At 45.8% G+C, this 57,671-nt stretch carries 50 protein-coding genes (1 of these 50 running past the window's edge); 22 read left to right on the forward strand and 28 right to left on the reverse strand.

From position 1 onward, the window contains the following. Nucleotides 1-844 precede the first annotated feature (844 nt). The 3 genes from QZW82_RS05350 to QZW82_RS05360 form a co-directional block, all read right to left on the reverse strand. Nucleotides 845-1,375, reverse strand: a complete 531-nt coding sequence (locus tag QZW82_RS05350) for a peptidoglycan-binding protein (protein WP_293145708.1) — start codon at nt 1,373-1,375, stop codon at nt 845-847. 212 nt (nt 1,376-1,587) lie between these two features. Continuing rightward, nucleotides 1,588-2,097 (reverse strand): peptidoglycan-binding protein, encoded by a 510-nt coding sequence (locus tag QZW82_RS05355; protein WP_366664971.1) that lies wholly within the window; start codon nt 2,095-2,097, stop codon nt 1,588-1,590. Between the two features lie 330 nt (nt 2,098-2,427). Next, nucleotides 2,428-4,041 (reverse strand): NAD(P)H-hydrate dehydratase, encoded by a 1,614-nt coding sequence (locus QZW82_RS05360; RefSeq protein ID WP_293145713.1) that lies wholly within the window; start codon nt 4,039-4,041, stop codon nt 2,428-2,430. Nucleotides 4,042-4,676: 635 nt separating this feature from the next. Between QZW82_RS05360 and mnmA the strand changes: the two genes are divergently transcribed. Further along, a complete protein-coding gene (gene mnmA / locus QZW82_RS05365) occupies nt 4,677-5,768 on the forward strand; it encodes a tRNA 2-thiouridine(34) synthase MnmA (RefSeq protein ID WP_293145716.1) in 1,092 nt (363 codons plus the stop codon). Between the two features lie 319 nt (nt 5,769-6,087). On the opposite strand, the gene QZW82_RS05370 is transcribed toward mnmA, so the two are convergent. After that, the gene (locus QZW82_RS05370; protein ID WP_293145719.1) at nt 6,088-6,666 is read right to left on the reverse strand and encodes a hypothetical protein; all 579 of its coding nucleotides are present in this window, start codon (nt 6,664-6,666) and stop codon (nt 6,088-6,090) included. 556 nt (nt 6,667-7,222) lie between these two features. On the opposite strand from QZW82_RS05370, the gene QZW82_RS05375 reads away from it, so the two are divergent. The 6 genes from QZW82_RS05375 to QZW82_RS05400 all read left to right on the forward strand — a co-directional run bounded on the left by QZW82_RS05375 (nt 7,223) and on the right by QZW82_RS05400 (nt 14,798). Further along, on the forward strand, nt 7,223-9,166 hold the full coding sequence (locus tag QZW82_RS05375; RefSeq protein WP_293145722.1) for a PP2C family protein-serine/threonine phosphatase: 1,944 nt from the start codon (nt 7,223-7,225) through the stop codon (nt 9,164-9,166). Between the two features lie 352 nt (nt 9,167-9,518). After that, nucleotides 9,519-10,097 carry a DUF6272 family protein gene (locus QZW82_RS05380; RefSeq protein ID WP_293145724.1) on the forward strand — a complete coding sequence of 193 codons (579 nt, stop codon included), beginning with the start codon at nt 9,519-9,521 and terminating at the stop codon, nt 10,095-10,097. A gap of 45 nt (nt 10,098-10,142) precedes the next feature. Further along, entirely contained in the window at nt 10,143-10,487 is a 345-nt protein-coding gene (locus tag QZW82_RS05385) for a hypothetical protein (RefSeq protein ID WP_293145726.1), read from the forward strand. A 70-nt stretch (nt 10,488-10,557) separates the two neighbouring features. Then, nucleotides 10,558-12,030: an adenylate/guanylate cyclase domain-containing protein gene (locus QZW82_RS05390; RefSeq protein ID WP_293145729.1), complete on the forward strand. Its 1,473-nt coding sequence runs from the start codon at nt 10,558-10,560 to the stop codon at nt 12,028-12,030. A gap of 295 nt (nt 12,031-12,325) precedes the next feature. Next, a complete protein-coding gene (locus tag QZW82_RS05395; RefSeq protein ID WP_293145732.1) occupies nt 12,326-13,975 on the forward strand; it encodes an ABC transporter substrate-binding protein in 1,650 nt (549 codons plus the stop codon). Between the two features lie 163 nt (nt 13,976-14,138). After that, nucleotides 14,139-14,798 carry a pentapeptide repeat-containing protein gene (locus QZW82_RS05400; protein ID WP_293145735.1) on the forward strand — a complete coding sequence of 220 codons (660 nt, stop codon included), beginning with the start codon at nt 14,139-14,141 and terminating at the stop codon, nt 14,796-14,798. A 332-nt stretch (nt 14,799-15,130) separates the two neighbouring features. On the opposite strand, the gene QZW82_RS05405 is transcribed toward QZW82_RS05400, so the two are convergent. From QZW82_RS05405 to acnB, 6 genes are all read right to left on the reverse strand, one after another. Then, nucleotides 15,131-15,520 (reverse strand): cupin domain-containing protein, encoded by a 390-nt coding sequence (locus QZW82_RS05405; RefSeq protein WP_293146115.1) that lies wholly within the window; start codon nt 15,518-15,520, stop codon nt 15,131-15,133. 47 nt (nt 15,521-15,567) lie between these two features. Continuing rightward, on the reverse strand, nt 15,568-16,884 hold the full coding sequence (locus QZW82_RS05410) for a transposase (RefSeq protein ID WP_293145738.1): 1,317 nt from the start codon (nt 16,882-16,884) through the stop codon (nt 15,568-15,570). 325 nt (nt 16,885-17,209) lie between these two features. Beyond that, nucleotides 17,210-17,665, reverse strand: coding sequence for a nucleic acid-binding protein (locus tag QZW82_RS05415; protein ID WP_293145741.1), 456 nt, complete (start codon nt 17,663-17,665; stop codon nt 17,210-17,212). 3 nt (nt 17,666-17,668) lie between these two features. After that, complete coding sequence (locus tag QZW82_RS05420; RefSeq protein WP_293145744.1) at nt 17,669-18,127, reverse strand: hypothetical protein; 459 nt, start codon at nt 18,125-18,127, stop codon at nt 17,669-17,671. Next, the gene (locus QZW82_RS05425; protein WP_293145747.1) at nt 18,120-18,308 is read right to left on the reverse strand and encodes a hypothetical protein; all 189 of its coding nucleotides are present in this window, start codon (nt 18,306-18,308) and stop codon (nt 18,120-18,122) included. Before QZW82_RS05425 ends, QZW82_RS05420 begins: the two co-directional genes overlap by 8 nt. Nucleotides 18,309-18,463: 155 nt before the next feature. Then, the gene (gene acnB / locus QZW82_RS05430; RefSeq protein WP_293145750.1) at nt 18,464-21,079 is read right to left on the reverse strand and encodes a bifunctional aconitate hydratase 2/2-methylisocitrate dehydratase; all 2,616 of its coding nucleotides are present in this window, start codon (nt 21,077-21,079) and stop codon (nt 18,464-18,466) included. 456 nt (nt 21,080-21,535) lie between these two features. On the opposite strand from acnB, the gene QZW82_RS05435 reads away from it, so the two are divergent. Continuing rightward, entirely contained in the window at nt 21,536-25,483 is a 3,948-nt protein-coding gene (locus QZW82_RS05435; RefSeq protein ID WP_293145753.1) for an EAL domain-containing protein, read from the forward strand. 466 nt (nt 25,484-25,949) lie between these two features. Here QZW82_RS05435 and QZW82_RS05440 read toward each other — a convergent pair whose 3' ends face one another. Beyond that, entirely contained in the window at nt 25,950-30,509 is a 4,560-nt protein-coding gene (locus QZW82_RS05440) for a PAS domain S-box protein (protein ID WP_293145756.1), read from the reverse strand. 457 nt (nt 30,510-30,966) lie between these two features. Here QZW82_RS05440 and QZW82_RS05445 point away from each other — a divergent pair, with 457 nt between their 5' ends. Continuing rightward, nucleotides 30,967-31,143: a hypothetical protein gene (locus tag QZW82_RS05445; protein ID WP_293145759.1), complete on the forward strand. Its 177-nt coding sequence runs from the start codon at nt 30,967-30,969 to the stop codon at nt 31,141-31,143. Nucleotides 31,144-31,563: 420 nt separating this feature from the next. On the opposite strand, the gene QZW82_RS05450 is transcribed toward QZW82_RS05445, so the two are convergent. The 5 genes from QZW82_RS05450 to QZW82_RS05470 all read right to left on the reverse strand — a co-directional run bounded on the left by QZW82_RS05450 (nt 31,564) and on the right by QZW82_RS05470 (nt 34,944). Continuing rightward, complete coding sequence (locus QZW82_RS05450) at nt 31,564-31,701, reverse strand: hypothetical protein (RefSeq protein WP_293145762.1); 138 nt, start codon at nt 31,699-31,701, stop codon at nt 31,564-31,566. A gap of 165 nt (nt 31,702-31,866) precedes the next feature. Beyond that, nucleotides 31,867-32,820, reverse strand: coding sequence for a malate dehydrogenase (gene mdh, locus QZW82_RS05455; protein WP_293145765.1), 954 nt, complete (start codon nt 32,818-32,820; stop codon nt 31,867-31,869). A gap of 372 nt (nt 32,821-33,192) precedes the next feature. After that, nucleotides 33,193-33,408 carry an NAD(P)H-quinone oxidoreductase subunit O gene (locus QZW82_RS05460; protein ID WP_293145768.1) on the reverse strand — a complete coding sequence of 72 codons (216 nt, stop codon included), beginning with the start codon at nt 33,406-33,408 and terminating at the stop codon, nt 33,193-33,195. 202 nt (nt 33,409-33,610) lie between these two features. After that, nucleotides 33,611-34,570: a DNA-formamidopyrimidine glycosylase gene (locus QZW82_RS05465; protein WP_293145771.1), complete on the reverse strand. Its 960-nt coding sequence runs from the start codon at nt 34,568-34,570 to the stop codon at nt 33,611-33,613. Between the two features lie 2 nt (nt 34,571-34,572). Then, nucleotides 34,573-34,944 carry a photosystem I reaction center subunit IV gene (locus QZW82_RS05470; RefSeq protein ID WP_293145774.1) on the reverse strand — a complete coding sequence of 124 codons (372 nt, stop codon included), beginning with the start codon at nt 34,942-34,944 and terminating at the stop codon, nt 34,573-34,575. Between the two features lie 571 nt (nt 34,945-35,515). Between QZW82_RS05470 and QZW82_RS05475 the strand changes: the two genes are divergently transcribed. From QZW82_RS05475 to QZW82_RS05510, 8 genes are all read left to right on the forward strand, one after another. Continuing rightward, entirely contained in the window at nt 35,516-37,561 is a 2,046-nt protein-coding gene (locus tag QZW82_RS05475) for an ATP-binding protein (RefSeq protein WP_293145777.1), read from the forward strand. Beyond that, nucleotides 37,554-39,644 carry a hypothetical protein gene (locus QZW82_RS05480; protein ID WP_293145780.1) on the forward strand — a complete coding sequence of 697 codons (2,091 nt, stop codon included), beginning with the start codon at nt 37,554-37,556 and terminating at the stop codon, nt 39,642-39,644. Before QZW82_RS05475 ends, QZW82_RS05480 begins: the two co-directional genes overlap by 8 nt. Nucleotides 39,645-39,787: 143 nt before the next feature. Beyond that, nucleotides 39,788-40,339, forward strand: a complete 552-nt coding sequence (locus QZW82_RS05485) for a hypothetical protein (RefSeq protein ID WP_293145783.1) — start codon at nt 39,788-39,790, stop codon at nt 40,337-40,339. A 75-nt stretch (nt 40,340-40,414) separates the two neighbouring features. After that, the gene (locus QZW82_RS05490; RefSeq protein WP_293145785.1) at nt 40,415-40,645 is read left to right on the forward strand and encodes a hypothetical protein; all 231 of its coding nucleotides are present in this window, start codon (nt 40,415-40,417) and stop codon (nt 40,643-40,645) included. Beyond that, nucleotides 40,642-40,989 carry a type II toxin-antitoxin system PemK/MazF family toxin gene (locus QZW82_RS05495; RefSeq protein WP_293145800.1) on the forward strand — a complete coding sequence of 116 codons (348 nt, stop codon included), beginning with the start codon at nt 40,642-40,644 and terminating at the stop codon, nt 40,987-40,989. The genes QZW82_RS05490 and QZW82_RS05495 overlap by 4 nt, the downstream gene beginning before the upstream one ends. Nucleotides 40,990-41,102: 113 nt before the next feature. Then, on the forward strand, nt 41,103-41,657 hold the full coding sequence (locus QZW82_RS05500; RefSeq protein WP_293145803.1) for a Uma2 family endonuclease: 555 nt from the start codon (nt 41,103-41,105) through the stop codon (nt 41,655-41,657). 82 nt (nt 41,658-41,739) lie between these two features. Then, entirely contained in the window at nt 41,740-42,513 is a 774-nt protein-coding gene (locus QZW82_RS05505) for a RibD family protein (RefSeq protein ID WP_293145806.1), read from the forward strand. Nucleotides 42,514-42,566: 53 nt separating this feature from the next. Then, complete coding sequence (locus tag QZW82_RS05510) at nt 42,567-43,754, forward strand: GNAT family N-acetyltransferase (RefSeq protein ID WP_293145809.1); 1,188 nt, start codon at nt 42,567-42,569, stop codon at nt 43,752-43,754. A gap of 312 nt (nt 43,755-44,066) precedes the next feature. Here QZW82_RS05510 and QZW82_RS05515 read toward each other — a convergent pair whose 3' ends face one another. Together QZW82_RS05515 and QZW82_RS05520 are read right to left on the reverse strand one after the other, a co-directional pair. After that, nucleotides 44,067-44,642 carry a hypothetical protein gene (locus tag QZW82_RS05515; protein WP_293145811.1) on the reverse strand — a complete coding sequence of 192 codons (576 nt, stop codon included), beginning with the start codon at nt 44,640-44,642 and terminating at the stop codon, nt 44,067-44,069. A 265-nt stretch (nt 44,643-44,907) separates the two neighbouring features. Then, on the reverse strand, nt 44,908-46,269 hold the full coding sequence (locus QZW82_RS05520; RefSeq protein WP_293145814.1) for an ATP-binding protein: 1,362 nt from the start codon (nt 46,267-46,269) through the stop codon (nt 44,908-44,910). Nucleotides 46,270-46,706: 437 nt separating this feature from the next. Between QZW82_RS05520 and ftsH4 the strand changes: the two genes are divergently transcribed. Continuing rightward, nucleotides 46,707-48,575 (forward strand): ATP-dependent zinc metalloprotease FtsH4, encoded by a 1,869-nt coding sequence (ftsH4, locus tag QZW82_RS05525; protein ID WP_293145817.1) that lies wholly within the window; start codon nt 46,707-46,709, stop codon nt 48,573-48,575. Between the two features lie 192 nt (nt 48,576-48,767). Here ftsH4 and QZW82_RS05530 read toward each other — a convergent pair whose 3' ends face one another. The 3 genes from QZW82_RS05530 to QZW82_RS05540 are packed head-to-tail and all read right to left on the reverse strand — an operon-like array spanning nt 48,768 to nt 49,428. After that, nucleotides 48,768-49,031, reverse strand: a complete 264-nt coding sequence (locus tag QZW82_RS05530; RefSeq protein WP_293145820.1) for a DUF2442 domain-containing protein — start codon at nt 49,029-49,031, stop codon at nt 48,768-48,770. Beyond that, complete coding sequence (locus tag QZW82_RS05535; protein WP_293145823.1) at nt 48,994-49,248, reverse strand: DUF4160 domain-containing protein; 255 nt, start codon at nt 49,246-49,248, stop codon at nt 48,994-48,996. The genes QZW82_RS05530 and QZW82_RS05535 overlap by 38 nt, the downstream gene beginning before the upstream one ends. A 51-nt stretch (nt 49,249-49,299) precedes the next feature. Continuing rightward, a complete protein-coding gene (locus QZW82_RS05540) occupies nt 49,300-49,428 on the reverse strand; it encodes a hypothetical protein (protein ID WP_293145825.1) in 129 nt (42 codons plus the stop codon). A 277-nt stretch (nt 49,429-49,705) separates the two neighbouring features. On the opposite strand from QZW82_RS05540, the gene QZW82_RS05545 reads away from it, so the two are divergent. After that, on the forward strand, nt 49,706-50,002 hold the full coding sequence (locus QZW82_RS05545) for a hypothetical protein (RefSeq protein ID WP_293145828.1): 297 nt from the start codon (nt 49,706-49,708) through the stop codon (nt 50,000-50,002). Nucleotides 50,003-50,011: 9 nt separating this feature from the next. Here QZW82_RS05545 and QZW82_RS05550 read toward each other — a convergent pair whose 3' ends face one another. Then, nucleotides 50,012-51,388, reverse strand: a complete 1,377-nt coding sequence (locus QZW82_RS05550) for an NB-ARC domain-containing protein (RefSeq protein ID WP_293145831.1) — start codon at nt 51,386-51,388, stop codon at nt 50,012-50,014. 237 nt (nt 51,389-51,625) lie between these two features. Between QZW82_RS05550 and QZW82_RS05555 the strand changes: the two genes are divergently transcribed. Further along, nucleotides 51,626-52,006 carry a hypothetical protein gene (locus QZW82_RS05555; protein ID WP_293145834.1) on the forward strand — a complete coding sequence of 127 codons (381 nt, stop codon included), beginning with the start codon at nt 51,626-51,628 and terminating at the stop codon, nt 52,004-52,006. 286 nt (nt 52,007-52,292) lie between these two features. Here the strand turns inward: QZW82_RS05555 and QZW82_RS05560 are convergent, their stop codons facing one another. From QZW82_RS05560 to QZW82_RS05575, 4 genes are all read right to left on the reverse strand, one after another. Then, nucleotides 52,293-52,709: a type II toxin-antitoxin system VapC family toxin gene (locus QZW82_RS05560; protein ID WP_293145837.1), complete on the reverse strand. Its 417-nt coding sequence runs from the start codon at nt 52,707-52,709 to the stop codon at nt 52,293-52,295. Next, on the reverse strand, nt 52,709-52,981 hold the full coding sequence (locus tag QZW82_RS05565; RefSeq protein WP_293145839.1) for a hypothetical protein: 273 nt from the start codon (nt 52,979-52,981) through the stop codon (nt 52,709-52,711). Before QZW82_RS05565 ends, QZW82_RS05560 begins: the two co-directional genes overlap by 1 nt. 451 nt (nt 52,982-53,432) lie before the next feature. Beyond that, the gene (locus QZW82_RS05570; RefSeq protein ID WP_293145842.1) at nt 53,433-53,666 is read right to left on the reverse strand and encodes a hypothetical protein; all 234 of its coding nucleotides are present in this window, start codon (nt 53,664-53,666) and stop codon (nt 53,433-53,435) included. A 181-nt stretch (nt 53,667-53,847) separates the two neighbouring features. Further along, complete coding sequence (locus QZW82_RS05575) at nt 53,848-54,324, reverse strand: type II toxin-antitoxin system antitoxin SocA domain-containing protein (RefSeq protein ID WP_293145845.1); 477 nt, start codon at nt 54,322-54,324, stop codon at nt 53,848-53,850. Between the two features lie 90 nt (nt 54,325-54,414). On the opposite strand from QZW82_RS05575, the gene QZW82_RS05580 reads away from it, so the two are divergent. Continuing rightward, on the forward strand, nt 54,415-54,651 hold the full coding sequence (locus QZW82_RS05580; RefSeq protein WP_293145848.1) for a DUF2281 domain-containing protein: 237 nt from the start codon (nt 54,415-54,417) through the stop codon (nt 54,649-54,651). Nucleotides 54,652-55,098: 447 nt separating this feature from the next. Continuing rightward, nucleotides 55,099-55,308 carry a hypothetical protein gene (locus tag QZW82_RS05585; protein ID WP_293145851.1) on the forward strand — a complete coding sequence of 70 codons (210 nt, stop codon included), beginning with the start codon at nt 55,099-55,101 and terminating at the stop codon, nt 55,306-55,308. A 108-nt stretch (nt 55,309-55,416) separates the two neighbouring features. Here the strand turns inward: QZW82_RS05585 and QZW82_RS05590 are convergent, their stop codons facing one another. Both QZW82_RS05590 and QZW82_RS05595 read right to left on the reverse strand, forming a co-directional pair. After that, a complete protein-coding gene (locus tag QZW82_RS05590) occupies nt 55,417-57,015 on the reverse strand; it encodes a B12-binding domain-containing radical SAM protein (RefSeq protein WP_293145854.1) in 1,599 nt (532 codons plus the stop codon). Between the two features lie 393 nt (nt 57,016-57,408). Continuing rightward, on the reverse strand, nt 57,409-57,671 hold the 3' end of the coding sequence (locus tag QZW82_RS05595) for an NAD(P)-dependent oxidoreductase (protein WP_293145857.1). Its footprint extends 700 nt past the window's final position; only the last 263 of its 963 coding nucleotides appear in the window; its start codon lies off the right edge, out of view; the stop codon is at nt 57,409-57,411.

Below are 57,671 nucleotides of genomic sequence, written 5' to 3' on the forward strand. Positions count from 1 at the left end.
CGCAAGACTCTTTGTTATTCTAAATGTGAGGAAATGCTCAAGCATTCTATTAAATTATTAATACATTACTTGAAGTTTGACGATATTCCCATTCCTGGAGCATTCATACCTTGATTCAGCAACGCCGATTAATGTTCAGTTGACAGTTGACAGTTGACAGTTGACAACGACCTCTACCTAGAAGTCCGAGGATTGGATTCATGAATCGTCTGATTTTAATTTGTCCCGGGAGCATCTCAGTTTTGCATTTATTATAGTGCGAGCGTCCTCGCTCGCGTATTGTATAATACGCGAGCGAGGACAGCACTCAAAGGAAAAATACTTTTTACAAAAATGAGATGCTCCCTTTCTCCCGGGCTTGGGGCTTTCAACCAATTCTTTTTGGTAATTGCTCAACCCCCTTGACAAGAAGACGAGAAAGACATTTGGGATTTATGAATTTGCTCGGTAATGCGATCGATGCTTTAGAAGAATCTAATTTTTGTAAAACATATAGCAATCCTCTCATCAGTCTTAAGTAAACTGTATTGATATATAAAGAGCGCTGAAGCGCAACAACGTACCTAATCTGGTACGTTGTTGCGCTTCAGCGCTCTTTCTTATATATAAAGCAATACAGTTCACTCATATACTGCTAGTCGTGAAACTCCTCTGAAAAATAGATACAGTTTGCTTCGTTCTTCTCGAAGGACTATCTTAAGTAAACAATATTGCTTTATAATGAGGAGTTTAGTCTTGTGATTTTTATAATGACTTTCCGTCCGAAAACCTCTATAGGTAAAGTGAATATTGCACTTTACATATAGAGGTTTTGCGTAAATTCTATCAATAATTAAACCGATGATTAGTGGGGTAACTTGCTGAGTCCGTACCAGGTTTTAGCACCGACAATTCCATCTTGCGGTATATTCTTGCTGATTTGGAACTGGCGCACTGCGACATCTGTCATCGTGCCAAAATATCCATCAATCCCACCGAAATAGTATCCATTGATTTTCAAGACATTTTGAACAATTTTCACAGCATTACCAGAACTGCCATTCATCAAGATGGGCATATTCACAGGTGCACCAGAGTATAGTGCTTGCCAAGTTATAGAACCGACCATCCCATCTTCAGTTAAAAAGACGCGGTGTTGATAGCCTTTGACTGCTTTTTGAACTAGGACGCCGAAGATACCGTCCATCGCGCCAGAATAATATCCCCAATGATAGAGAAGCTGTTGTAGTTCCTTGACAGCTTGACCTGTGGAACCTATTTGTAAAGTAGGTTTGTTCAGTCCGGCGGTTGCAGCAACTGCAACATTTGATTGAGGAGTAGCATCGGCGACGATAGCTACAGTTTCATTATTCGTGGTTCTTTCTTCGGTGTACATAATGTGATTCCTTTGAAGATTTAAGTTGTGGTCTTTGATATTTCAGGTATAACTGGTGAGATTTGTGGCTGCACAGTCACTTTTTTGAGTGTCACTCATTTGAGTTAGCTAAGTGTATTTGTAGTGAGGAATATAAGTGCTCAGATTTTTATGAGGACTGAAGTCCTCACTACAAACCAACTGGTAAGGTGTTTGTGGGAACCCAATGCAACTTAGTGAGGTAACTTGCTGAGAGCGTGCCAAGTTTTATAGCCGACAATTCCATCTTGTGCTAAACCCTTGCTGAGTTGGAAATGGCGCACTGCTACATCAGTCATTGGACCAAAAAATCCGTCAATAAAGCCGAAATAGTATCCATTCAATTTCAGGACATTTTGAACAATTTTCACAGCATTACCAGAACTGCCATTCATCAGGGTCGGCATATTCACAGGTGCACCAGAGTATAGTGCTTGCCAAGTTATAGAACCGACAATCCCATCTTCGATTAAGAAGACGCGGTGTTGATAGCCTTTGACTGCTTTTTGAACTTGGACGCCGAAGATACCGTCAATCGGGCCGAAATAATATCCCCAATGAGCTAGGAGAGTTTCTAGTTCTTTGACAGCTTGACCTGTGGAACCGATTTGTAAAGTGGGTTTGTTGAGTCCTGTTGTTAGACCAACTGCAAAATTTGATTGAGCTGTAGTATCGGCGGCGATCGCCATAGTTTCATTGTTCATGCTTTTTTCTTCGGTGTGCATAATGTGTTCCTTTCAATATTTAAGTTGTGGTCTTTGATATTTCAGGTATAACTGGTGCGATTGATGGCTTCACAGTCACTTTTTCGAGTGTCACTCATTTGAGTGTCACTCAAGCGAGTGACGAACCAAATTAAGAGGTTTGATCGTTCGGACTTCAGTCCTTATCAAAATCCGAGGACTGAAGTCCGAACGATCAAACCAAATCAAGAGGTTTGATCGTTCGGACTTCAGTCCTTATCAAAATCCGAGGACTGAAGTCCTTACGATCGCACTAATGGGCGAGCATTACAGCGAATGGGACGATCGCCCTTACTGTAATTCTCGCAAGGTAGGAATTAAATACTGTGTCAAAGTAAAGGCATCTACACCTAATTCTGTCCGTTCTTTGGCTGCGGCGATTCCGGCTCTAGCGTGCCACCACGCTGCTGTTACTGCCACTTCTTGGGGGGGGGATTTACGGGCGATCGCACTTGCTAACAATCCCCCTAACAAGCCGGTGAGAACGTCGCCGCTGCCGCCTCTGGCGAGGGCTGGGGTGCTTTCGGGATTGAGATAGGTAAGGGTACGTGAAGCGTAGCTATCCCCTAGGGAATCGCCGTCATCCTCCTTCCAACTTATGCAAACTCTGGCTCCTTTGAGCAATACTGTTGCACCGCAAAGCTCTGCCGCTGCTTGAGTTGCGGCAATTCGATCGCCACTAAGGCCGGCTAATTCGGGAAACAAACGCTTAAATTCGCCCGGGTGAGGGGTGATTATTGTCAGCGATCGGCGTTCCGACAAAATGGGAACTGTGCCGAGTTGAGCGAGGATATTTAAACCGTCGGCATCTAAAACCAGAGGTCGATCGCACTCCAGTACAGATTCTACAGCGATCGCCGCTTCCAATGTCAGACCTGGCCCTGTGGCGATCGCATCGTAGGAGTTCAAATCAATTGCTACCGGCAACTCCTTAATGCCACCGCTTGGGGTTTCGGGACATCCTATAACTAATGCCTCTGGTAAATGACTGCTCAACATCGGTTTAATCGACTGAGGGACGGCAATTGACAGCATTCCGACTCCGCTGGCTCTTGCTCCCAATGCGGCTAAAATTGCGGCTCCGCTGTAACGGCCCGAACCTGCAATAATTAGTAAGTGACCGTTGGTGTATTTGTGCGAAATTGGCGATCGGGGCAATGGCAAATGCTGAATTGCCGATGCTTTAGTAATGCGTTGTACTGCTGGAACATCGCCCAATACTGCTGCAATATCTGCAACGGGAATATCAAAATCAATTAATTCAGAATTGCCGATATATTCTAATGCTTGGTCTTGCAGAAATGCCCGTTTCCACAGCCCCAAACATAATGTATGTTTTGCCCGGATTGCAGTACCCAAAACTGCGCCAGTATCCGTATGAATTCCCGACGGAATATCTATACTAAAAATCGGGATGTTTAAATTATTTATTTCATCAATCGCGGCGGCTGTCGGGTTAGTGATTTCTCGTTCCAACCCAAAACCAAATAAACCATCTACGAGAAAGTCGCAGTTTTTCAGCGGCTCGATTTTATCAACAAATGGAATATCTAAATGACGCGCATAATCAGCGTGACTTTTGGTAAGTTCTTTGAGTTTAGAAAACGGGCAGTAAATAACTACTGGGAATCCTTTAAAGTGCAATTCGCGTGCCACAACCAAAGCATCGCCGCCGTTATGTCCCGGCCCAACCAACACCCCAATAGCTGGGAATTGAGAATTAACAAATTTTTCCTCTTCTTCCCTCTGACTTCTTCCCTCTGACTTCAACAGCACCTGAATGCGTCTAGCAATCAGGTGCGCGACTTTTTCCATTAAAGCTGCTACAGGCATTCCAGCAGCAAAAATTCTGGTTTCTATTTGCCGCATTTGGTCGGCAGTGACAACAAATTTTTGAACAGTCATAATTAGTGATAAAATTTCAGCTAACAGCAGCAGTACCAGCTTGAACAGTTCGCGATCGCAATTCTGACAATACTTAAAAGAGTTTTTAGGTACGTTGTTGCGCTCTTTGCGCCAGATTTAGCGCTAAAGCGCAACAACGTACCTTTTTTAATGTACCAGTTGCGTCCGGGACGGTTGTAGTATTTTTGTGGTATAATTAATTAGATCGATCGAACTTGCGTAACAGTAAAACAGTAGAATAGCAATTTATTTCCGAACCGTCAGTAACTCAGCCTTAAAGGGACTGAGCTTGTAAGAGAAATCTCTCGCGAGCTGTACTGACCAGCCTAAGTCTTAACTGACTACGTTATTTGAGTCACGACACCGGAGAATGCGACGCCAGTTTTCCGCTCTGTCGCTAGTGGTTAAACAGTCTTAAAGTCACTGAGACAGTGCTGCTAGCCTAAAAAGCTTTTATAACATTGGCGAGGCGAACATTACTCTCGCAAGAGAGATCGAGGCAACTATACCTCACCGGAGGGGCAACCATACCCCTCCAACCCCGCAAGGGGATTCAAGGCGGTTGAAACCGCTCTTGGAGTTTCCCACGAGCGGGAGTCAACGCCACGCTCGTTTCCCATTTACCGAACTTTTTTATGAACAAGATTGTCGTAGGCCTCTCCGGCGGGGTCGATAGTTCCGCAGCAGCCGCAATTTTACACCATCAGGGCTATGAAGTGGTGGGTTTAACGCTGTGGTTGATGAAAGGCAAAGGTCAATGCTGCTCTGAGGGAATGGTTGATGCCGCTAAAATTTGCGAAGATTTGGGCGTTCCCCACCACATTGTTGACAGCCGCGAAGTCTTTCAGGCAAGTATTGTCGATTTTTTGGTGAACGGTTACAGTGCAGGAGTTACACCTCTGCCCTGTTCGCAGTGCAATAAAACTGTGAAGTTCGGGCCGATGCTCAAGTACGCTCGCGAAGAGTTGGGTATTGAAAAGATTGCTACCGGGCACTACGCTCGCATTACCTATGATACTGCTACCGATCGCTATCAGTTGCTGCGGGCGATCGACCCTGCGAAAGATCAGTCTTATTTCTTGTACGATTTAACACAGGATTTGCTAGCAGGTACGGAGTTTCCTTTGGGGGAAATCACCAAGACTGAAACTCGCAGAATTGCAGCAGAATTTGGCTTGACAACCGCTGATAAGCCGGAAAGTCAGGATTTGTGTTTGGTGGAAAGTAACGGTTCGATGCGGGCTTTTCTCGACAAGTACATTGCGCCGCAAAAGGGTGACATTGTAGACAAGTCTGGCCGCGTACTCGGACAGCACGACGGCGTGCACCACTACACTATCGGCCAGCGGAAGGGCCTGGGGATTGCCGCACCGGAACCGCTGTATGTGATTGAACTTGATGCTGGTGCTAATCGGGTAATTGTGGGCGATCGCCAGTTGGCGGTAGAATCTGACTGTAATGTCCAGAAAGTAAATTGGGTTTCTGTCGCTCCACCGATCGCTCCGATTCGGGCTTCCGTGCAGATTCGCTATCGATCGCAACCCGTCCCCGCTACAATTATTCCCGTAGAATCATCCGAAGCAGACGAAAAAGCCAGCGGTACAAGAGTCAAGATCATTTTTGACGAACCGCAGTTGAGCATTACCCCCGGACAAGCCGCAGTTTGGTATGACGGAGATGTGCTCTTAGGTGGCGGGATTATTGAAAGAAAAAAACTCCCAAATTGATGTTAGGGGCTGGCTCCCGTCCCCACCCCACAAGAAATCTACCACCATATAAATGTACTCTTTCTCTTTGTGGAACAGGCCGGAAAGCCTGTTCCAAGAGGGAGAATCTCAGTTTTGCAAAAAGCATTTTTTACAGTGCGAGCTTAAGAGCTCGCTATCAGTTGCAAGACTCGCGAGCGGGGACGCTCGCACTACAAATTCAAAACTGAGATGCTCCCGTTCCAAGAAACCTCCCACCAGAAAATTCACTCTTTGTGGAACAGGCATCTTGCCTGTTCCACAATTAAAATTATTGTTCATTTCACAGAGTGAAATTCTCTTAACTAACTTTCTTTTCCAAACGCAACACATTCCCCCTAGCATTGGTGCGGTAAACCCAAGTTTGGCGGCCGTCAGAAACCACAACCCGCCAACCTTCAACAATCATTTGGCCGCAAATTTCATCAGATTTCGCGAGTCCCAAACAAGTATTCGGCCAACTTTGCCGGCTCGATTCAGTGACTTTCAACTTGTCAGCAGCAATCCCAGTCAATTGCGACAACTCTTGGCGAACTGCGGCTGCGACGGTTGCGGGCAATTGGTTCGGAGGATTTTGGCGCGCACCCTCAGCCAAATTGCCCGGTTCGGAAATTAGACTATTTAGTACCAATCCCGAATAGCTGATTTTTTTTTGATCCCCGACAGCGGGAAATTGCTGCGCTGTTTGCTCATCTTGGTTTTCCACCTGAACGAGGGACTGTTTGATGGCGCCCGCGTTAGCCGCAGCGGTGTGGATTAGCGCCGGATATATTTCCCATGCCAGAATTCCCGTCAGCACCAAAGCCAAGATTAAAGGATTAGGCTGCTTTTCACCTCGGTTTTGATTGTTTTGAGAGTTATTTTCGGAGATTGGTTTCATAGTACGCTCTCTGCCTCACTTTACACTCTTGCGCGATCGCTCCGGAGCACTCAAATGCAGATACTGATATAGACACTGCTGCTGGTGCTGTTTGTTCCTTGGTGCAGAACCGACTTAACAGAGTCGTGCGGCACAAGTATCTTATACTCCCTGCTGCCACTTCTGTTTCAGGAAACTTGCACTACCAGTTATTACTTAATTTTTACTTTTAGTATAGTATTGAGCAAAATTTATCGCTAGGTAAATCTGCTGAAAAAAAATTGATTTTGGCGGAACATCTCAGTATAAATGACTATTCATCGTGCCCAAACTTCTGAAGGTTTTGTAGACAAGGGGAGGCGAACTGAGCCAGTGAGAGCCAAGGGATGCCGTACAATCTGCAGCAACAGGACGGGAACGCATGATAAATTAAGCAAGCTATCGCTGATTAATTGGAGGATTTAGGTTTTCAAGAGCGATCGTCCCCGAAAATAACTTAGTAGCGATCGCTACTTTTTTAGTAACATCTTGTTGAAATATATCAATTATGAACAGAAAATCCCTAGGAATCCATTTAATGAATCGGATCAGCTATCCTCAAAAATTCATCTTGATCGGTTTTCTATTTGCGATGCCGTTAGTCTTGATGATGTACCTGCTGATTTCCGAAATTAACACCAGAGTTGATTTTGCCCAAAAAGAAATCTACGGCAATCAATACCTGCGTCCGCTGCGCCAGTTGAGGGAATACATACCGAAATTTCACCTGTTAAATTATCAGGGTTTAAATCCAAATTTAAGCCAGCACGAGTCCTGGGATAATTTTGAAGCTAAGATAGACGCGGACTTTCAATCCCTGGCAAATACAGACCGCCAGTTAGGAATAGTTTTAGTTTCCCGCGAGCAATTTAATGCCATTTATCAAAATTGGCAAAAATTTAAACTTCATCGCAGCCAGTGGAGTTTAGAAACTTACGATGTTGTATATCAAAAAATAGCATCTGATATTAATAAATTGAGCGCTCGCGTCGGCGATACTTCCAATCTCATATTAGACCCAGATTTAGATACCTATTATTTGATGGATGCAACTTTGTTGAAAATTCCAGAAATGCAAAAATTATTGTCAGAAATTAGGCTATTTTCTCAAAAAAGTAGCCTGCGTTCCGATGCCACACCTGAGGAAAGAGCGAAATTGGTTACTTTTGCGGGCAAATTGAGAGAACTCAATCAGGATTTAGCAATCAATATGGAGGTAGGATTTAGCAACAATCCTCACGGGAATCTGCGACCGAAATTAAGCCAAGATTTGATAAATTTTAACTCAGTAGTAGAGCAACTAACTGCCCAACTAGATAAACTAATTTATCCCACAGCCGCAGTCGAATATTATACCTATCTCGATGGCAGCGACCGAGTTCTGAATTCGAGTTTTGAACTGTGGGACAAAAGTGTCAATGAATTAGACTTTATCCTGCAAAAACGTATAGATGCTTTAGTTGCTAGAAAACACTTAATTTATGTTTTTATTCTAATTATTTTAACAATAGTTGTTTATTTGTTTGTGTCTTTTTACCTAGCAGTCATGCAAACTGTATTTGTGCTTGAGGAAGCGTCAAAAAATATGGCAAGTGGCAATATTGACCACAAAATTATTTTGGATAACAAAGATGAACTCGGGCAAGTTGTGGGTGCATTTAACAAGATTGCCGAGGCTTTGGTTGGTGCGAATCAAGAAATTACTGTTCTTAACGATCGCCTAAAATCCGAAAATATGCGGATGAGTGCCGAACTAGATGTCACTCGCAAAATTCAGCAGATGCTGCTGCCGAAAGACCGAGAATTGAAGGAAGTTATTGGCTTAGATATTGCAGGATTTATGGAACCTGCTGATGAAGTAGGCGGCGACTATTACGATGTACTCCAGCACGAAGGTAAAGTAAAAATTGGTATTGGCGACGTGACGGGACACGGATTGGAGAGCGGTGTTTTAATGATTATGCTTCAAACAGCAGTGCGAACTTTGCTCACCTACAACGAAGCCGATCCGGTAAGATTTTTAACCGCTATTAACACTGTAATTTACGATAATATGCAGCGGATGAAATGCGATAAGAACGCTAGCCTTGCTTTGCTAGACTATCACGAGGGAATGCTGAAGTTGAGCGGCCAGCACGAGGAAATGATTGTAGTGCGGTGTAACGGTTCGGTCGAGCGGTTTGATACAATCGATTTGGGTTTCCCGATCGGGCTGGATGAAGATATTGCTGATTTTGTGGCTCAAACCCTTGTCCAGTTGCATTCAGGAGATGTGGTAGTGCTGTACACTGATGGGATTACGGAGGCTAAAAATATGAATAAAGTGCTTTATGGTTTAGATAGGTTAATTAAGGTAATACAGATTAATTGGCAGCGAACGGCTACAGAGATCAGGCACGCTGTAATTGACGACGTGCGATCGCACATCGGCGAACAAAAAGTTTTTGATGACATCACATTGCTGATTCTTAAACAAAAATAAGTAATGGGGAATGGGGAATGGGGAATGGGGAATGGGGCATTGGCCAAACAGGGCATTGGGAAGAAGGCCAAACAGGGCATTGGGCATTGGGCATTGGGCATTGGTAGCAAATAACAATTAACAATTAACAAATAACAAGAGTCAACAAATAACAAGAGTCAACAAATAACAAATAACGATTAACAAATAACGATTAACAAATAACAAATAACAAATAACAAATAACGATTAACAAATAACAACAGTCAACAGTCAACAGTCAACAGTCAACAGTCAACAGTCAACAGTCAACAGTCAACAGTCAACCATCAACAGTCAACAGTCAACAGTCAACAGTCAACCAACAACTAACATGATTCAGACTTTCGGGGATTTCATCGAGCCTACTCCCAGCCACGAATATTTAATAATTGGATTTTCCCCGAGTTCGATCCCCCTCAAGCAGCGGTGGCGGAACAACGGTTTGTCGGCGGATTTTCTGGCTGACTACTTGACGACTTTTTTCCCTGGAAACGAGGATGAACCCTCGACAATTGACAGACAAGCTGAAATTAAAAGTGCTGTTAGCTACATTGCTAATGAGTTATTAGAGAATGCGATGAAGTTTAATGATGAGACATCGGAACACCCGATCAACATTAAACTGCAATTAAAGAGCGACGGACTGATTTTCTCAGTTGCTAACAGCATCTCTCCGCAAGATGTAGGGAAGTTTCAGGCTTACATTCAGCAGTTGCTGGAGTCGGATCCGAGCGAGCTGTACATTGAGCAGTTGGAAAAAAATGCTGCTGACGAAACTTCTACTAATTCAGGATTGGGCCTGCTAACCATGCTCAGCGATTATACCACCCAAATAGGTTGGAAGTTCCAGACGGTGCAAAAAGACCCGGAAGTAATTACGGTGACAACTATGGTGCAATTAAGAGTATAAGTATCGCTGGCGATCGATAATATCTAAGGGACTTTTTTTGCGGCAATGGAAATTAAAACAGAAGATTACGGGATCTGTTACGATCCATCAACGGCAACCGTGAGTTTTATAGGATCTCTAAGGTTGAGCGGGCCCCTAGAGTACGCGCCGATAGTGCAGTTACTGGAGGAGGTAGCCGATTTGGCACCGGCAAAAATTACCCTCAATTTGCAACAGTTAGAATTTTTGAACAGTTCAGGCATAAATATGCTGTCGAAGTTTATTATCGCAGTACGCAAAAAAGCTCGGGTGCAAATGGCGGTACAAGGTTCTCAATGTATAGCTTGGCAAGGTAAATCTGTGAAGAATTTCCAGCGCCTAATGCCGAGTTTGCAGTTTGAATTACTATAGACATATGATGACTTTTAGGGTATGGACTGTTGAGGAAGTTTCTGTTAGTCGAGGCGCAAATTCTCGGGTTATGCTGGAAGAACAACCATCTAGAGAACAGCTACTTTTAGAGATAGAAAGATTGCGCCAGCAAGTGGAAGACTTGAAGGAGGAAAAAGCGGATCTGGAAATCTTGCTGGAAAATACTGCGGAACATTCGGATACGGTTGAATCAGAGTTGCGCTATCGGGCATTGCAGGCAGTGCGGGAAGGCGAACTCAAGCTAGCTCAATTTCTGGAAGCGATTCCCGTAGGCGTGGCCGTGCTCGATGCTCAAGGTAAACCTTACTACGTCAATCGTGCCGGACAGCAGTTACTCGGCCAAGGGGTGTTGCCGTTAAATGCTGTTGATGATTTGTCAAAAAGTTATAAATTTTATATCGCGGGAACTGATATTATTTACCCTGCCGATAATTTGCCGATTGTCCGAGCGCTGAAGGGAGAAAGTTCGACGGCTGACGATTTGGAAATTCATCAATCCGACAATAAAATCCCCCTTGAGACTTGGGGGACGCCAATTTTTGACTGTGGCAAAGTTGCTTTTGCGATCGCAGTTTTTCAAGATGTCACGGAACGCAAACAAGCTGAAGCCGACCGCCAAACATTTATTAAGGAATTATTTGAAGTCAATAAAAGCTTAGAAAAATCTCTGGATGCTGAATCGGAATTAACTGATGCCTACGGGCGATTTGTGCCACATCAATTTCTAAATTTGTTGGGATATGAAAGTATTATTAATGTCAGTTTAGGCGATCAAGTGCAGCAGGAAATGTCGGTGCTGTTTGCGGACATCCGCGATTTCACGACGCTTTCCGAAACTATGACGCCTCAAGAAAATTTTAATTTTATAAATGCTTACCTGTCGCGCATGGAGCCTGCTATTACTAGCAATCACGGGTTTATTGACAAATATATCGGCGATGCGATTATGGCTTTGTTTAGCGACTGTGCAGATGATGCAGTGAAAGCTGGTATTGCGATGCTAAATATCCTGAACGATTACAACAGATACCGTTTAAGTGTGGGCTACATCCCGATTAAAATTGGGATTGGGATCAATTCTGGTTCTTTGATGCTGGGGACAGTTGGTGGCAAAAGCAGAATGGATAGCACGGTGATTAGTGATGCTGTTAATTTGGCGTCTCGGATTGAAGGGTTGACGAAAGATTATGGCGTTCCTCTGTTAATTTCTCAGCAGACATTGGAACGGTTGCGAAATCCGGCTGATTATAATATTCGGATTGTGGATAAAGTACAGGTAAAAGGAAAATTACAATATGTCACAATATATGAGGTCTTCGATGCCGATCCGCCGGAAATTCTCTCGGCTAAGCTAGCAAATTTGGCGGTATATACTGAAGCGATGTTACTTTGCGATCGCCATGAGTACCGATTGGCAGGAAAATTGTTTGAAGAGTGTTTGCGGGCAAATCCGAGCGATCGGGTAGCTCGCATTTACCTGAAACGCTGTCGGGATTGGCGATCGCTCCTCAGGGAATTTTAGTCAGTTGGCAGGAAAGCAGTTGACAGTTGACAGTTGACAGTTGACAGCAGTCAGTGGGAGCATCTCAGTTTTGATGTTTTGATTTTATAGTGCGAGCGTCCCCGCTCGCTATCTATAATCGCGAGCGGGGACGCTCGCACTGTAAAGCAATTGCTTTTTTGCATTCATTGAGATGCTTCCGCAGTCAGTTTTAGAGGTTTCGCGACATTCCACCTACCAATAGACCGGGTTTCTTATTTAAAAGTGCGTAAGTCCTGATAATATAATTACTAATTTGGAGTGTCAATAAAAGACGATGGAAATCAACAAGCGGCAGTCGAGAATATCTATAAAACCTTCAGTGATTAAAGTTATAGCTCTGTTCTGCCTCTGCTGCTTGTTAACTGCAAGCTGCGGACAGAGTGCCAGTCGATCGCCCAATTCGCCCAATTCGCCCAACAACGATCGCGTGACAATTGGCACAACCTTGAAATTGCGGACGATCGACCCCGCCGACGCTTACGAAACCATCTCAGGACAACTGCTGCGAAATTTGGGCGATACTCTCTACACCTACGAGTCGGGAACCACAAAGTTAATTCCCCACTTGGCTACAGCAATGCCAAAAGTGAGCCAAGACGGATTGACATATACAATTCCCTTGCGTCAAGGCGTGATTTTTCATGACGACACACCCTTTAACGCCACAGCAATGGAATTTTCCTTGCAGCGATTTATCAAAAATGGCGGTCGTCCGGCTTTCTTGTTGGGCGATGCAGTAGAATCGGTGAAAGCGACGGGCGAATACGAATTAACTTTTCAACTCAAAAAGCCTTTTGCTGCTTTTCCTTCCCTGCTGACATTTGCCGGTCTTTGTCCGATTTCTCCGAAAGCTTATGAGATTGGGGACGGTAAATTTAAACCCGATACTTTTGTGGGAACTGGACGCTACAAACTGGCGAAGTACGGTAGCGATTCTCTGAAGTTTGACGCCTTTGATAAGTATTGGGGAGAAAAACCCGTTAATAAAGGTATTGACATTTTGCTGCTTTCGAGTTCTTCAAATTTGTTCAATACTTTTAGGACTGGTGCGATCGATGTAGCTTATTTATCCCTGGATGCGGATCAAGTTCGCAGCTTGGACGAGGGAGCAAAAAAAGGGAAATGGCAGGAAATCGTGGGGGAGAGCAGTACAGTTAGTTATATGACGCTGAATCTCAATTCTAAACCGCTGGATAAGTTAGAGGTGAGACAGGCGATCGCAGCGGCGATGGATCGGCCGCTTATTAACGATCGCGTCCTCCGAGGACAAGCCCAGCCTCTGTACAGCCTGATTCCCACAACCTTCGACGTTACCAAACCAGTGTTTAAAGAGATGTACGGCGACGCCAACATGACAAAAGCCAAGGAATTGTTAACAAAAGCGGGATATTCGGCCACCAATCCGTTTATTTTTCAAATTTGGCATCCTAGTGGTTCCACAAAACGAGGTTTAGTGGCGAGTACGATTAAAGCTTTAGCCAAACTCAAAATGGACGGGATCATGCAGGTGGAAATTAATAGCGTTGAATCTCCGACTTTGTTTCAGAATATCGAGAAGGGGATTTATCCTGCGGTGTTAGTGGATTGGTACGCTGACTTTTTCGACGCTGACAATTACATTCAGCCGTTTTTGGATTGTGCGACGGGTTCGGCGGCCCGCGGGTGCGAGAAGGGTGCGAGTCAGGGGCAGGGTTCGTTTTATTATAGCGATCGGGTAAATCAACTGATCGACAAGCAGCGAAAAGAAGCAAACCCTCAAACCCGCAAAGCTTTGTTTGCCGAAATTCAGGACATACTAGGTCAAGATGTACCTTTCATCCCTCTATGGCAGGATAAGGACTATACTTTTGCTCAGAACAGCATCACGGGTGTCCGTCTCGAACCGACGCAATCTTTTCCCTTTTGGTTCCTGAAAAAGCAATAATTGTTTACAATAATTGTTAGGAGTTTAAACGTCCATAATTCTATCATCTTTTGTGCACAACAGGGTGATGATTGTCACAGTTTATCGAAGAGACCGATCACCCCACTCTCTCTAAAAATGTTGGATATTATTAGTAGAGAGAGCTATCGCTGAGGGTGAGTATATGAAATTTGGAATTTTAACAACAACAGGGCTGCTAATTGCGATCGGTTTTGCTTCTGGAGTCAAAGCAGAAAACGTATCAGATGTCAAGCAACTATTAGAAACTAAAAATTGCAGCAAATGTGACTTGACAGGAGCGCAGCTTTCTGGTATAGATCTCAGCGGTGCAAATTTGAGCGGTGCAAATTTGAGCGGTGCAAATTTGAGGGGTACAAATTTGAACGAAGCCAAATTAAACGGAGTAAATCTGACACAAGCTAAATTGCAAAGTGCGAGCTTAATTGGGGCTAAAATGCACGGGGCAAATTTGGAGGGTGCTGATTTGACTCGGGCTAACCTGAGTTTGGCTGGTTTAGTAATTGCGAGTTTGAAAAATACCAACCTCACCAGTGCTAATTTGGTCGGGGCGAATTTAGAAAGTGCTAATTTGGCTGGGGCTAACCTGAGAAATGCCCGTCAGTCTGTCGCGAATCTAGGAAATATCAGCCTTCGGGGCGGTAGTTTGGCGGGAATCGATGTGCTGGGGGTTAACTTGCGGGATGCAAATTTGACCGGTGCAAATTTGACCGGTGCTAACTTGAACGGTTCGGATTTGACTGGCGCTAATTTACAGGATGCCAATATGGCAAATGTAGATTTGAAAAACGCTGCTTTGCCGTAGGACGATCGCCAATTGCTATATCAGACTATCGTGTTTAATAACCTTAATATAATCCTGTAGGGGCAATTTCTGAAATTGCCCCTATAATTTTAATTTCCTTCAATCAGTTGACAGTTTGTAGGGGCGGTGGATGGTGCGGGCCCGCCCTCTTCGTTGACAGTTGACAAAAGAAGGAACAGGATTGGAGTAACGAAGAGCCTGATTTTAATTTCTCCCGGGCTTGGGGCTTTAAACTAATTCTTTCTGGTAATTTTAATTTTCCGTTAAGTCTGAGATGAGAGAGGACTGAAGTCCTCACTACAAACCTGAGAGTTATTTAACTTGATTTGAGATCAATCTTCGTCAGCGGCATCTTGGGGAAAACGGATAATGTCATCATCTCCTAGATATTCGCCATTTTGGATTTCAATCATCACCAAGGGAATAACGCCGGGGTTTTCCACGCGGTGAGCGGTATTCATGGGAACGTAGGTTGACTGTTTCTGCATGAGAATGGTCTCTTTCTCATCGCAGATAACTTTAGCGGTACCGGAGACGACAACCCAGTGCTCGCTGCGGTGATAGTGCATTTGGGTGCGGATGTGGTGTCCCGGTTTGACTTCGATGCGATTGATCTTGTAGCGATCGCCCGCGTCTATGACTGTAACTTTACCCCAAAACCGGGTTTGCGTGCGATCGTCCGTTTTTTCGATTGTATCCACTGTTTCCACCATCCTGTTTATCTCGCTAATGGTATGTGTAAAAATATCTGTAGGTCAACTACCCAGCATCAAGCGGAGTACCGCACGAGATGTGGGCTTGTATCTGAGCTCCACCGCAATTCCGAGAATCTCTGAAGAATCTCAGCTTTAGTTTCACCGCCCGACACATTAGGGGATGCTGACAAGCTCCCCCTACTCGTCCAGTCTTGCCGGACAAGCAACGTTCTCATGGCAATATTTCGCGCACCCACCAAATCAGCATGAAGCTCATGTCCGCAGCATTCACAACGAAACAATAGCCCTTTTTTTGGTCTATTGCCTCCTGAAGTATGTCCGCACTTAGGACAACTTTGCGAAGTATAATGCGCTGGAACCTTAGTAGCTAAAGAGCCGTTCAGATTAGCCTTATAGTCAATATAGCCATGTAATTCGGCGAATGACCATAAGGCTTTATTTCTGTTAGCTTTTCGCTGTTTCTTGCTTGCCTTTGTGCCAGACTTAGACTTAGTTCTCTCCCGAATTCCGGTTAAGTTTTCTAGTCCAATCAAGCTCGACGGCTTGGCAATTTCTTTGCTGATTTGGTGGTTCACGTCAGCGATCAACCGTCTTTCTCTTCCCGACAAAGCAATCAATCTACGCTTGGCGGAACGAGTGTCTTTACGCTGAAGAGTTATTCGTGCTTTGTGATAGCGGTTGGCTTTGTGTCTGGCCTCTGAGCCTGAGTAGAATTCCGACTTATTTTGCAAGTCTGTTTCTACCGCAAGATAGCGCATCCCCACATCAACGCCAGAAACTCTAGTTATTTTCAGTGGGTCTATTTCAGGGGTTTCTACTTCAATACTCACCATTAAGTAGTAAGTCTTGGAAGAACGCTGATAAACAATCTTTGCAGCCCCAATTTTAGAACCGCTGGCAATCAATGCTAAATGCTTGTTGTAGCCATCATACGAAACTACTATTCTGCCAGCTAGGGTGATAATGCTTACCCGTTGCTCGGTCTTAAAAGAGTAGTCGCGCTGATAGTTTAAGGTACAAGTTCGAGAAACATACTTGGGAGCTTCATCAAGCCCTTTGTATCGTTTCTTGGTATAGCCCTTGGCAATAGCATCGTTAGATTGTTTAACCTTAGTCCAGAGGGTTTTGTAGGTTGCCGACACTTGTCTAGGCACATTGCAAGCCATTTGAGCGCCCAGCCCAAATCGAACCCGCAATTCGTTATAGACAGCCTTCTGCAACCTAAGACCGTTACTGGTCTTGCCCACATCAAAAGCGACTTGTGAAGTATAGTTCAAGGCGTCACGGTAGGCTAAAGCAGTCTGAGATACCACAGCTTTTTGCTCGGCATTCAGATTCAGCTTTAGTTTGGCGGTGATTACTTGGGGCATTATTTTTCACAACTCTCTTCACCATCGTATCTCGTGAAGACAGAGACAGCCAGTGGTACAGCAAAATAATTTGTACAGTGAGTCGACCGCCCCCTCACTTCCCGACAACTAAAGATGTCGGCTTGGTTCGGGGGTGGCTCTCTTCACTCACGAAAATTCACGGACGACGCTCCAGAATGGGTACAGATAGAGCGCGGGACTCATGAATGGTTTAGTTGAAAGTATATCAGGGACTGGGTAAGCCTGGGTAGGTGCGTTGCGTGCGATCGGCTTCTCCAAGTTTCGCTAAAGGCTCATTCCTGAGTTTTTCTCCCAGAATCCAGCTTTAAGAGATTAATTGCCATTCGCGAGCATCGACAAACTGAGACAAATGCCCCACATTTGTGGTAGCAATCACCACTTCATTCATACCATTTACTTCCAATATTGCTTGAGCCGCCAGAATCACATCTCCGTCAAGTGCATCGGGGTGTGCCGTTGGCTTTCCTCTCTTTCGTGCATCCGCCCACAACTGAGCCGCTAGAAGCATTACCTCCCTAGTCAAAGGACGGTAGGGAATTTGCGATTTAAGTTCATCAAGTCGTCTAATACCTGCCGCCTTACCTGCACGAATTAATTCGCGCCTCACTTCATAGTCAGCAATTTCAGGAAGCATTACAATGTAACCTTTTAGTGGCAAAGATTGCAGCCAGAGTTTACCATCTTGATATAAAGGAGAGGCGGCTTTGGGATTTGTAACAATTCCTAAAGGCCCAGAATCTAACAAAACTATTCTGCTCATCGACTATATATGCACCTGGTTTTCTTCTAGTGCTTTGCGAAGCACTTCAGCGGTTTCTGTTTGTTCCTGTTCATCTCCATCATCTACCCAAGACTGTAACAGCTTGCTCAGAGCTTCGTGCTGCTGTAAAAGATCGATAATTTCTGGTTTTTCGTTATCCTCATTTCCTTCCTTTCGCCCCGCTAGCAGCATTTTGCTCATAGCTTGATTTCTTGTGATATTTCTATCCTTCGACAGTTTAGTAAAATCTACGTTTTCAGGTGTCTGGGCGGGTTCCGGTAATCCGGGCTTAACTCTCACGGTTTCCAGAAATAACCTCATCATTTTAAGCAAATTCGGCCAATATTCTCTCGGAGTTTGCTGAATTACACTGAGAAACTCTACCATTTCATTGCCAATGCGAGTTTCTGGTGCTGAGGTTGCTGTCGCTGGACTTTCACCAATTAAAGCTTGTTCAGACATAATCACTTTTCTCCTTTGTCGTATTTAAATCAGCGGGTCGATCGATATTTTGGATGGGAATTAGAAATTGGCGATCGAAGTCGTCTCTACTTATATTGTAAACAATGGGAATTTCTTTAACCGCAGATGTCGGCGGATGAACACAGATGTACGCAGATAAAATTAATTCATCTGCGTACACCTGCGTTTATCTGCGGTTCAAAATAACCATCTCAGTCAGCTTCGACGATATAGCCTTTCTCGAAAAAATGAGGTATGATTGACAGCTTATATAACCCTTAAACCAAGAGGGCTCAAGCCCAACTACGTACCTTATCTTTCGCTCTATCCGCTATATTACTTGCTCAAAACACCCTCAGGAATCCCCAAAATATCCTCAATCCGAGGCATATCTTCCAAAGCAATCACTCGCCCTTCATCCTCAAAACCAGCTATCTGATCGAAATTCAAATATCGATACAAATCACCAGCAAAAGGATTGATTTTCTTCGCCACAATCTCGTGGTATTCTTCGACTGTGGGAATGCGACCCAACAGCGAACAAACTGCCGCCAATTCCGCAGAACCGAGATAAACCTGTGCATCTTTACCCATGCGGTTGTTAAAGTTGCGAGTCGAAGTTGAAAACACCGTGGTGGCATCTTTTACTCGTGCTTGATTGCCCATACAAAGACTGCATCCCGGCATTTCCGTGCGCGCTCCAGCGGCTCCAAAAATACTGTAATAACCTTCTTCTTTCAGTTGCTGTTCGTCCATGCGAGTGGGCGGACAAATCCACAGGCGAGTTTTCACTTCTCCTGAACCTTCCAATACCTTGGCAGTGGCGCGGTAGTGACCGATATTTGTCATGCAGGAACCGACAAATACTTCGTCTACCCGATCGCCCGCAACCTCACTCAACAGCTTCACATTATCCGGGTCATTCGGCGCAGCTACAATCGGTTCGGTAATCTCGTTGAGATCGATTTCGATAATTTCCACGTACTCGGCATCAGCATCCGCTTCTAGGAGCACCGGATTCGCCAGCCATTCCTCCATCTTCGCCACCCGGCGCATCATCGTCCGCGCATCTTGATAGCCCCGCGCCACCATGTTTTTCAGCAGCGCGACGTTAGAACGAATGTACTCAGAGACCGTCTCAGAACTCAATTTAATCGTGCATCCGGCGCAAGAACGCTCGGCCGAGGCATCGGTCAATTCAAAAGCCTGCTCGACCTTCAAATCGGGCAAACCTTCAATCTCCATAATCCGCCCAGAAAAGACGTTTTTCTTATTCTGTTTCGAGACTGTCAGCAAACCTTTTTGAATTGCTACGTAGGGAATTGCATTCACAACATCTCGCAGCGTTACTCCCGGTTGCAATTCACCTTTGAACCGGACTAGAACTGATTCTGGCATATCCAAAGGCATCACGCCCAAAGCAGCAGCAAAAGCAACTAATCCCGAACCCGCAGGGAAAGAAATTCCTAAAGGAAAACGAGTGTGAGAATCGCCGCCAGTTCCTACTGTATCCGGTAATAACATCCGGTTCAGCCAAGAGTGAATAATGCCGTCTCCGGGACGTAAAGCGATGCCGGCCCGCTGTGCCATGAAATCGGGCAATTCGTGGTGAGTTTTGACATCAACTGGTTTCGGATAGGCAGCGGTGTGACAAAAACTTTGAATTACCAAATCGGCGCTAAATCCCAAACAAGCCAGTTCTTTTAACTCGTCGCGAGTCATTGGGCCTGTGGTATCTTGGGAACCGACGGTGGTCATCACTGGTTCGCAAGATGTGCCGGGACGAACGCCGGACAAACCGCAAGCTTTCCCTACCATTTTTTGAGCTAAGGTGAAGCCTTTTCCGGTATCGGCGGGAATAGTTGGACGGGTAAAAATTGGGCTGATTTCTAGTCCTAAAGCTTCGCGAACTTTGTCGGTTAAGGTGCGTCCGATTAATAGGGGAATTCGACCGCCGGCGCGAACTTCGTCGAGAATTGTGTCTGGTTTGAGGGTGAAGGTGGAGATGATTTCTCCGGCTTCGTTGGTGATTTCGCCTTTGTAGGGATGGATGGTGATTACCATGCCGGTTTCCATTTTGGCGACATCGCATTCGATCGGCAATGCGCCGGAATCTTCAGCGGTATTGAAGAAAATCGGGGCGATCGCACTTCCCAGAATATATCCGCCGTTGCGCTTGTTTGGTACAAACGGAATATCGTTACCAATGTGCCACAACACAGAGTTAATCGCCGATTTCCGCGAGGAACCGGTGCCGACAACATCGCCAACGTAGGCTACAGGATGGCCTTTTTCCTTTAATTTGGCGATCGTTTCTAAGGCCCCTGGCATCTTGCTTTCCAGCATCGCCAAAGCGTGCAGGGGAATGTCCGGCCGCGTGGTAGCCTGAGGTGCGGGAGACAAGTCATCGGTATTGGTTTCTCCTGGCACTTTGAAGACTGTAACAGTAATGGCTTGGGCTAGTTCGGGGCGGCCGGTAAACCACTCGGCATCAGCCCAAGAATCGACTACCTGCTTGGCGTAGGGATTAGTATCCGACAGGGCGAGAATGTCGTGGAAGGCGTCGAATACTAACAGCGTTTTGCTCAAAGCCCGGGCTGCGGTGGCGGGGATAGCGATTTCGGCAGTAGGATTGAGCAAATCGATTAAAGATTGGACGTTGTAACCGCCCATCATTGTCCCCAGCAGGTAAACTGCCCATTTGGGAGCAATTAGGGGGCTGTGGATTTCACCTTTGGCGATGCCGGTTAAAAAACCAGCTTTGACGTAGGCGGCGCTGTCTACGCCTGGAGGTACGCGATCGCGCAATAATTCGATTAAGGCTTCTTCTTCTCCCGGTGGCGGATTTTTCAGCAATTCGCAGAGTTCCGACGTTTGCTGGGCGTCTAGCGGCAGCGGTGGAATTCCCAATGCGGCTCTTTCGGCAGCGTGAAGGCGGTAAGATTCAAGCATTTTCTCTCTCTCTTCGGATAGTTTTGGGTAGTTGTTAGCAGATGACCGGGCGGTTGAAACCGCTCCTATACAAACAAAACCCGCCTCCGCGGGTTGAAAAACCAGGGTGGATTAAAATTACATTATCCTCTTGTGTCCCTCTGAGCTGGGACATCGTTTGACAAGACGGGGTTTCAACCGTAAGTCCGATCTTATCTGAACCCTATTGAGCCATACATGAAAATTTAACGCAAGTTCAGAAACTGTACATTTTCCTACCACAGACAGATGCGAGCTCCGCCGGCAGTCTACCTAAAACTCGATCCGAGCAGTTTTGGACTGCTGAGTTGCATTGTTTTGGTTAAGATGAATGTGGTACGAGGTACTGTCGATCGTCCTCTACGTCTAAAAATCGCCTGAAATCGTCACTAACCACAATTTGACAAAAATTGTCCGCAGAAATGGATCAATTAAAAAATGGAAAGTTTTATCCCTGAAAACGGTGAAGACTGTCAGGGCTGTGCCGCCAAGCCAGACTTGTACGAAGAATTGCAAGAAACCAAAGAATTGCTGCTGACGATCGCCAATTCGATGCCGATGCCCATGATCGTTAGCAGTCTACCTGACGGCACAATTCTTTATAGCAACGATTTATGCCGTCAGGCTTTCGGTCTGAGAGCATTTGTGTCGATCGACCGCCAGCCAGCCTCCATCCTCTACAACAATCCCGCAGAACGCCAGCAACTACTGGAGGATCTCGCTCGCAATGGATACGTCCGCGAGACAGAAGTCCGCCTCAAAAAAGCTGACGGTACCCTGTTTTGGGCCACTGTATCCATGCGGTATTTGACATTACTGTCAGAAAAAACGGTACTGTCGGTGTTTTGCGACATTACCGAGCGCAAGCTAGCCACCGCCAAAGAGCAGGAATTGCTCGCGTCAATCCACTTGCGGGCCCGCCAGCAAGCGGCCGTCGCTTACTTGGGGCAGCAGGCTCTGGTAGAAACAGATTTGTCCGCACTGATGGAAAAAGCTGCGGTATTAATTGCCCAAACCCTAGATGTTGAGTATTGCCAGTTTCTGGAACTGTTGCCTTCTGGCCATGCTTTTCTGTTGCGAGCGGGGATTGGCTGGCAGCCCGGACTTGTCGGTAACGCTACTGTTACCGCTTCTAGTCGATCGCAAGCAGGTTACACATTGCTAGTTGGTGAACCGATAATCGTCGCAGATTTGCGAGTAGAAACCCGCTTTAGCGAGTCGCCACTGCTGCACAACCACCAGGCTGTCAGCGGCGTCACTGCGATCGTTCCCGGAAATCGGGGACAGGCGAAAAAGAACTGGGGACAAGCAGAACCTGGGAAGACTGCTGAGTCGGCTGTCTGGGGCATTTTGGGGGTGCACAGCAAGCAAGAGCGGGTTTTTAACCAGGATGACGTTTATTTTGTAGAAGCGATCGCCAATCTGTTAGCTGCGGCGATCGATCGCATTCGATCGCAAGAGCGCTTGCAAATGATGGAACGGGCGATCGAGAGTACCAGCAACGGCATTGCGATCGCCGACGCCACAGTTGCAGATAATCCAATTATTTATATCAATCCCAGTTTTGAGCGGATCACCGGTTATAGCAGAGAGGAATTAATTGGTCAAAATTGCCGATTTTTACAGGGAAAAAACACCAATTGCCCTGCCGCAAAAGAGCTGCAAACTGCCATTCAAGAAGGGAAAGAATGCCAAGTTATCTTGCCTAATTTTCGGAAAGATGGAACACCTTTTTGGAACGAACTTTCTATTGCTCCCGTATACAACTCTCGGCGACACTTAACTCACTTTATTGCAGTTCAAACCGATGTAACCGACCGCCAGCGCTCGGAAGAAGAATTATTTTTAAAGTCTCAAGATTTAGCGACATTCAGTGCCAACCTCAAACACTTGCACCGGATTACAACTTATCACTATCAAAACTTTCAAGAACTGGTTGATGATTATCTGACAGCAGGCTGTTTAATTTTTGGACTCTCTATTGGTATTATTGCTCAAGTTGAAGGTCAATCTTTTCTGATTCGCTCCGTCAAAAGCAACATCAAATATTTTAACAAAGGATTAAAATTAAATCTTAGCGATACTTACTGTGCAGCAGTAATCAAATCCCAAAAAACCATGGCGTGTTCTCACATCAAAGAAATACTGAAAACGGGCGACTATCAAGTTTATCAAGATTTGAGCATAGAATCATACATTGGCACACCGATATTTATCAACGATAAAATTTATGGTACTTTGAGCTTTTGTTCGCAAAAAGCCCGACATGAAAATTTTGAATCGCAGGCCAGAGAAATCATAGAACTGATGGCTCAAAGCATCGGTAAATTTCTGGCACTTCACAGAATGGAAGTCGAACGCCAGCGAGCCGAACAAGAGCGCTGCGAGCTGATAGTATCTCTCCAAGAAAGTGAAGAACGCTATCGCCGTTTAGTAGAACTATCTCCCGAAGCGATCGCCGTTCACAGTCAAGGAAAAATCGCCTACATCAATGCCGCCGGCGCTAAACTCCTCGGCGCCAGCTCTCCGGCAGAGCTCATCGGCTTTCCGGTATTGAATATGGTTCATCCAAACTATGTCGAAAAAGCCAGAGAACGGATGAGACAAGTCGAGGAAGAAAATCAGCCGATCGAGCTTGCCGAAGAAAAATTGATCCGGCTTGACGGACAAATCATAGACGTTGAAGTTGCCGGCATCCCCGCTATTTATCAAGGCTCAGCCGCCGCCCAAATTATTATCAGAGATGTCACCGAGCGCAAGCGAGTAGAACAGCAACTACTGCACGGCGCCTTTCACGATTCGCTGACGGGTTTACCTAACCGCCTTTTGTTCATCGACAGGCTAGGACAAGCGATCCGCCGTTCCAAACATTCCCCAGATTACAAATTTGCCGTTTTGTTCCTAGATTTAGACCGCTTCAAAATAGTTAATGATTCTTTAGGACACATTCTTGGGGATAAACTGCTAATTGCCCTAGGGCAGCGACTTCAGGATTGCGTGCGCGTTTCCGATACAGTCGCCCGGTTGGGGGGAGACGAATTTACCATTCTGCTAGACCGCATTCAGAGCTTCAGCGACGCCACCCTAGCAGCTAACAGGATACAAACAGAACTGAAGATTCCGTTTAACCTCGAAGGGCATGAAGTATTTACCACCGCTAGCATTGGGATTGTTTTCAGTCGAGGTGAGTTAGGAATAGTAGAAAGTGACGAGTTGAACGGCCAGCAGAGTGCTTTATACAGCCATCCCGAAGAATTCCTGCGCGATGCTGATATTGCTATGTACCGTGCTAAAGCTTTGGGTAAAGCCCGCCACGAGGTGTTTAATTTGGCGATGCACGACCAAACTATCTCCCTCTTGCAGTTAGAAACAGACCTGCGGTTAGCTATTTTTGGTAAGGAGGAATTAGGGAAAAGTAAGGATGAATGTTCGCACTTTATTGTGCACTACCAACCAATTTTTTCCCTCGCCAGCGGTGCGATCGAAGGTTTTGAGGCTTTGGTGCGCTGGCAGCACCCGATTCGGGGTCTAGTGCCGCCGTCTACTTTTATTCCTGTAGCTGAAGAAACAGGCTTGATCGTGCCTCTGGGAGCCTGGGTGCTGCGCGAAGCTTGCCGACAATTGCGCGTTTGGCAAGAAATGTTGATGGAAGAAGGAAGTTCGGCAGCGGATTTTGTAGCGGATGTAACGGATGTAACGGATTTAACTAATACAAGGAAGCAGGAAGTTCGGCAATGCCCGATGCCCGATGCCCTGTTTGGCCGATGCCCGATGCCCGATGCCCAATGCCCAATGCCCAATGCCCAATGCCCAATTCCCAATTCCGAGTTATCAATTGTCGATCCTTCAAAATTAACAATGAGTGTCAATATTTCTCCTAAGCAGTTAGGAATGGCGAATTTAATCGAACATATAGATGAAATATTGGCAGAAACTGGCTGCGCTCCGAATTGTTTAAAATTGGAAATCACTGAAAGCGCGATCGTAGAAAATGTGGCTAAAGCTAATATTGTACTTGCCCAATTAAAAGGTAGAAATATTCGATTGTCGATCGACGATTTTGGTACGGGCTATTCGTCTTTGAGTTACTTGCACCGCTTTCCGCTGGATACGCTGAAGATCGATCGATCTTTTGTGAGTCGCTTGGGGGCGCTCGAAAACGGCAACGGTGGGGGTCAGCCTTTGCAGATTGTGCGGGCGATCGTAACTTTGGCTCACAATTTGGGATTAAATGCGATCGCCGAAGGTGTGGAGACAGCCGAACAGTTAGCCCAGCTTCGGGCACTCGACTGCGAATTAGCTCAGGGATATTTGTTTTCTAAACCTTTGGACAGCGGCGCAGTGACAGAAATGCTGATAAATTTGGGCAATATGAAGTCGGGTTAACATCTGTTTCAAGAAATCTGTCTATTTCTACCTAAATTTACTCATTTACCCAGAATTTGAAAACTGGTGACAATAGCTGTATAATTCATTTGCGCTTGATTCATGCGAGTTGCTCCCGGCTTAGTTGGTGTGACAACCGAACAAACACCAGGCACGAATGAATCATTAACTACAATTCAATATTTTTACCTCAAAGTCGCAAACTCGCGTCGGGGGAATTGTGGTCAAGCCTACTGTTGAGCCCAAGCCGAGCAGTAAGCAAGCAGTGATGCGCTACTTTTTACATTGAGGAAGTTACACCGCAGACTTGGACTGACTCTAGTGAAAGCTGTTCATGAGTAGATTTAGATAGGTTGTTAGAAGCGGTTAGGAATGAGATACCTAGAAATTAACTTTTAGGTATGTTGTTGCGCTTAAGCGCTCTTTCATAGATCGAGAGCGCTTAAGCGCAACAACGTACCTAGGATTAGCGATTAGCTTTGAGCGGAATCTCGATCGCAAATTGGGCACCCTCTCCCGGCGCAGAAGTGCATTTCAACGAGCCGTTGTGTCTGTCTGTAACAATTTGATAGCTAATTGACAAGCCCATCCCAGTGCCTTTCCCCACAGGTTTAGTGGTGAAAAATGGGTTAAAAAGTTGATTGCGGACAGTCTCTGTCATGCCCGGGCCGTTGTCAGCAATCCGAACTAATATTCGATCGGGTTTTGGCATTTCAGTCCAGATGCGGATCGAGCTGGGATTTTCCCGCATTTGCTCGACAGAAAGCCGCGCATCTCTTTCTTCCAAAGCATCTAAAGCATTGCTCAAGATATTCATAAACACTTGATTTAGCTGTCCGGCATAACATTCTACTAACGGCAATTGACCGTATTCTTTGATCACCTCTATTTCGGGAGAATTCGGTTTTGCTTTGACCCGGTGCTGCAAAATCATCAGAGTGCTATCTATACCGTCGTGGATGTTGACGGCTTTCATTTCTGCTTCGTCCATGCGGGAGAATGTGCGTAGAGATGCAACGATGAGCTGAATTCTGTCTGCACCAACTTTCATTGAGGAAAGCAGTTTCGGTAAGTCATCCATTAGAAATTCGAGTTCAATTGCTTCGACTTCTTGTTGAATTTCCGGCACTGGATCGGGATAGTAGTTTTGGTAAAGTTCGATCAGGTGCAGCAAGTCTTGAGTATATTCGTTAGCGTGGCTGAGATTGCCGTAAATAAAGTTAACTGGATTGTTAATTTCGTGGGCAACTCCTGCGACGAGTTGACCGAGAGATGACATTTTTTCGCTTTGAATTAACTGCGATTGAGCGCTGGTTAATTGCAGCAAGGTTTGCTCTAATTCGCGAGCTTTATTGCGAGTTTGGGCGTAAAGTTCGGCTTGGTTGAGGGCGATCGCCAATTGAACTGTAATCGCTTGCAACAATTCGACTTCGCTATCGCTCCAGGGCCGCACAACATTGCTGTTGCAGCAGGTAATTGCGCTCATTACCCCGGAAAGTGCCTGCATGGGGATGGCTAATACAGACTGGTAGCCCATCGCTTGAATGGTTTGTTTCCAAGCAGGATCTGCGACTGTTTCGACATCATCCACCCGCAGCATTTCCATATGCAAGAGTTGTTCGGCCACAGGGCCTAAGTCGCAAGCCAGATAGCGACCTCTTAAATCGGGAAGTTGGGTACGGCGAGATTCTTTAATAATTTCCCAGAAAGGCTCCTCCCCGTCTTCGCGATACCAGGCAAAGTTGCACCGATCGATCTTCAGGAAAGCACGAATTTCCTTAACGGCGACTGTAACAATGCTGTCGAAGTCCAGGGAATTGCGGATTTGAGCGGTGAGACTGTTGAGCAATTTTTCTCGCTCGGCTTGCTGCTTGAGTTGGGCTGACGATCGCCTCAAGGCAATTTCTGCTCGTTTGCGATCGGTAATATCTTCGGTAATAGCTAATAGATATTGCGGTGTGCCATCAGCATCGAGTATGGATGTTTTCTTGGTATGAAATATCCGCGATTCTCCTTGGCCTGTTTGAATATCTTCTTCGGCGATTTCTACCATCTGCCTGCTGTCGAGCACTTCCCGGTCTTTGGCGGTGAAAAGATCGGCTTGTTCTGTGGGGAAAAAGTCGTAATCATTTTTGCCCATAACTTCTGCTGCACTGAAACCGAGCAAAGTTTCGGCTGCGGGGTTCCACAGTACAAATCGCAACTCTTTGGCCTCCTTGGCAACTACTCCTACGGGTATGGTTTTGAGGACTGATTCCATAAATTTTTGAGCGCGTTGCAGTTCTAATTCTGCCTGTTTTCGATCGCTAATATCTCGTACATTGGCAATGATGTTAACATTGCCGTTAAGATTGATTTTGGACAGGGCAATTTCTGCATCAAAAGTTGAACCGTCGTTGGGACGCCTCGCTTTCCATTCCATGCGACCTGTTTCGCCAGCTAATACTCTAGCCCAAAGTTCTGCCGTTTGTTCTATGGGATTGTCGCCGCTTGAATAGTCGTTGATAATTGATAATTTTGTTGCTTGTTCCTGGCTCACTCCGTACATTTCTAACATTCGATTGTTGACATCAAGAATGTTTCCTTCTACATCGTGAATGAAGATAGCATCGTAGACATTATTAAAGATGGTTCGCAGATTTTGTTCGGAAACTTGCAGCGCTGCTTCTGCAAGTTTTCGATCGCCAATTTCTTGTTCTAACTGAGTGACTGCTTGGGAAAGTTCGGCAGTGCGATCGCTCACTCTGTCTTCCAACTCGGCTGCTGCTTGTCTCAGGGCTTCTTCTGCAAGGAAGCGATCGGTAATGTCGATCGCCGTGCCGAACAATTTTAGTACCTTGCCACTGGCATCGGTTTCGGAGCGGCCCAGGGCGTTGAGGTGACGCAGGGTGCCGTCGGGACGGCAAATGCGGAAGTCAAAATCAAAGGGGATGCCGAAGTCAACTCCCCGCTGTACTTCTGTATGCCAAAATTCTAAATCTTCTGGATGGATCAGAGCGATTTGCTCTTCTCGGCTGGGTGCTGTGGCCGCTGGTTCGAGTCCGTGGATGCGGAAGAGTTCCTCTGACCAAGTGACGGTTCCCGTTGTCGCATCGAGTTCCCAATTGCCGACGTGGGCTAGTCTTTGGGCTTCTTGTAGCTGTCGCTGGCTTTCTCGGATGGCGGTTTCGGCAACTTTGCGATCGTTGATGTCGAGCAATACACCGGAAAATACGATTTCGCCGGTTTCGCTGCGGGTGGGAATTGAGTCGCCTTGCCACCAGCGAATCTCGCCATCGGGCTTGACTAACCGCCCTTCGTAGTGCCACAGGTAGGTATTTTCAACGGCTTCGTTGATGGAAGCGATCAAGCTTTCGAGGTCTTCGGGGTGGACGCAGGAAATGAAAGAGGCGATGTTTCCCATCATTTCTGCTGCGGTGATGCCGGCTATATCTGCGATGCGATCGCTCATATAGTCAACTCTCCAGACTCCATCGCGGCTGCAAAATTGAAACAGAGCTCCGGGGATGGTGGCCGCGATCGTCCGGAACTTGCCTTCGCTGACACTGAGGGCGGCAAAAGTCTGTTGCAGTTCGGCGGTACGGGCTTCTACTCTCATTTCTAGTTCTGCATTGGCACGCTGCAATGCTGCTTCTGCCCGTTTGCGATCGGTAATGTCGGTGGCTGTACCGGTGGTGCCCACGACGTTTCCGGTTTCATCGTACAGGGCGATCGCGTTGAACATCAAATGTTTGATGCTGCCGTCTTTGGCGATTTGGGTGGTTTCGTACTGAAAAACTGATTCTCCTGCAAGCAGGCGGGCGAAAACTGCTAAATCTTTCTGGCTTTGTTCTGGTGTCATAAAGTCCGAGAAGGGTCGATCGAGCATTTCTGCTGGTTCGTAACCGTAGATATATCTAACTGCTGGGTTGACGAAGGTGTATCGCCCCTCCGCATTCACCGACCAAATCATGTCTTGGGAGGTTTCTACCAAACTACGGTATTGGGCTTCGCTGGCTTTGACGGCTTCTTCTGCTGCTTTGCGTTCCGTCATGTCGCGGGAGACGCCGACAGTCATTGTGATTTGGCCGTCTTCGTTGCGGATGGGTGTTTTGACTGTGCTAAACAGTCGCACTTCTGAGTCGTAGCGCGTCACCGGTTCTTCGGCAATTTGCAGAGTCTGTCCGGTTTCAAATACGAAAGCGTCATCTTTGATGTACTGGAGAGTATTGTCTGGATTGGAGAAAGGTGCGTCTATCGTGCCTTGGAGTTCCTCTTGACTCATGCCGTAATAGTTGCGGAATGCTTGATTTGCCCAGACGATTTTCGATTCTGGGCCTTTGACCAATACCATATCGCCGATCGAGTCAAGAATTTGGTGATATTTTTGCTCGCTGTCGCGGAGTTTCTGCTGCGTCGATTCGATTTCTGCTAATTGTCTTTGGGTTTGCGAGTGCAATTCGGCCTGATAAATTGCAACTGCTAAATGTTCTCCTACTTGTTTGGCAAATTCGATTTCGTCTTCTTGCCAATCGCGGGGTTGGCCGCAGGAGTGAATGCACAGCAATCCCCACAAATGTTGCCCTTGTAGCAGGGGTACGACTAAGTTAGCTCGAATTTGAAATCGCTTGAGGATTCTGAGGTGACAGGGGCTCAACCGGGCTTTGTAGATGTCGCTGACTGCTTGAACGTATCCTTTGGCATAGTTGGCTGCAAATTGTTCGCCGAAGCAGTGATCGTGAACTTTTGCACCCAGGGATGGGCTGAATTGGGGAAGTACGTCTTCTGATACTACTTCGCCGTCGTTCCACTCAGATTCGGGAATGAAGCGGTAGACGGCGACTCGATCGGCATTTAGGAGTTGCCGAACTTCGGTGGCTGTAATTTTAAATATTGTTTCTAAGTCTAAGGATTGACGAATTTTGCCAATCACTCCCATCAGCGCTTGCAGCTTTTTGAACCAGGTTTGAGACTGCATTTCTCTTTCTAGGTGAGCTAGCTTTTGGCGCAAGTCGGTTACTTCTTGATACAAATATTCATGAAACATATTGTTATTTGTTTAGTTATTTTGCGGTTTAGTATCGAGGTACATAGCATCCCATGACAGTTGACAGTTGACAGTTGACAGTTAACAGTTGACAGTTGACAGTTGACAGTTGACAGTTGACAGTTGACAGTTAACAGTTAACAGTTAACAGAAGGAAGAAACAATCGAACGCAAGGGTTTGTGCCATGCGAGAACGTCCTAAGCATCGGGCGCGGTTGCTGTAAATCTAAAAGGAAGGCAGAGGGCAAATTCTCCTCCTTCTCCTAGCACTTAGCAGCTACTCGCGCTGCATTTCCGTATTTTTTCTAGATTGGGAGGTCGAACCAGGAGCTTAACTCGGTATATTTACTGTAAAAACGGGCGATAGGTGATGTGCTAGTGCATAAATTGTCAATAATTGAGAATTTTACTCATCAACCCGGTATCTTAAGGTAATTAAATCAGGGAATCTCCGAAAGTGAAAAGCAGAAACCCGGTTTCACGGCGCAAGCGCGCCCAGAGTCCTGAACTAATGTTGACATTTTTTTCCGATCGCCTGTGGTTGCAATTATCACCTTTTTCTGATTATCGCAAACTCGATCGATGTTGTCCTGAGTTTGGCGATCGAATATCCTGTTGGGAGTACCTCTATTAAGATTTATTTTAATTTAGGCGATCGGCTTTTCTTGAGTTTTTTCTAGTTTTCTCGAATTCTCAACTTATCTGTTTTAAATTCGATTTAATCCAGATTTTTGAGCTATGGAATCATTTCGATTATTTTCCGGGCCTTCAAATTATTTTATGATATCGCTTCTATTTATTAAACTTATTGAAATCCACCTCATTCAAGCTGACTTTTTTGTCAAGCAGTTGGCTTTCTTTTTAGGCTCTGCTTAAATTAAACAAACAAAGCCGACTATCTAAGACTTTTTTATTTTCGATCGCTTTTGTTGTGATTTTTAACTGTTTTGATGAAAATATGTTACTTAACTATATATATATCACATTTTCGGTTAAAGTCAAGGGATTTTAGGTTAAATCGGTGCTGAGACAGAAACCCAGTTTCTTAACATAATTAAGTGATGAAAGCAAGAGCGGTTAGAACAATCAACCGGGCTTCTTGAGTCGAGACTGCTTCAACAGTTGACAGTTGAGAGTTGAGAGTTGACAGTTGACAGTTGACCATGGGAGAGCGACCTCTACCTAGAAGCAAGAGGATTGGAGTAATGAATAGTCTGATTTTAATTTCTCCCGATCGGGATTGAGGCTTTCAACCAATTCTTTCTGGTAAGTCCTATTGATGAAATTGTCTCACCCGAAATATTGAGGCTGTACATTTTTTTCGGGTGCACAAGGTGGATACTTTCTGCTGATTTGCTTAACCAGCATTCTTCAGTATGGTTTTGGCTTCCTGAATACTTTGCAAAACAAGTTTACCAGAATCATGAAAAGCGGCTCTTTCTGCATCGCTGAGTTCGAGTTCCAGTATCTGTTCGATGCCCTGATATCCCAAGCGGCAGGGAGCGCCTAAAAATATATCTTGCACGCCGTATTGACCGTCCAAATAAACTGAGCAAGGCAAGAGTCGCGACTGATTGAGTAAAATTGATTCTACCATCAAACAGGCGGAAGATGCGGGTGCAAAATAGGCGCTAGAATTCTTCATCAATCCTACTATTTCGGCGCCACCGTGGCGAGTGCGCTGTACGATGCGATCGATCGCCCCTGCATCCATCAGTTGAGCGATGGGAATGCCGTTGACTGTAGAATAGCGCGGCAAGGGAACCATCAAATCGCCGTGGGAACCGATGACTGTGGCGCACACTTGGGCAATGGAAACGCCCAATTCCATGGCAATAAAAGTTTGAAAGCGGGCGGAGTCGAGAATGCCGCCCATCCCCATAACTCGGTGTTTTGGCAAACCGGAAGCTTCCCAGGCTAGATATGTCATAATATCTAGGGGATTTGTGACTACAATTAAGATTGCTTGCGGGGAATGGGCGATCGCCTGTTTGGCAGCTTCTGTGACAATTTGAGCATTGATTTTAATTAAATCTTCGCGATTGATACCGGGTTTGCGCGGAATTCCGGCGGCAATGACGATGATATTTGAGTTGGCTGTATCTATATAATCATTTGTACCGACAATTTGGCGATCGTGCCGTTCGACTCCCCTGGCTTGCATCAAGTCCAAAGCAACGCCTTGCGGCCAACCTTCGACGATATCTAGCAATACTACATCTGCTAGATTTTTCTCGGCAATTCGTTGGGCTAAGGTGCTACCAACTTTGCCTGCACCAATAATTGAGACGCGGGTTGATGGGGAATTCATGCGATTTTAGATGCTAACTTTGAGACTTTAAGAATGAGCTTAATTGCGATCGAGTGCACTGTATGTACTCTACGTTACCTTTGCTCAGGTATGTTGTTGCGCTTTAGCGCTCTTTTGAGTGGGTATGTTGTTGCGCTTGAGCGCTCTTTAGATTAGGTATGTTGTTGCGCTTTAGCGCTCTTTGGCAGCATTGCTCGATCGGTGTATGAAACTGGATAACATGAAAATTCAGCTATATTGACTGACTGCTTGTTTGATTTTTTCACATCGAGTTGTTTATTCCTTTACAGCAACAACGCCCAGCACTCTTTTATATATGAAAGAGCGCTGAAGCGCAACAACGTACCAAAGAGTTACCTCCGCGACTGGAGTTTACTTAAAATCTTCGAGTTGGTCTAGGCGCAGCCAAATATTCGGGGTGGGGACTTTGCCGAATTTAACGAAGGCGTAGTCGCCGCGAACGTCCATTACTTCGCCTTTGGTTTCAAATATATAGGAGGAAAAGCGCTGGTCGCTGGCTTGGGCTTCTAGACTGTTTTCGAGTTTCTCGCGAATTGCGCGGACTATGCTACCTTTTTTGATTGCCATAATTTGCTCTATTGAGTTTATAAAAGTATATAAATTTTAATGCTGATTTGGCTTTAATACCAGTTAAAAGAATTGGTGGTTGATTGAGTCGGCGGTTGAAACCGCGACTACACGAACGATGTCTGCCTCCGCAGACTGAAGAGTCGGAAGCTGAGATTTGGTAGATCCGTGAAATCTGGTACAAAATCCGTTGCGGAATTGGTTATTTCTGACAGGCGGGGCAGTAATGAGTCGATCGCCCTGCTAATTTTATCTTTTCGATGGTTGTAGAGCAAGTGCGGCAGGGTTGACCGGCGCGATTGTACACCCAAGCGACGCCGCCGTAGTTACCGTTGACGCCTTGGACGTTGAGAAAATTGCTGAATGTGGTGCCGCCGTTTGCGATCGCCTGCTGTAAAACTTGAATAATAGCTGTATGAATGCGATCGATTTGCTCTCTTGTCAAATCAGCGCACAGAGTTGTCGGCATCACTCCCGACAAAAACAAAGTTTCGTCTGCGTAAATATTTCCCAAACCCGCTACCAGTGACTGGTCTAGCAAAGCTGTTTTAATTGGTCGCGCCCGTCGGTGCAGCTTTTGGGCTAAATATTCTGTGGTAAATTCGTCGGAAAACGGTTCCGGGCCGAGGAGTTTCAGGCCGGTGACTGTACTGGAAACCTCGGTTTGTGAGGGGACGTACCACATTTGACCGAAGGTGCGTTGGTCTACAAACCGCAATTCTTGGTTTCCCTCAAGGAATAACCTAACTCGCGTGTGTTTGGGCAAAGGTTCGGATTGGTTTACCCACAACAATTGTCCGGTCATCCGCAGGTGAACGCCCAACCAGCCAGCGTTTGAGGGCAGAAGGGAGAAGGAAGAAGATTGAACAGAAGAACTGAAAGTTTGAGGTGAGAATTCTCCCACTCTCCCACTCTCCCCCTCTCCCCCTCTCCCACTCTCTCCCTCTCCCACTCTCGATTGCGATAGTTCTGCCAGGAGGTATTTGCCGCGCCTGTACCAAGATGCGATCGACTTTCCTTTGAGTTTTGTCAAAAAATCGGTCGCAGAGATTGAGCGGGCGATCGAGCTATTTAACAGCACGTCTCCGCCCAATATTTCGCGATCGAGGGTAAGTTGGTTCAAACCCCGGCAAATAGTCTCAACTTCTGGCAGTTCTGGCACAATTAGCGTTGTTCTGTTCCTTGATTTGGTGCACCTTCGACGCTGCCGGGAACTTCCGCACCGGGCTTGCTGCCGGTCGAAGTTTTGGGCTGGTTGGGGGCTGCTCCGCTGCCGGTTTTCCGAGTTTTCTCGTTGATCGTCGTTTGCTTGCCACCGGAGGCTGTGGTCGATGCTTTTGCTTTGGGGCCAGCGACTTCGACTAATTCGCTTTGGGCGAAGTTGTTGGTGTTGACGCCTGCATAATTTACGGTGTTAAAGCGAACGATAACTGGGTATTTAATGCCGCTTTGGTCTACCGTAGCAACGGTGCCCACTTCTTGATACCAGTAAGATTCTTTGCGGAGAATCCGGACTGTTGAACCGCGTTGAACCATGAGCTTTGTTTCCTTTGCGATGAATAAACGGATAAAGCCATTTTTTTTACTTTAGTCGATCGCGCGACGCATTTAAAGTCTGTAACGAAATTATTGTGTTCGGCGACGTGTTTTGGTTGTTGGTTTGTAAAGAAAAGTAAACTTGTTTTGAGGGCGATCGCTGGAGGGTAAAAATAAATAAACGAACATTATCCGTTAAATGCAAGCTGTGCGATCGGGTTGATAAAAAAGTTTACAAATCGGAGAGTGGGGGCTGCTGGGGGTTGAGAACCCGGAGATCCACCCAACCAAGAGGGCTCTCACGGGGGCACTGCCCCTACAAGGGGGAATGGAAGCATTCTCAAAGTCCCCCTTTTTAAGGGGGATTTAGGGGGATCTAGACTTCGATACAAACGAGAGATACACAGGGTTTCAGTCTTCAGTTGAAAACCCGGAGATCCCCCCTAGCCCCCCCTGATAGTCGGGGGGGACAAGAGTATTCAAAGTCTCCTTTGTTAATCGGATTAATTAACGTTGTATTTAATTATCTGGCCGCGCTAAACTATTGCAAAGTATGGGAAATATTTAAATTATGTCGTTAGTTGATTTAGCTAATACTAAAGTTCGGGTAATTGGATGCAGTGCGGTGATGGCTGTTGGGCAAGTTATTTCAAGCGCGATCGCCAATCCGGGAACACAAGCAGCAGCGGGGATGATGGGTGGCCCGATCGCACTTGGTGGCATTTCGATCTTAGCAGCGATTGCCGGTGGTGTTGCGGGAAATATGGCGGCGAGTGACCTCGGAAATAAGATGACGGAACGATTGGGGAAAAATCCCAATATTCTCGACAATCACGATTTGACTAAGGCGGCGGGTGAGGCGATCGGCTATATTTTGAGGGAGGTTGCGAAGTCGGATCAATTAATTGCGATCGCCGAAACCAAAAATTTGCCTTACGCAAAACAGGCTGTAGATCAATTAGCTGAGAAAACTCCCCAATATTGGCTGGATATTAACACGGATACAGCCGATTTGTCAAGGGGTTTACAGATTTCCGAAGAGCAGTTAACCCAGATTTTTTCGGCGGATGTCGAGGAGTTCGATCGCGTTACCGGATTGACACCGCAAGATTGGGCAAGTTTCCTGCGGGAATTCGCGGCCAGCGAGGGCAAATCCTTCGATGGGGAAATCGTGGAATTTGTGGCGAACAAACTGTATGCAACATTCCCGAAAGCGTACCGCGAAGTGCTGAAACTGGATGCGGCGAAGGGAGGAGAAAAATTTGCGGCGATGCTGTTGAATCTCCACCAAATTGCTTTGACTGAATTGAGAGATTTGGGGCTGCAAAATGGGGAGATTCTGCACAAATTGGAGGCCGTGGCGACGCAGCAGCAGATTTGTCAAGTGATGGTGAAGTTGGAATCAATAGAAATTGGCATCCGATCCGATTTGGCGCAGATTCAGAATTTGCTGGAACGATTTGTTGATACTGGTACGCCCCGATTGCCGCTGCCCTACGAGTGCGAAACGATTATTCAAGACCGGACTCAAGACTTTACCGGCCGCCGATTTGTGTTTGCAGCAATTGCCGAATTTTTGCAGAACAATCGCAAAGGCTATTTTGTTTTAGAAGCAGATCCGGGAGTCGGGAAAAGTTCAATTATGGCGAAGTTAGTGCTGCTGCTAAAGCGGCGCTGTGTCGCCCATTTTAACTCGCAATCTCAAGGTATTGTCCGCGCCGAACAATTTCTGGAAAATGCCTGCACTCAGTTAATTCGACGCTATCAACTAAATTATCCGCAACTGCCGGAAAATGCGACGAGAGATGGCAACTTTCTGAGTCGATTGTTGGGGGAAGTCAGCGCTAAATTGGGCGGCAAAAAGTTGATTATTGTCGTCGATGCCCTGGATGAAGTTGATCTGGGTTTGCAGGGGCGCGGTAGCAATGTTTTGTATTTGCCCGATGCTTTGCCCGATAACGTTTATTTTATTGTTTCCAAGCAGCCGAAAACTCTGCCTTTGCCAAATCATGACGTTTTTGATTTGATGCAGTACAGTGCAGAAAGTTTGGCGGATGTCAAGGTTTATATTGACAAACGCACGGGGAACAGCGCGTCTATTCAGAGTTGGATTAACCGTCAAAATTTGCAGCGCGAACAGTTTGTGGCAGCGGTGGCGGAAAAAAGCCAGAATAATTTTATGTACCTGCGCTACGTGCTGAATGATATCGATAGCGGCAAGTACAGCGATGTGAATTTGCAAGATTTGCCGAGGGAATTGGAAGGATATTATGACAAGCATTGGGCGCGGATGGAAATGGCGGTTAGGGATAAAGAATTGCGCCGCCGGAAGTTGAAGGTGATTTATTTGTTGACGAAAACTCGCAAGCCAGTTTGCTGCGATATTTTGGCGGATTTTGCCGAGGAAGATGCCTTGGATGTGCAGGAAGTTCTGGATGATTGGGAACAGTTTCTGCGCCGTAGCGGTGATAGTCCTCCCGATTACAGTATCTATCACGCGAGTTTCCAAAGATTTTTGCATCGTATCGATGTGGTGCAGAAAGCTGGGGTGTCGCTGCGGGATATTGAAACGGCGATTTCTGATAATTTGTGGGAGGATTTGTACGGGGATGAGTAAGTTTAAAGAACGGTTGGGGAAACTGTCGCCGAAAAAGCGGCTTTATGCTTTGGAAACTCTGCCGGGGCATTTGGCGGAGAGTGTTCAAGGGGAACGGTTGCATCAGTTGTTGACGGATTTTGATTTTATTGAGGCGAAGTTGGATGCGGTGGGGGTTCAAGCGTTAATTGAGGATTACGATTTGGCGAGGGTTTCTGATGTTTTGTTGTCGGAGGGGCAAGGGGAAAGTTTGCGGTTGATTCAAGGGGCAATTCGGAAGTCGGCGCACGTTTTGGAATGGGATAAAACGCAGTTGGCGGGGCAATTGTTGGGGAGGTTGCTGGATTTTGAATTGCCTGAAATTCAGAGGATGTTGGAACAGGCTAAGCAGTGGAAAGATCGTCCTTGGCTGCGGCCTTTGAAGACTAATTTGGAGCGACCGGGTGAAGGATGTAGGCGAACTCTCACAGGTCATACTCGCCCGTTAAATGCAGTCGCGATTGCACCCGACGGCAAAACAGCGATTTCCGCTTCAGGGGATAAAACCCTGAAAATCTGGGACACAGACAGTGGCAGGGAACTGAAAACTCTCATTGGTCATACTCACAGGGTAACAGCAGTGGCGATCGCACCGGATGGCAAAACAGCGATTTCGGCTTCATATGATAAAACCCTCAAAATTTGGGACACAGACACCGGAAGCAAAATTTTAACTCTCACCGGTCATCATGGCTATGTATTAGCAGTTGCGATCGCACCAGACGGCCTCACAGCAATTTCGGCTTCATTTGATAAAACCCTGAAAATCTGGGACACAGACACTGGCATCGAACTTTTAACCATCGGTCATACTGACTATCTATCAGCAGTCGCGATTGCACCAGACGGTAAAACCGCGATTTCCGCCTCACGGGATAACACCCTGAAAATCTGGGACACCCAGACAGGTCGGAAATTGAAAACTCTTACTGGTCATATTAGTGAGGTAACGGCAGTGGCGATCGCACCAGACTGTAAAACCGCGATTTCCGCCTCACGGGATAACACCCTGAAAATCTGGGACACCCAGACAGGTCGGAAATTGAAAACTCTTACTGGTCATATTAGCGAGGTAACGGCAGTGGCGATCGCACCAGACTGTAAAACTGCGATTTCCGCTTCACGGGATAACACCCTGAAAATCTGGGATACCGAGACAGGCATCGAAGTTAGAACCCTCACAGGTCATACTAGCGTGGTAAGTGCAGTGGCGATCGAACCAGAGGGCAAAACCGCGATTTCGGCTTCATTTGATAAAACCCTGAAAATCTGGGACACAGATAGCGGTAGAGAACTGAGAACTCTTACCGATCATACTACCGTGGTAAGTGCAGTGGCGATCGCACCAGACGGCGAAACCGCGATTTCCGCTTCATTTGATAAAACCCTGAAAATCTGGGACACAGAAAGCGGCACCGAACTTAGAACCCTCACGGGTCATACTAACTATGTAAATGCAGTGGCGATCGCACCAGACGGCAAAACCGCGATTTCCGCTTCAGACGATCGCACCCTAAAAATCTGGGACACCGAGACAGGTACAAAAGTTAGAACCTTCACGAGTTGTCGTAGCCAGGTACTAGCAGTGACGATCGCACCAGACGGCAAAACCGCGATTTCCGCTTCAGGGGATCAAACGCTGAAAATCTGGGACACAGAAAGCGGCACCGAACTTAGAACCCTCACGGGTCATACTAACTATGTAAATGCAGTGGCGATCGCACCAGACGGAAAAAGAGCGATTTCCGCTTCAGGGGATCAAACGCTGAAAATCTGGGATACAGAAAGCGACACTGAACTGAGAATCTCCACAGGTCATACTAGCATGGTAAGTGCAGTGGCGATCGCACCAGACGGCAAAATAGCAGTTTCCGGTTCAGATGATCGCACCCTAAAAGTCTGGGATTTGCTTAGTGGAAAAGAGGTTGCTAGTTTCAGTGGAGAGTATAGATTTAATTGTTGTGCGATCGCCCCTGATGGAGTGACAGTTGTAGCGGGCGATCGATCGGGCCGAGTGCATTTCCTGCGATTGGAGGGAGGTAGACAGTTGACAGTTGACAGTTGACAGTTGACAGCGAGGTTTTTGTCCACATCTGTGGGTTGTAGGGAAGTATTTCGGAAAAAACCCGGCGGTTGGAAACCGCGTCTACACAAACGATGTCCGCCTCCGCGGACGAAGAGGGTATTCACCAGATGCAAAATCATCGGGTGAAATCTTCAACCCGCGGAGGCGGGTTTTGTCTGTGTAGCCGCGGTTTCAACCGCCGGGGTTTATGGTTTTTGGGTGGATGGGCGATCGGGTTTTTGGGTGGATGGGCGATCGGGTTTTTAGGTGGATGTGCGATCGCATTTTTGGGTGGATGGGCGATCGAATTTGAGAGAAATGTGCGATCGCATTTGAAATCGGAGGCGGTTGAAATCCCGGCGGTTGGAAACCGCGTCTACACAAACGATGTCCGCCTCCGCGGACGAAGAGGGTATTCCCAGATGCAAAATCATCGGGTGAAATCTTCAACCCGCGGAGGCGGGTTTTGTCTGTGTAGCCGCGGTTTCAACCGCCGGGGTTTTTGGGTTTCAACGGCCGGGTTTTTTGTGGATGGGCGATCGCATTTTTGTGGATGGGCGATCGAATTTGAGAGAAATGTGCGATCGGGTTTTTGGTGGATGGGCGATCGGGTTTTTGGTGGATGGGCGATCGGGTTTTTGGGTGGATGGGCGATCGGGTTTTTGGTTGATGGGGGCGATCGGGTTTTTGGTTGATGGGGGCGATCGGGTTTTTTTGTGGATGGGCGATCGGGCTATAATACAGAAAACTTGACAATAAAAGCAACTGTCATGAGAGAGTTAATCCAACAAGAATTAGAAAAGTTCGATCGAGAACAACTCCAACAAGTATTTGAATTTATTGCCTTCCTGAAATTCCGTGCCAGATTAGTGACTATTCCTGCGATCGATGAAACTAACTTAGCTGCACTTTACAGCGAATTTGCCGAAGAAGACCGACAACTTGCAGAACTCGGAATCAGCGAATATGTAGAACTCCTCAAACATGAGGATTTGGCATGACAATCAGACGAGGTGAAATCTGGATTGCCAACCTCGATCCGACACAAGGTTCCGAACAAGCAGGCGTGCGTCCCACAATTATTTTTCAAAACGATACTCTTTCGAGATACACCACTACTGTCATCAGTATTCCTCTCACCACAAATCTGCGCCGCGCCTCTCTTCCTTCCTGTGTTCTAATTCCCGGCGGTGAGGGAGGATTGACTCAAGATTCTGTTGCATTGTGCCATCAACTGCGAGTTTTGGATAAAACAAGATTGCGAAATAAAATTGGTGAAGTCAATCCAGAGATACTGGTACAATTAGAAAATATCATATTATTTACCTTGGGTTACTTGCCTTAAAAAAGAGCGATCGAATCTTCAATCCGCTTTCCTCATGGGAATAAAAAGTATGGAATTTGGGAGAAATGTGCGATCGACTGTAAAATAACAATAAAAACACAGGAGTAATCGCCGTGAGCGTCACAACTGTAAAATGGACGGTTGCAGACTACCACCGCATCATTGCAGCCGGCATTCTGGAAGGACGAAAAGTTGAACTAATCGGTGGAGAAATAATCGAAATGGCTCCCGAAGGAGAATCTCATGCTTACTGTAGCGATGAGGCTGGAGAGTACCTAATGTACTTGCTAGGCGATCGGGCTAAAGTGCGACAAGGTAAGCCCATTACCTTGCCACTTAACAACTCCGAACCCGAACCAGATATCGCTGTAATTCAACGTTTGGGACAAAATTATCGAGAACATCATCCCTATCCAGAAAATATCTTTTGGCTGATAGAATACTCAAATTCTACTCTGACTAAAGACTTGGGAATCAAGAACAAAATTTACGCCGCCGCCGGGATTGCCGAGTATTGGGTTGTCAATTTGCGAACTATGGAATTAATCGTGTTTCGAGATCCTACCGATGCTGGCTATCAATTCAGAGAAACTCTGACTCACGGTAATATTAATCCCCTCGCTTTTCCAAATGTTTCAGTTGCGATCGATCGTTTATTCGGGAATTAGGTAAATGAGGTAGAAACACTCGGCGATTTCAACCGCTGGGTTTTTTGTATTCTAAAATCAGAAATCCCAAATCTCAAATCGAATGCCTCACACAACAGTAATACTCGCCATGAGTGCCGATGGCAAAATTACAGATACCGCCCTCACCGCCGCCAGATTCGGTTCGGCTAACGACAAATCCCACCTCGAACAACAAGTCGCCGCCAGTGACGCAGTTCTCTTCGGAAACGGCACTTTGCGCGCCTATGGAACCACTCTGAGAGTAATTTCCCCCGATTTGCTAGAACAAAGGAAACTGCAAGGAAAGCCCCCACAACCCGTGCAAATTGTGTGTTCCCGATCGCACCAATTTGACCCAAACTTACGATTTTTCCAGCAACCGGTTCCCCGCTGGTTGTTAACTGGAAAAGACAGGGGGCTTTTTTGTGGGTGGGGGCGGGTTTATTTAGCCTGTCTGCACGCTTTAAAGCTGTTGGTGAACCCGCCCCTACAAGTTTTTGACAGTGGTGCAACATCTCTGTTCGATCGCACTTTAACCGCCAACACTATCGATGGCGAAATCGATTGGAACGATGCTTTTCAACAGCTAGAAACCCTCGGAATCAAACGTTTGGCAATTTTGGGAGGTGGAAAACTCGTCGCGTCTGTGCTGGCTGCGGGCTTGATAGACGAGCTCTGGCTGACGGTTTGTCCGTTAATTTTGGGCGGCGCGGATGCACCGACACCTGTGGAGGGAAAGGGTTTTTTAGCGCATTTAGCGCCGAAATTGGAGCTTTTGGCGGTAAAACAGGTGGAATGTGAGGTGTTTTTGCATTATCGGTGCGATCGAGCACAGAGTCAAAATACCCATAAATAGGGGAGTTGTATTAAGTTAAATAAAGTTCGATCGCTCTACGCTCAAATCTCCCTATGCTGAAACAGCCGAAACCTCAATATTCTGTAGCCTGGATTAGCAAACTAGCAGACATCCCCCAAGCATCATGGGATGCTTTGGCGATGCCACTCAAAACGCCATTTCTCGAATGGGATTGGCTTAACAATCTCGAAACTTCCGGTAGCGCGACAGGTAAAAACGGTTGGCTACCACATCACTTGACAGTCTGGCGAGACAAACAGTTGATTGCTTGTGCGCCGCTTTATGTCAAAAGTCACAGTTACGGCGAATTTGTATTCGATAATCAATGGGCTGATTTAGCTCAACGTTTGGGTATTGAATACTATCCCAAATTAATGGGAATGACTCCGTTTACCCCTACGGAAGGCTATCGGTTTTTGATTGCGGATGGGGAAGATGAGGATGAGTTAACTGGTATCATGGTAAGTGCGATCGACCATTTTTGCGATCGGCACAACATCTCTGGTTGCAATTTCCTGTATGTCGATCCTGTCTGGCGCGATCGCATGGAACGTCACGGTTTTAGCGCTTGGCTGCACCACAGTTATATTTGGCAAAATCAAAGCCATCAAAATTTTGACAACTATCTAGGCACGTTTAATGCCAACCAGCGCCGCAATATCAAGCGCGAACGCAAGGCTGTGGAAACGGCAGGTTTGTTGGTGAAAACTTTGACTGGCGATGAAATTCCCCAAGCGATGTTTGGGCAAATGTATGCTTTTTATGAGAATACTTGCGATAAGTTTGGTTGGTGGGGTAGCAAGTATCTGACTAAGCGGTTTTTTGAACAGTTGCACCACAATTATCGCGATCGCGTTTTGTTTGTCGCCGCCTACGATAAGGAAGATGAGAGACAGCCGATGGGAATGTCTTTTTGTCTGTATAAGGGCGATCGACTTTACGGGCGTTATTGGGGTAGTTTGCAGGAAATTGACTGCTTGCACTTCGATGCTTGTTACTATACACCGATCGAATGGGCGATCGATCGGGGCATCCAAACCTTCGATCCGGGTGCCGGCGGGAGGCACAAAAAAAGGCGCGGCTTTCCAGCTACGCCAAATTATAGTTTGCACCGATTTTATAACAACCGTTTGGCGCAAATTCTCAAGTCTTATATTGGTCAAATCAATGAGAGGGAACAGGAGGAAATTGATTTAGTTAATCAGGATTTGCCTTTCAATCAGGATGATTCTTCGGATTAGTCCGTGTTTGTAGTGAGGACTTCAGTCCTTTCTTGATGGATGAAGAAGGACTAAAGTCCTCACTACGAACCTGAAGGACTAAATTCCTCACTACGAACCTGGTTTTTTATGAGGAATTTGAGTTTTTTCCTGATGGATGAATGCGGACTAAAGTCCTCACTACGAACCTAGTTTTTCATGAGGAATTGAGTTCTTTTCTTTTGGATAAACAAGGACTGAAGTCCTCACTACGAACCTGGTTTGTCATGAGGACTGTGAGTTTTTTTTGGGATGAAGAAGGACTGAAGTCCTCACTACGAACCTTTTTTTGATTTAATTCAAGAATACTCGCCCGTCTTCTTGAATTTCCATCGATTTTGTATCGATGCCCAAGTCGGTTGTCGCGCCGAAATTTACTTGCAACATTCCTGTCGTCGCTGTGGCTTGCGGGCGAACCAGCATCAATCCGCCGTCTGGACGTTGGTAGGTGAGGGTGATTGGCACTTTGATGTTTGTGAGTACAATTTCCGATTGTTCGCCCAAAGTGCGCGGTGGGGTAAGGCCCACTACTTGATAATTGATGACTGCATTGGTGGTATTCACCAGTTTAATTACTACCATACCGGATGTCGGCGTCACTCGCGCAGCGGGCATCGGGAAGCGGGGTGGCGCGTCTGTTGTTGCAGGTTTTGAGGGCATCCCGTTGGGGCTGGGACTTACAGCGGGACTAGGTTGGGCAACGGGCTTTCCTGTTCCCGGAGTGGCTGCGGGACTCGGTTGGGAAACGGGTTTTCCTTGTTGGGGCGGGGGGCCGCCTGCTTGGGAAAGTGTGGCTAGACTGACGAGTAAACCGCCGCAGGTGGCTGCTAGCAAGCTGATTTTGTTCAACGGTTGATTGTGGCGAAACATAAATAACTCCTCACAAGTTCGATCGAGATTTCCAACAAAGTTTATGTTAGTCTATGCCCGAATTGAATTTTAATAGCTGGTTATGCGCCCGAGGTACAAATAATCAGGGTTTGAGGGGGAGATTTTTTTAACCGCAGAGGGCGCAGAGGGCGCAGAGGAAGAGGGGAAGAGGGAGGTTTTAGGGGCGAGATGTTTCTAATCAGGGTTTGAGGGGGAGATTTTTTAACCACAGAGGGCGCAGAGGAAGAGGGGAAGAGGGGAGGTTTTAGGGGCGAGATGTTTCTGATTTGTGGGCGGGGATGGTTACGGTAACAGCGGTTCCCCGATCGACTTGGCTGTCAATCCGGATTTGGCCGCGGTGGTTTTCGACAATGGCTTTGGCTATGGCTAATCCTAAACCGGAACCGGCGGCGCTGCGGTGGGTGCGGGCGGGATCTGCGCGGTAAAATCGATCGAACAAATGCGGTAGCGCTTCCGGGGAAATCCCCATTCCGGTGTCTGTGACTTTGATTTGCAGTGCAGAATTGATTGGCGACGAATTTCTTTTGTTTTTAGCTGCCAACTGCAATTCTACTTCAATTTCCCCGCCAGAGGGCGTGTACTGTACGGCGTTGCTGACAATATTGGTAAACAGTCGCGCTAGTTGATCCCAGTCGCCTAAAACTGTAAAGTTATTTTCTGTGTCGGGCGAATCGATTATTTCCAAACAGAGAGAGAGATTTTGGGTAAGGGCGATCGCGAGTTGTTCTTCAATTACCTCCATCAACAAAGCATCGAGAGGAACATCAACCCACTGCTGCTGCACGATTCCGCTGTCTTGTCTGGCTAAAAATAGCAAATCGTCAACCAACCGCCCCAAACGGCGCGTCAGGCGTTCGATAACCTGTAGCTGTTGGTGTTGCTGCGGTTCGATGTCGGGTTCGGCCAAGGCTACTTGGACATTTGTTTGAATAGTGGCGATCGGATTTCTGAGTTCGTGGGAAGCATCGGCGGTAAACTGTTTGAGACGGCTGTAAGATTCTCGCACAGGTGCGATCGCCAATCCTGACAGCAACCAGCCAATAGCCGCCACGCAAATTAAAGTTAAACTCGCGCCCAAAATCAAATCAAAAATTAATTGGCGGATCGGTTTTGTCACTTCAAACCAAGGATGGCTGACTCGCAAATATCCCAAAACTTGGCGGCCGATTTCCACACGCTGCGTAACTTGTCTGAGAGAATAGTTTTGATCCTGCAACTTATTATTAATTATCCAAACCGTTTCGCCCGTGCGATTAGCGCGAATCGGCACATTCAGCGGTTCCGACAAAGTAGACCACAGCAACTCGCCCGTAGGACTGAACCATTCTAAATCAATGTGGTCGTCTTCTACTGCATCCGTGCTGTCTCGAAAACTCGTTTGAATATTAACTTGCAACTTAGTTTTAGCACCCCTACTCGAAGAACTTATCGGTTCGATCGCGAGAGTTCGCTCTACTATTTCTACAACGTGATTGAGAGTGTCGTCGATGCGATCGATCAAAGTATTGCGAACGTAGAAATAGAAACCCGTGGCGAATACAAGTAACAACACGGCAGTAACGGCAGTGTACCAAATAGCAAGGCGGCGGCGAGTAGTTTGAAACATGGGAAATTTGGAAATAACGAACCGCGAAGACGCAAAGAGCGCGAAGTAAGAAAAGAGGAAGAGAATTTTAAAGGGATGTTGAAGTAATAACTATTAACCAACCATTCACAAGTATAACGCTCTGCGAGTGCATCTGGTATTTTGCAATGGTTCTCGCATTCCGGCAGACAATTTATTAGTAACAACCACATATTTACTGCCACAATGCTAGAGTCCCTAGGAATATATTTGCAAAAATGAGATGCGCCTTGCTCTGTTCTTCTATTCTTATCTTCCTTTGCGCCCTTCGCGACGAAAGCGGTTCGTTTTAAATCTCAAATCCATGCTACCCGGTTAACCGACCCGACAGAGTGAGGAAATCCGATTGACACGACCTGCGTATTTGATGAGAAAATAAATGAATTAAACTGCTTAATATTAAAGGATGAACGTTATCAATGGCAATTAAAGACCAGCCCCAACCCCCTCGTTTTCGGCAAATCAGCAATATCGTGTTATTGCTATCAAGCTTGTTTCTGCTAGCAAACATCTTTTTGCCCAATTTGTTCGGCCCCCAAATTCCCCAAGTGCCTTACAGTTTGTTCGTCCATCAAGTCCAAGAACAAGATGTAGTTAGAGCTTCGGTAGGTCAAAATGAAATTCGCTACCAACTCAAAGGCGAAGGCGACAAACCAGGACAAGTTTTGTCAACTACGCCAATTTTTGACCTGGAACTGCCTAAACTTTTGCAAGAAAAAGGCGTTGAATTTGCGGCAACTCCGCCTTCTAAAAATGGCTGGATTGGCAGTGTTTTAAGCTGGGTAGTGCCGCCGCTGATTTTTGTGGCAATATTTCAATTTTTCATGAACCGGGGCGGTGGCGGGCCGCAGGGTGCGCTGTCGATCGGCAAAAGCAAGGCTAAGGTCTACGTGGAAGGAGACTCGGCGAAAATTACGTTTGCTGATGTCGCTGGAGTAGAAGAGGCTAAAACAGAATTAGTTGAGGTTGTTGAGTTCCTGAAAACTCCAGACAGATTTACGGCAATTGGCGCGCGAATTCCGAAGGGTGTGCTGTTAGTCGGGCCGCCGGGAACTGGCAAAACGCTGTTAGCCAAAGCAGTGGCTGGTGAAGCTGGTGTGCCGTTTTTTAGCATCTCCGGTTCGGAGTTTGTCGAACTGTTTGTCGGTGTTGGTTCTGCGAGAGTCCGAGATTTATTCGAGCAGGCTAAGAAGCAAGCTCCTTGTATTATTTTCATTGATGAATTGGATGCGATCGGCAAATCTCGCAGCACTAACGCTGCATTCGGCGGGAATGACGAACGCGAACAAACTCTCAATCAACTATTAACTGAAATGGATGGTTTTGCAGCGGGTAATACTACGGTAATTGTACTCGCTGCAACGAACCGCCCGGAAAGTTTAGATGCTGCTTTGTTGCGCCCAGGCCGTTTCGATCGCCAAGTTTTAGTCGATCGCCCGGATTTATCTGGCCGCGAAGCAATTTTGAACATTCACTCTCAAAAAGTGAAGTTGGGCCCGGATATTGACTTAAAGGCCGTCGCCACTCGTACCCCCGGTTTTTCGGGCGCAGACTTGGCAAATTTGGTCAATGAAGCTGCCTTGCTAGCTGCCCGTAACAAGCGCCTCACTGTGGCACAGGAAGACTTCTATGAGGCATTTGAGCGCGTTGTAGCTGGCTTGGAAAAGAAGAGCCGGGTGCTCAACGAAAAAGAGAAAAAGATTGTGGCTTATCACGAAGTCGGGCACGCCATGGTTGGCGCTGTGATGACTGGCGGCGGCGAAGTGTCGAAAATCTCGATCGTCCCGCGCGGTATGGCTGCATTGGGTTACACGTTGCAAGTACCGACGGAAGATCGTTTCTTGTTGGATGAATCGGAATTGCGCGGTCAAATTGCTACACTACTTGGAGGGCGATCGGCTGAGGAAGTCGTATTTGGTAGCATCACTACCGGCGCTTCCAATGACTTGCAAAGGGCGACTGATTTAGCAGAGAGAATGGTAACAACTTACGGTATGAGTAAGGTGTTGGGGCCTCTAGCTTACGATCGCGGCCAACAAGCAATGTTCCTCAACGATGGGATGGGAAATGCTCGCCGTGCGGTGAGTGCTCAAACTGCGGAGGCGATCGATCAAGAAGTCAAAGAAATCGTTGAAACCGCACATCAGCACGCTTTGGATATTCTGAAAGCCAATCGGGAATTGCTGGAAACAATCACGCAGCAACTGTTAGAAACTGAAGTAGTTGAAGGCGAAGCTTTGCACAAATTACTGGCTGAAGTGCTGCCTTTAGATAAGGTTGTGGCTTGAGTTTAAAAGGGTTTAATAGGACTTACGCATGAGAGTCCAGAAACCGGGTTTTTACTGAGAATACTTTGTTAGCATTGCAGATTCGCTCAAAAACCCGGTTTCTTTATTCGGAGTACATAAGTCTTGTTTAATTAAACCGCAGATTAACGCAGATGATTTGTAATCATCTGCGTTTTTTGATATCGTAAATTGTCAAGCAGAAGGCTTCGGAGCCGGTGCCCCTCGCAGCATTCCTTCTGTACTGAGGTCTTCATCGATTTCTTCCCAGTGAATGCCATAACCTCCTCCACATACTTCCCATTTTGCCCTTTGATCGGGAGTTGCATTAAACAATCTGGGATACCAAATTAAAGGCACGGTAATGATTCGTCCATCCATCAAATCAACGCTAATTGTTTCTTCAGTAAAATGAATTTCCTTAACTCTCTCGTCCGCTCGAATCGCCAAAATACCCATACCAAGCCTCCAATAAAGTTTGTTGATTTTCTTGTACTACCGACTGTATTTTCCGAAGTTCTTTAGCGCTAAAACCAAGGTTGTTCGCTAAACTGACTGGCTCCAGCCAAAATTTAACCGATGATTTGTCTCGGTCAATATGAACATGAGGTGGTTCATTCGGTTCATGGCTGTAAAAGTAAAGTCGGTAAGGGCCTACTCGTAAAATAGTTGGCATAATTCCAGGTTATACAACATTTTAATGCGAATTTCTGTATCTTGTCTTTTTTTATGCTTCTTCGATGACACGGCTTTTGTAAAATTTTCTCATTGATTCCTTGGTAATAATAGCATGAGAAGGTTCATCTTTTGGTAACTCACCTCTAGCATTAATCCAAGGATCTTCGCGTCGCACCATCAATTCTAACTCATAAGATGATTGGGCGGTTGAAACCGCTTCTACACAAACAAAGTCTGCCTCCGCAGACTAAAAAATAAAGGAGTTATTTAAGCCAGATTTGGTATAATTGAAATTTTACCCTCTGTCAAAAATTTGTAGGGGCGGGTTCACCAACAATAATTGCCTAAAACCCACAATCTCCTAAACCCGCCCCCACCCAACGGTAAATCACTTTTAAAATACAAGGTTTAGTTAAGGATTTGTTATGAATATTTTGGTAAAAAACTATTGTGTAATGGTTGAATTTCCAGATGTGAGTGGGGCTGAACACTTAGAAATGTTGCAACTTAGAGATGAGTTGGCAAAAGTTGAATCTCAACTGAGTGAGGAAGAGAAAGGTTTATTAGCAAAGGCCGATGGACGGTTAGTGGAACAAGCAAGGGAGTTTTATGAGGAGTTGTCAAAATTTGTGGATTTAACCGAGAAGCGCAAATTTGAGGAGATTACACCTCAGCGTTGGTGGTGGTATTTGGATGTTTTGGCATTGTTGCCGAATTTGAGGAAACAAGAGTTGACAAGCGGTGTTGTTTGAAGCGTTTATTCATTGTCGAGTTTTGATATACTGCTTCAGTACAGGTGACAGAGTGTAAAGACTTGCCTGTTTTTCGATCCAACAGCGCCGCGATAAAGATTGGAGCGCGTTTAGCAAATCTGATGATGATATTTGTCCATGTTGTAGCAATTTGGCGAAGTTGACTGGCTGGTTTTCTGTCGCCAACAAGGACAGGACTTGTTTTTCTAGTTCGGAAGTGCGATCGAACTGCTGCTGTAAAACATCTTTCAAATCTTCGGGTAACAATATGGTATCATCTAGTAATAATTCTGTCGCGCCGATTCCCAATTCTTGAATCAAAGTCGCCACGCTTTTTAACCATAGCGGGTTGCCTTCATAGCGGTGAATGAGTGCTTCACTGTTGTCAATTTCTTCTAACCCACAATCTCTCAGGATTTCCCGTCCGGCTGCGATGTCTAAACCTACCAGTTGTAAGGTACGAATGGGAGTATTTTGGTTTTTAAATTGAGTCACTTCTCTCGGTTGTTCCCAACCAATTAGCATAAAGCAACTTTTATGAGATAATTTTTCTATCTGTTTGAATAAAGAGCGATATTCTTCGTAGTCTGGTTTATACTTTCCTGCCAATTCGCCGCTACAGAAAAGGTTGTGAACGTCATCCAAGACTATTAAACAGCGATGCTTTTGTAAATACTTAATCACCGGTAAGCGTTTCTGGTTGGTTGGGGAATCTAGTTTTTCTGACTGGGAAAAAAACTGTATTAGTTTATGTTCAAATTCATCTAGGGTGTGCGATGCGTCTATGCTGCACCAAATAACGTACTCAAACTCCTCTTTAATTTGTTGTACGAGTTGTACTGCTAGGGTTGTTTTGCCGATTCCACTGATGCCGGTGAGGGCTATGAGGCGGCTGTTTTGTTGTAGAATCCAGGTTGTGAGGGTTTGGAGTTGGGGGGTGCGATCGAAGAAATCACCCAACTCCGGCATTTCGCTTAAATCTTGATGTGAGGTTTGAGGTTGTTTTGGGTTAGATGTTTCCTGATTTGGTGGGTGTGAGTTTTGTGTATCTGGTGAATGTAACGTTTCTCCACAGATGTTAAAACTACCAATTTTGTTGTGATGCTGTTCCAAATGTGAAACTATCGAGACTTGCAACCTCTCTATTGCCGATCTAAAATTTGTTTTACTAACATCTTCTCCCAACTCTTCTGAAAGTATCTGCCATAACTTTGAGCCAACATCCCTAACATAACTCTCATTACAGTGAATCTCCTCGGCAATTTTGGTATATTTCTCACCTTGCATGGTTCCTCGCAGAATTGCCTCTTGTAAGTTATCGAGGTGCTGACCCGTTTTGGCAAATACCATCTCGTCAGCTATTTGTAACACTTCATTGAGATTCATGGAGTATCGTGAATGTTGTGATTTTCCGTATTATACCTAACATTTTCCAACATTTTCTGGCATTTTCCAACATTTTTATCGTAGCGAGTTTGAATTGCCAACAAAATTGCCAACAAAACTGAGCTTTTTTGGCTAGACAAAGCTGGGGTTTATAGAAAATGATTGGATAAGCTGTTAAGCTGTCGTGCATTTAAATTGTAAATTAAGGCGGATAGCGGAGAACAAGGAGCGCACAATATGAACTACCAGCGATTAGTTTGTCAAGTTTCCCTGGCTTGCTTTGCAGTTTTTTGTATGGAAGGTTTGCAACCACGAGAAGTAATGGCTAAATTGTTTCGCTCCCTGTATGCCGGACAACATGATTGGGTAACGTGGACTCTTGCTCCAGGGAGTTATGTCCTTAAGGCAAGTACCCTCTTAAATCTTGGCGATGTTGACATTGAGATTTATGACACTACAGATCAGAGATTTGCAAAGGGTAACAAGTTAGGGAGTGAAACCATTTTCTTTAACGTTCCTCAAGGAGCAGAAGGGGATTTCAAGATCAAGTACAGTATGCCTTTGTGCGTCAATCCAGCGGGTGCATGCGCTGTGAATATTGATATATTCAGCCAATAATACAAAACACTTTCACCCACTACTCTGGCTCTCAAAAATGGTGATAGGGATCGATAGGCAAGCGATAATCACCTTGCCCATCTCGATTTTCAGGAAGTAGCGCTAGTAGGTTGGGTTGACGCAAGGAAACCCAACCTCTTTTTCCACTCACAATCTTATCCATTTCCACCATTCTCATGCGATGCTTGTACGGATAGCGATCGCCCTTCACGCATCAAGAGCGATCGCCCTTTCTTGTTTCTGATGAGCGAGCTCCTAATAATCATCGCCCCGTCTCTGGCATTTATCAATCAACAGCTACCAACCCCACACCGCAGCGAGTTGCCGCTTCCGCCAAGCGGGTATCAAGTGTTGCGATCGGCAATTCCAATCTTAGTGCTAGCTCTAAATAAGCTGCATCATAAGCAGCTAAACCTTCTTGTCTTCCTAGTACCAGAGTTGAAGAGAGTGCGTTGCTATCCGTAGCTTCATCAACCTGAATTAACAGCGATTGTAACAAAGCAATAGCCATCTCAGATTGCTCAGTCGTCATGCGGTTGCGTCGCTCGGCAACTAAGAGAATATTCGCAACTTCTAGCGACCAAATTCCCGGTACAAATGCTTCGCAATCCGGCATCATCGCGAGTATAGCATTGGCATAATCGTTATCTTCATCGACTAAGCACCAACTGATTGCTACAGAACAATCCAATACAAACTGCATTAAAACCTGCGCCCTTCTTCAATCATGGAACGGATTGAGCTTTTTTCCAAGGCAATTTCTTGCCGTAGTTGTAGCATTCTCGCAATTGCTGCTTGAATTGATTTTTTAGTAGTTACTTGTCCCCAAGCGTTATACTTCGGTTGAATTTCCTGTGATGGTAGAGTCTGTACAACTACTACCACTTCAACAGAAGTATCTTTAAACTCAGCGGGCATTTGGAGAAGCAATATGCCATCACATCCAATATGCGATCGCAGTTTCATTGTTTCCATGTCAGACTCCAGAAACTTCGAGCAATTCTAGTTTACCTCAAAGCTGTTCACTTTTACCAGTATCTTGACCGATCGTATAAGTGCTATTGAATGGGAAGGATCTCGCCCCTCACACCAAATACTGCGATGATTGTACGGAGTGCGATCGCCCTTTCTGGTTTCTGATGACCGATCGCCTAAAATGAAAGAGCGATCGCCCTTTCTATCAACTCCTAATAACTTGCGCTTTTTCCTCGGCGTTGCTCAATAGGGGTATCAAATCATAGGGATCGAACCACGCCTGGTTGCTCCAGATGCTGACGGGGTAGCCAAAGAAAGGCACTACCCCTACAAGCAAAATCATACTTTGATTCAGTAATGCCAAAAAAATCTTGATTCACACTACAGCGAGTTAGCTAAATAAGTTTTTTATCTGATATAATCTGGATTGAATGCTAAAAATTTTGATATTTTAACTATAAAGATTGTGGTCTGGATATAGCCAAACAATATAAAAAATATTTTCACTAAAAAATCCATGCACCCTACCGTATTCATTAGCAGATATTTGAAATTGGTAAGGAATATTTACTAGCATAGCTTCATTGGGAATCCCAAAACCATTAGGCTCCGTTGTATCTTGCCATGCTATGCCATGACAGCGCAGGCTTTTACTCTGATTGTTGATGATTTCTTGAGAATTCAATTGCGATAAATCCCGTAGCCTTCTCAATAGAGATGCTAGATATCTAGAATCTCGGTTAGCTAGTGAAAATTTATCTTTGTCATCCTGATAATACCTGAAGGAAAAACTAACTCCTTCCGGTATTTTGACATCTAGACGATTGATGCTAGATAAAGATTGCTGGCGACGTATATCTGCCTTTTTAATTTTCTTCTATGACACGGGTTTTGTAAAACTCTTGCATTAATTCCTTCGTAATAATAGCATGAGAAGGTTCATCTTTTGGCAGCCTACCTCTAGCTTTAATCCAAGGATCTTCACGGCGCACCATCAATTCTAACTCATAAGCATCGAGAAAGAAATACTCGTCTGACAACTCGTCTAAAAACTCTTGTACTTCTTCGGGAAACTCGGGTTTTTCGACTTCTTTCAGAATTGGCTTCCAGTCAAATTGTTCTTTGTATTCGTAAAATAAAGTCGGGATAGTTGGCCCGTGCACCCAGGCTTCAAAATCCTCATCAAAAAGCGGTGTGTCTTCAAAGGCTAAATACCATGCTTGGGCGTAGTATAAGAGTTTTTGGAGCTTGTGGTTGCTGAGGTAGGAGCCTACGTCATTGGCAAACCAAATGTAGTAATCTGCTAGTTGGGAGGCTGTTGTTATTGTAGTTATTGTGGTCATATAATTCGACTCAATAGGTTTTGGATTCTATGATATCATAAGTTACAGTATAATGAATGAACATCGCATAGTAAAAATTTCATATAAACCATGACTATCGATCTACAGATTTTTCAAACAGTCGTCAAGATGCCAGAATCTCTAAAACAAGAGATTTTGCATTATGCAAAATATTTACTTGAGAAACACGCACAAACTGAATCATCTCCAGAACAACTTGAACAACCTCATGGTTATGGTAGTTGGGCTGGTCAAATCGTTATGTCTGATGATTTCGATCAACCGCTGGAAGATTTAAAGGAATATATTTCAACAGTTGACAGTTGACAGTTGACAGTTGACAGTTTGAGATCGACCTCTACCTATCCTATAAGTCCGAGGATTGAAACAGTGAATAATTTTGTTTTATTTCCCCGTCGAAGGAGGAAGCTTTAAACCCATTTTTATTGGTAACATGGAATTTCTTTTAGATACTCATGCCTTTCTGTGGTACTTGCTTGGCGATTCCAATCTCGGTAGTAATATCATGTCCGATCGATTGACTGAAATAAGTAAGGTTCGTAGTGCGGACTTCAGTCCGCTATACGGCTGCGGACTGAAGTCCGCACTACGAACCGTTTTTGTTACGGTAATCGACGGGACATAATATAAAGCAAAAAAGCAATTGATACTAAAACAGGTTTGTATTTTAGTATCGCCAGCATGAGAGGAAATCTCCATTAAAATTAATGTCGGTAAGCTTCAACTGAATCGACCGAAGACCTGCCGAAGGAATTGGAATACATTAAGGCTCAAATTCTACCAATTACATTTGAAAATACTGAGATTCACACAACTCTTCCACTGCATCACCGAGATCCTTTCGTTAGCGTAGCGTGCGCTTGGCGCAATCGCATTTTAGTAGCACAGGCGGTGAATCATTCGCTGGTTTTGATTAGTTGGGATGAAGCTTTTGATGCTTATCCTATTCAGCGGGTTTGGTGATGAATAAGGTGATTTTTTTATCAATAAGCCTACCAACAAAAGAGAATACCCAAATACTCGATTTATTGAAAAAGTCGGTATTTGGGTATTCGGTTTAATTATCTAATCTTAAACTACTTGCACTTGTTTTTCAGCAATGGAAGCAATCAGGGCTTTTTGCTGCGCCTGTTGAGCTTCGTCAGCCAAAAACTCGGCTAGTTGTTCTTCGATTTCATCCCGCACAATTTGGCGGTATTCCAGGAAATGCTCGTTGTGGGCGCACACTGTTAAATAGTGATCCCAAACGGCAGGATTGCGTTTGATAATGCTAAATAAATGATGCCAGAACTTCCAGCGAGTTGAACGCTTGACTCCTTGGCGCCAAACTACGGTTAGCAGCGCTCGCAAGTCGATCCAACTGGGGATTCTTGATGGTATATTTGCTGTAGGTGCACCTAACATCAAGAAGTGGCGGTAGGTGCGGTCTAAGTATTTCTCAGCATCGTACACGTCAGAAAATGCTTGGACATATTCCCTGGCGATGTCTTCTAGCGGCCGCGTGGGAATGAAGTTCATTAATGTAGTCTGATTCAAATTGCCGGATTTGTCGCGCAATCTGCCTTCTTTTGCTAGTCGGTGCGACAGTGCAGTGTGCGGCAAAGCTTGCAGCATTCCAAAGGTTGTACTGGGGATTGCTGCTGCTTCGGCGAAGTTGACGATGCGTTGCCCTGCACCGGGTTTTTCGCCGTCGAATCCGATGATGAATCCGGCCATGACTCGCAAACCTGATTTGGCAATTAATTCTACTGATTCTATCAGGGAGTTGCGAGTGTTTTGGAATTTTTTGGTCATTTGCAAGCTTTCTTCGTCGGGGGTTTCAATTCCTAGGAATACTGCGTTGAAATGACATTTCACCATCATGTCCATCAATTCTTGGTCTTGGGCTAAGTCGATGGATGCTTCTGTGTTGAAGTTGAACGGGAATTTGTGTTCTATTTGCCAGACTTCTAAGTCTTTTAGTAATAGTTTGACACTGCGTTTGTTGCCGATAAAGTTGTCGTCTACCATGAACACGCCGCGCCGCCAACCTAGGTTGTAGAGACAGTCTAGTTCGGCTATTAATTGTTGGGGTTCTTTGGTGCGGGGTTTGCGCCCGTAGAGGACGATGATGTCGCAGAATTCGCACTGGAAGGGACAGCCTCGGGAAAATTGAATCGACATTGAGTCGTAGGCGTCTAGTTCCAGCAAGTCAAAGCGGGGTACTGGGGTTGTGGTAACATCGGGTTTGACGCCGTCCGATCGATAAATGCCACTTTTTTCACCGCGCGCGATGGCTTCGACGAACATCGGTAGGGTGATTTCGCCTTCGTCGAGAATCAGGTAATCGATGCCTGCTGCTTGGGGCTCTTCTGGTACGGAAGTTGGGTAGGGGCCGCCGCAAGCTACGGATTTACCGCGCCGCTTGGCTTCGCGGATGATGTCTAGCAAGTCTTCTTTTTGGACAATCATTGCTGACAGAATAACGAGCTCCGCCCATTCCCATTCTGCTTCGGTGATTTGTCGGATGTTACGATCGACTAACTTGAATTCCCATTCTTGGGGTAGAATGGCTGCTACTGTGACCAAACCCAGCGGTGGAAGCAGCACTTTGCGATCGACTAATTCTAGGATTTTCTCATAAGACCAGAATGTTTTTGGGAACAGGGGGTAAACTAGAAGCACTCGCATAGTATGTTAAACCTCACATCACTAAAAGACTTGCGATCTGGCTGGCGTTTGAGAGTTCGATCGACTCTCAATATTTAATGTTAAGGCTAAAATTACGATCTTGCGCGCGATCGACTATCTAGAAAGGGGCGACACCCCCTAACACAAAGATAATGGGCGCAATTTTTAGCTTGCAGTTCCCTGTTATAGTTGGCAAATGTTGATATCTTATCGTATCTCACCATGGATTGACGATAATCGCTTCAAAAGTGCCCGAATCAGGCAAAAAAGAATTTGAAATAGTAAAGTTGAATAGGATAAAGAATTAGGGACGATGCTCGGAGCAACGTCCCACAATCTTTCTTGTGGGACGTTGCTCCTAGCCTGTCGGATTATTTGTGCGGAGTGTACGGACTACTTTGTATTTTTATCTGGAATCCCGCTAGTTCTTAACATATCAGCAACAGTTCCGCAGTAACTCGGCAATCCGATGCTTTCGGGATTGACCAGATTTTGATAGGTAAAATGGCGGTAGCTGATACAAAATCTATCCCAAGCAGCCATCTGAATTCGGAACAACCAAATAAAGAAATCGGCAAGCCAAGGTGACAGAGTAATCCGAAAGAAGATTTTTGTATGCAAATACTTGCAAGCTTGTTCGACAACTTCGTTCGCGG

Origin of the sequence: Microcoleus sp. bin48.metabat.b7b8b9.023, assembly GCF_013299185.1 — a bacterium.
Taxonomy (GTDB): Bacteria; Cyanobacteriota; Cyanobacteriia; order Cyanobacteriales; family Microcoleaceae; genus Microcoleus.

Coding starts and splice junctions, on each gene's coding strand:
- QZW82_RS05350 (WP_293145708.1), bottom strand. CDS start 1,375: ATGTACACCGAAGAAAGAACCACGAATAATGAAACTGTAGCTATCGTC.
- QZW82_RS05355 (WP_366664971.1), bottom strand. CDS start 2,097: ATGAACAATGAAACTATGGCGATCGCCGCCGATACTACAGCTCAATCA.
- QZW82_RS05360 (WP_293145713.1), bottom strand. CDS start 4,041: ATGACTGTTCAAAAATTTGTTGTCACTGCCGACCAAATGCGGCAAATA.
- mnmA (WP_293145716.1), top strand. CDS start 4,677: ATGAACAAGATTGTCGTAGGCCTCTCCGGCGGGGTCGATAGTTCCGCA.
- QZW82_RS05370 (WP_293145719.1), bottom strand. CDS start 6,666: ATGAAACCAATCTCCGAAAATAACTCTCAAAACAATCAAAACCGAGGT.
- QZW82_RS05375 (WP_293145722.1), top strand. CDS start 7,223: ATGAATCGGATCAGCTATCCTCAAAAATTCATCTTGATCGGTTTTCTA.
- QZW82_RS05380 (WP_293145724.1), top strand. CDS start 9,519: ATGATTCAGACTTTCGGGGATTTCATCGAGCCTACTCCCAGCCACGAA.
- QZW82_RS05385 (WP_293145726.1), top strand. CDS start 10,143: ATGGAAATTAAAACAGAAGATTACGGGATCTGTTACGATCCATCAACG.
- QZW82_RS05390 (WP_293145729.1), top strand. CDS start 10,558: ATGCTGGAAGAACAACCATCTAGAGAACAGCTACTTTTAGAGATAGAA.
- QZW82_RS05395 (WP_293145732.1), top strand. CDS start 12,326: ATGGAAATCAACAAGCGGCAGTCGAGAATATCTATAAAACCTTCAGTG.
- QZW82_RS05400 (WP_293145735.1), top strand. CDS start 14,139: ATGAAATTTGGAATTTTAACAACAACAGGGCTGCTAATTGCGATCGGT.
- QZW82_RS05410 (WP_293145738.1), bottom strand. CDS start 16,884: ATGCCCCAAGTAATCACCGCCAAACTAAAGCTGAATCTGAATGCCGAG.
- QZW82_RS05415 (WP_293145741.1), bottom strand. CDS start 17,665: ATGAGCAGAATAGTTTTGTTAGATTCTGGGCCTTTAGGAATTGTTACA.
- QZW82_RS05420 (WP_293145744.1), bottom strand. CDS start 18,127: ATGTCTGAACAAGCTTTAATTGGTGAAAGTCCAGCGACAGCAACCTCA.
- acnB (WP_293145750.1), bottom strand. CDS start 21,079: ATGCTTGAATCTTACCGCCTTCACGCTGCCGAAAGAGCCGCATTGGGA.
- QZW82_RS05435 (WP_293145753.1), top strand. CDS start 21,536: ATGGAAAGTTTTATCCCTGAAAACGGTGAAGACTGTCAGGGCTGTGCC.
- QZW82_RS05440 (WP_293145756.1), bottom strand. CDS start 30,509: ATGTTTCATGAATATTTGTATCAAGAAGTAACCGACTTGCGCCAAAAG.
- mdh (WP_293145765.1), bottom strand. CDS start 32,820: ATGAATTCCCCATCAACCCGCGTCTCAATTATTGGTGCAGGCAAAGTT.
- QZW82_RS05460 (WP_293145768.1), bottom strand. CDS start 33,408: ATGGCAATCAAAAAAGGTAGCATAGTCCGCGCAATTCGCGAGAAACTC.
- QZW82_RS05470 (WP_293145774.1), bottom strand. CDS start 34,944: ATGGTTCAACGCGGTTCAACAGTCCGGATTCTCCGCAAAGAATCTTAC.
- QZW82_RS05475 (WP_293145777.1), top strand. CDS start 35,516: ATGTCGTTAGTTGATTTAGCTAATACTAAAGTTCGGGTAATTGGATGC.
- QZW82_RS05480 (WP_293145780.1), top strand. CDS start 37,554: ATGAGTAAGTTTAAAGAACGGTTGGGGAAACTGTCGCCGAAAAAGCGG.
- QZW82_RS05490 (WP_293145785.1), top strand. CDS start 40,415: ATGAGAGAGTTAATCCAACAAGAATTAGAAAAGTTCGATCGAGAACAA.
- QZW82_RS05495 (WP_293145800.1), top strand. CDS start 40,642: ATGACAATCAGACGAGGTGAAATCTGGATTGCCAACCTCGATCCGACA.
- QZW82_RS05505 (WP_293145806.1), top strand. CDS start 41,740: ATGCCTCACACAACAGTAATACTCGCCATGAGTGCCGATGGCAAAATT.
- QZW82_RS05510 (WP_293145809.1), top strand. CDS start 42,567: ATGCTGAAACAGCCGAAACCTCAATATTCTGTAGCCTGGATTAGCAAA.
- QZW82_RS05515 (WP_293145811.1), bottom strand. CDS start 44,642: ATGTTTCGCCACAATCAACCGTTGAACAAAATCAGCTTGCTAGCAGCC.
- QZW82_RS05520 (WP_293145814.1), bottom strand. CDS start 46,269: ATGTTTCAAACTACTCGCCGCCGCCTTGCTATTTGGTACACTGCCGTT.
- ftsH4 (WP_293145817.1), top strand. CDS start 46,707: ATGGCAATTAAAGACCAGCCCCAACCCCCTCGTTTTCGGCAAATCAGC.
- QZW82_RS05530 (WP_293145820.1), bottom strand. CDS start 49,031: ATGGGTATTTTGGCGATTCGAGCGGACGAGAGAGTTAAGGAAATTCAT.
- QZW82_RS05535 (WP_293145823.1), bottom strand. CDS start 49,248: ATGCCAACTATTTTACGAGTAGGCCCTTACCGACTTTACTTTTACAGC.
- QZW82_RS05540 (WP_293145825.1), bottom strand. CDS start 49,428: ATGGTGCGACGCGAAGATCCTTGGATTAATGCTAGAGGTGAGTTACCA.
- QZW82_RS05545 (WP_293145828.1), top strand. CDS start 49,706: ATGGTTGAATTTCCAGATGTGAGTGGGGCTGAACACTTAGAAATGTTG.
- QZW82_RS05550 (WP_293145831.1), bottom strand. CDS start 51,388: ATGAATCTCAATGAAGTGTTACAAATAGCTGACGAGATGGTATTTGCC.
- QZW82_RS05555 (WP_293145834.1), top strand. CDS start 51,626: ATGAACTACCAGCGATTAGTTTGTCAAGTTTCCCTGGCTTGCTTTGCA.
- QZW82_RS05560 (WP_293145837.1), bottom strand. CDS start 52,709: ATGCAGTTTGTATTGGATTGTTCTGTAGCAATCAGTTGGTGCTTAGTC.
- QZW82_RS05565 (WP_293145839.1), bottom strand. CDS start 52,981: ATGGAAACAATGAAACTGCGATCGCATATTGGATGTGATGGCATATTG.
- QZW82_RS05575 (WP_293145845.1), bottom strand. CDS start 54,324: ATGACCACAATAACTACAATAACAACAGCCTCCCAACTAGCAGATTAC.
- QZW82_RS05580 (WP_293145848.1), top strand. CDS start 54,415: ATGACTATCGATCTACAGATTTTTCAAACAGTCGTCAAGATGCCAGAA.
- QZW82_RS05590 (WP_293145854.1), bottom strand. CDS start 57,015: ATGCGAGTGCTTCTAGTTTACCCCCTGTTCCCAAAAACATTCTGGTCT.